This window comes from Streptomyces sp. NPDC048185, from assembly GCF_043202495.1.
Lineage (GTDB): Bacteria > Actinomycetota > Actinomycetes > Streptomycetales > Streptomycetaceae > Streptomyces.
In genome coordinates this window covers 518,816-576,486 of sequence record NZ_JBIDAN010000004.1, presented here as the reverse complement: position 1 = coordinate 576,486, position 57,671 = coordinate 518,816, and the positions used below count along the sequence as shown (strand labels likewise).

Annotated in this window: 34 protein-coding genes (2 of these 34 running past the window's edge); 8 read left to right on the top strand and 26 right to left on the bottom strand. The window is 73.4% G+C overall.

Annotated features, from left to right (window positions below):
* From ACGF3H_RS15960 to ACGF3H_RS15950, 3 genes are all read right to left on the bottom strand, one after another.
* Nucleotides 1-1,539 carry the beginning of a family 78 glycoside hydrolase catalytic domain gene (locus tag ACGF3H_RS15960; protein WP_362497234.1) on the bottom strand. The gene continues 1,728 nt to the left of window position 1, outside the view, so the window shows 1,539 of its 3,267 coding nt (coding positions 1-1,539); it begins with the start codon at nucleotides 1,537-1,539; its stop codon lies beyond the left edge, outside the window.
* Between the two features lie 45 nt (nucleotides 1,540-1,584).
* Nucleotides 1,585-4,989: a glycosylhydrolase-like jelly roll fold domain-containing protein gene (locus ACGF3H_RS15955; RefSeq protein WP_362497232.1), complete on the bottom strand. Its 3,405-nt coding sequence runs from the start codon at nucleotides 4,987-4,989 to the stop codon at nucleotides 1,585-1,587.
* Nucleotides 4,990-5,157: 168 nt separating this feature from the next.
* Entirely contained in the window at nucleotides 5,158-7,755 is a 2,598-nt protein-coding gene (locus tag ACGF3H_RS15950; RefSeq protein WP_362497230.1) for a beta-L-arabinofuranosidase domain-containing protein, read from the bottom strand.
* Nucleotides 7,756-8,105: 350 nt separating this feature from the next.
* On the opposite strand from ACGF3H_RS15950, the gene ACGF3H_RS15945 reads away from it, so the two are divergent.
* Entirely contained in the window at nucleotides 8,106-11,162 is a 3,057-nt protein-coding gene (locus ACGF3H_RS15945) for a glycosyl hydrolase (RefSeq protein WP_362497227.1), read from the top strand.
* Nucleotides 11,163-11,306: 144 nt separating this feature from the next.
* Here the strand turns inward: ACGF3H_RS15945 and ACGF3H_RS15940 are convergent, their stop codons facing one another.
* The 5 genes from ACGF3H_RS15940 to ACGF3H_RS15920 form a co-directional block, all read right to left on the bottom strand.
* Nucleotides 11,307-13,853: a trehalase family glycosidase gene (locus ACGF3H_RS15940; RefSeq protein ID WP_362497225.1), complete on the bottom strand. Its 2,547-nt coding sequence runs from the start codon at nucleotides 13,851-13,853 to the stop codon at nucleotides 11,307-11,309.
* 179 nt (nucleotides 13,854-14,032) lie between these two features.
* Entirely contained in the window at nucleotides 14,033-15,034 is a 1,002-nt protein-coding gene (locus ACGF3H_RS15935) for a TIM barrel protein (RefSeq protein ID WP_362497223.1), read from the bottom strand.
* A 58-nt stretch (nucleotides 15,035-15,092) separates the two neighbouring features.
* Complete coding sequence (locus ACGF3H_RS15930) at nucleotides 15,093-15,875, bottom strand: DeoR/GlpR family DNA-binding transcription regulator (RefSeq protein ID WP_362497219.1); 783 nt, start codon at nucleotides 15,873-15,875, stop codon at nucleotides 15,093-15,095.
* Entirely contained in the window at nucleotides 15,872-16,924 is a 1,053-nt protein-coding gene (gene pdxA, locus ACGF3H_RS15925) for a 4-hydroxythreonine-4-phosphate dehydrogenase PdxA (RefSeq protein WP_362497216.1), read from the bottom strand. Before pdxA ends, ACGF3H_RS15930 begins: the two co-directional genes overlap by 4 nt.
* Nucleotides 16,921-18,183 carry a four-carbon acid sugar kinase family protein gene (locus ACGF3H_RS15920; RefSeq protein ID WP_393816492.1) on the bottom strand — a complete coding sequence of 421 codons (1,263 nt, stop codon included), beginning with the start codon at nucleotides 18,181-18,183 and terminating at the stop codon, nucleotides 16,921-16,923. Before ACGF3H_RS15920 ends, pdxA begins: the two co-directional genes overlap by 4 nt.
* A 191-nt stretch (nucleotides 18,184-18,374) precedes the next feature.
* Between ACGF3H_RS15920 and ACGF3H_RS15915 the strand changes: the two genes are divergently transcribed.
* Entirely contained in the window at nucleotides 18,375-19,370 is a 996-nt protein-coding gene (locus ACGF3H_RS15915; protein ID WP_362497210.1) for an aldo/keto reductase, read from the top strand.
* A 5-nt stretch (nucleotides 19,371-19,375) separates the two neighbouring features.
* On the opposite strand, the gene ACGF3H_RS15910 is transcribed toward ACGF3H_RS15915, so the two are convergent.
* Both ACGF3H_RS15910 and ACGF3H_RS15905 read right to left on the bottom strand, forming a co-directional pair.
* Entirely contained in the window at nucleotides 19,376-22,075 is a 2,700-nt protein-coding gene (locus ACGF3H_RS15910) for a family 78 glycoside hydrolase catalytic domain (RefSeq protein WP_362497207.1), read from the bottom strand.
* Nucleotides 22,076-22,086: 11 nt separating this feature from the next.
* Nucleotides 22,087-23,625: an alpha-L-fucosidase gene (locus ACGF3H_RS15905; protein WP_362497205.1), complete on the bottom strand. Its 1,539-nt coding sequence runs from the start codon at nucleotides 23,623-23,625 to the stop codon at nucleotides 22,087-22,089.
* 50 nt (nucleotides 23,626-23,675) lie between these two features.
* Here ACGF3H_RS15905 and ACGF3H_RS15900 point away from each other — a divergent pair, with 50 nt between their 5' ends.
* Nucleotides 23,676-25,931, top strand: a complete 2,256-nt coding sequence (locus ACGF3H_RS15900; protein ID WP_362497202.1) for a beta-galactosidase — start codon at nucleotides 23,676-23,678, stop codon at nucleotides 25,929-25,931.
* On the opposite strand, the gene ACGF3H_RS15895 is transcribed toward ACGF3H_RS15900, so the two are convergent.
* The 5 genes from ACGF3H_RS15895 to ACGF3H_RS15875 all read right to left on the bottom strand — a co-directional run bounded on the left by ACGF3H_RS15895 (nucleotide 25,874) and on the right by ACGF3H_RS15875 (nucleotide 35,274).
* Nucleotides 25,874-28,828, bottom strand: a complete 2,955-nt coding sequence (locus ACGF3H_RS15895) for a glycoside hydrolase family 2 TIM barrel-domain containing protein (protein WP_362497200.1) — start codon at nucleotides 28,826-28,828, stop codon at nucleotides 25,874-25,876. The genes ACGF3H_RS15900 and ACGF3H_RS15895 overlap by 58 nt on opposite strands.
* A 52-nt stretch (nucleotides 28,829-28,880) precedes the next feature.
* Nucleotides 28,881-31,439: a family 78 glycoside hydrolase catalytic domain gene (locus ACGF3H_RS15890; RefSeq protein ID WP_362497197.1), complete on the bottom strand. Its 2,559-nt coding sequence runs from the start codon at nucleotides 31,437-31,439 to the stop codon at nucleotides 28,881-28,883.
* The gene (locus ACGF3H_RS15885) at nucleotides 31,436-32,803 is read right to left on the bottom strand and encodes a four-carbon acid sugar kinase family protein (RefSeq protein ID WP_362497194.1); all 1,368 of its coding nucleotides are present in this window, start codon (nucleotides 32,801-32,803) and stop codon (nucleotides 31,436-31,438) included. Before ACGF3H_RS15885 ends, ACGF3H_RS15890 begins: the two co-directional genes overlap by 4 nt.
* Nucleotides 32,804-32,967: 164 nt before the next feature.
* Entirely contained in the window at nucleotides 32,968-34,233 is a 1,266-nt protein-coding gene (locus tag ACGF3H_RS15880; RefSeq protein ID WP_362497192.1) for a RuBisCO large subunit C-terminal-like domain-containing protein, read from the bottom strand.
* 30 nt (nucleotides 34,234-34,263) lie between these two features.
* Nucleotides 34,264-35,274: an alcohol dehydrogenase catalytic domain-containing protein gene (locus ACGF3H_RS15875; RefSeq protein WP_362497190.1), complete on the bottom strand. Its 1,011-nt coding sequence runs from the start codon at nucleotides 35,272-35,274 to the stop codon at nucleotides 34,264-34,266.
* 236 nt (nucleotides 35,275-35,510) lie between these two features.
* Here ACGF3H_RS15875 and ACGF3H_RS15870 point away from each other — a divergent pair, with 236 nt between their 5' ends.
* The 4 genes from ACGF3H_RS15870 to ACGF3H_RS15855 are packed head-to-tail and all read left to right on the top strand — an operon-like array spanning nucleotide 35,511 to nucleotide 41,650.
* Complete coding sequence (locus tag ACGF3H_RS15870) at nucleotides 35,511-37,232, top strand: hypothetical protein (protein ID WP_362497187.1); 1,722 nt, start codon at nucleotides 35,511-35,513, stop codon at nucleotides 37,230-37,232.
* Nucleotides 37,229-38,635 carry a glycoside hydrolase family 28 protein gene (locus tag ACGF3H_RS15865; protein ID WP_362497184.1) on the top strand — a complete coding sequence of 469 codons (1,407 nt, stop codon included), beginning with the start codon at nucleotides 37,229-37,231 and terminating at the stop codon, nucleotides 38,633-38,635. The genes ACGF3H_RS15870 and ACGF3H_RS15865 overlap by 4 nt, the downstream gene beginning before the upstream one ends.
* A complete protein-coding gene (locus ACGF3H_RS15860; protein ID WP_362497181.1) occupies nucleotides 38,635-39,981 on the top strand; it encodes a glycoside hydrolase family 28 protein in 1,347 nt (448 codons plus the stop codon). Before ACGF3H_RS15865 ends, ACGF3H_RS15860 begins: the two co-directional genes overlap by 1 nt.
* A complete protein-coding gene (locus tag ACGF3H_RS15855; protein ID WP_362497178.1) occupies nucleotides 39,962-41,650 on the top strand; it encodes an acyltransferase in 1,689 nt (562 codons plus the stop codon). The genes ACGF3H_RS15860 and ACGF3H_RS15855 overlap by 20 nt, the downstream gene beginning before the upstream one ends.
* On the opposite strand, the gene ACGF3H_RS15850 is transcribed toward ACGF3H_RS15855, so the two are convergent.
* A complete protein-coding gene (locus ACGF3H_RS15850) occupies nucleotides 41,596-43,656 on the bottom strand; it encodes a hypothetical protein (RefSeq protein ID WP_362497175.1) in 2,061 nt (686 codons plus the stop codon). The genes ACGF3H_RS15855 and ACGF3H_RS15850 overlap by 55 nt on opposite strands.
* Before the next feature lie 148 nt (nucleotides 43,657-43,804).
* Between ACGF3H_RS15850 and ACGF3H_RS15845 the strand changes: the two genes are divergently transcribed.
* A complete protein-coding gene (locus tag ACGF3H_RS15845; RefSeq protein WP_362497172.1) occupies nucleotides 43,805-45,298 on the top strand; it encodes an extracellular solute-binding protein in 1,494 nt (497 codons plus the stop codon).
* Between the two features lies 1 nt (nucleotide 45,299).
* On the opposite strand, the gene ACGF3H_RS15840 is transcribed toward ACGF3H_RS15845, so the two are convergent.
* The 10 genes from ACGF3H_RS15840 to ACGF3H_RS15795 all read right to left on the bottom strand — a co-directional run.
* A complete protein-coding gene (locus ACGF3H_RS15840; RefSeq protein WP_362497170.1) occupies nucleotides 45,300-46,286 on the bottom strand; it encodes a DUF5605 domain-containing protein in 987 nt (328 codons plus the stop codon).
* Nucleotides 46,283-47,704 carry a DUF5060 domain-containing protein gene (locus ACGF3H_RS15835; protein WP_393587442.1) on the bottom strand — a complete coding sequence of 474 codons (1,422 nt, stop codon included), beginning with the start codon at nucleotides 47,702-47,704 and terminating at the stop codon, nucleotides 46,283-46,285. Before ACGF3H_RS15835 ends, ACGF3H_RS15840 begins: the two co-directional genes overlap by 4 nt.
* Nucleotides 47,701-48,828, bottom strand: a complete 1,128-nt coding sequence (locus ACGF3H_RS15830) for a sialidase family protein (RefSeq protein ID WP_362497166.1) — start codon at nucleotides 48,826-48,828, stop codon at nucleotides 47,701-47,703. The genes ACGF3H_RS15835 and ACGF3H_RS15830 overlap by 4 nt, the downstream gene beginning before the upstream one ends.
* Nucleotides 48,825-49,877: an oligopeptide/dipeptide ABC transporter ATP-binding protein gene (locus ACGF3H_RS15825; protein WP_362497164.1), complete on the bottom strand. Its 1,053-nt coding sequence runs from the start codon at nucleotides 49,875-49,877 to the stop codon at nucleotides 48,825-48,827. The genes ACGF3H_RS15830 and ACGF3H_RS15825 overlap by 4 nt, the downstream gene beginning before the upstream one ends.
* Entirely contained in the window at nucleotides 49,874-50,938 is a 1,065-nt protein-coding gene (locus tag ACGF3H_RS15820; RefSeq protein ID WP_362497162.1) for an ABC transporter ATP-binding protein, read from the bottom strand. Before ACGF3H_RS15820 ends, ACGF3H_RS15825 begins: the two co-directional genes overlap by 4 nt.
* A gap of 10 nt (nucleotides 50,939-50,948) precedes the next feature.
* Complete coding sequence (locus tag ACGF3H_RS15815) at nucleotides 50,949-52,085, bottom strand: ABC transporter permease (protein ID WP_362497159.1); 1,137 nt, start codon at nucleotides 52,083-52,085, stop codon at nucleotides 50,949-50,951.
* A 7-nt stretch (nucleotides 52,086-52,092) separates the two neighbouring features.
* A complete protein-coding gene (locus ACGF3H_RS15810) occupies nucleotides 52,093-53,094 on the bottom strand; it encodes an ABC transporter permease (protein ID WP_362497156.1) in 1,002 nt (333 codons plus the stop codon).
* 22 nt (nucleotides 53,095-53,116) lie between these two features.
* A complete protein-coding gene (locus ACGF3H_RS15805; protein WP_362497153.1) occupies nucleotides 53,117-55,129 on the bottom strand; it encodes an ABC transporter substrate-binding protein in 2,013 nt (670 codons plus the stop codon).
* A complete protein-coding gene (locus ACGF3H_RS15800; RefSeq protein ID WP_362497151.1) occupies nucleotides 55,119-56,081 on the bottom strand; it encodes a dihydrodipicolinate synthase family protein in 963 nt (320 codons plus the stop codon). Before ACGF3H_RS15800 ends, ACGF3H_RS15805 begins: the two co-directional genes overlap by 11 nt.
* Nucleotides 56,082-56,257: 176 nt before the next feature.
* Nucleotides 56,258-57,671: the 3' portion of an Ig-like domain-containing protein gene (locus ACGF3H_RS15795; RefSeq protein WP_362497148.1), read on the bottom strand. 878 nt of this gene lie beyond the right edge of the window; 1,414 of the gene's 2,292 nt are visible here — the last part of the coding sequence; the start codon falls outside the window, past its right edge — the gene reads right to left on this strand; it ends in the stop codon at nucleotides 56,258-56,260.

Below are 57,671 nucleotides of genomic sequence, written 5' to 3'. Positions count from 1 at the left end.
GGCCGCCGCCTTCCAGGCACCGCGGTCCCGGCCGGGCTTGTTCCAGCCGGGGATCGCGCGGCGGGCGTCGTAGTCCTCGCCGCCGTACCAGTTGGAGGAGGTGGTCGCGCCCAGGGTGGTGCGCCAGTCGCTGCCGCTGGCGATGCGGCGCACGGTGCCGTCGGCGAGCGTGATCTCCAGCTGGGCGACGAGCTTGGGGTCGCTGAGGTTGCCGTACAGCTTGCGGTAGCGGTCGGCGGTGCTGACGACGTTGGACATGCCGTTGCCCAGTTCGATGCCGATGGTGTTGCGGCCGGAGCGCAGCCGGTCGGTGACGTCGTAGGTGGCGTACTGCACGCGTTCGGCATAGTCGGTGTTGGCGGGTTCGAGGACGGCGTCGCCGACCGGTTCGCCGTTGATGCTGGCGTCGTACACGCCGAGGCCGGACACGTACAGCCGTGCGCTGCGCACGCTCTTCGGCAGGGCGAAGTCCTTGGTGAACAGCGGCAGTCCCGCGGGCAGGTACGGCGTGGGCGGCTGCTGTCCGGTGATCCGCGCGGCCTCGGCGAACGGTCCGGTGGGCGCGTCGCCGGTGGAGACGGTGTAGTCGACGGGGAAGTTCGGCACCCGGCCGTCGTCGGTGAGGACGTCGGCGCGCGGGTACAGGGCGATCTGGTCGAAGGTCCTGGCCGACTTGAGGTCGAGGGTGAGCACGACCGGCGTGCCGGAGACGTCGGGGCCGGTGTGCGGCGGGCTGGAGTAGCCGGCGGCCGTCTGCAGGGCGCTGTTGGGCAGTCCGTCCACCGCGAGTGCGGGTTCCCAGGTCTTGCGGAGGGTGTCGGTCTCCGAAGCGGTCACGGCGGCGCCCTTGGCGAGGCCGGTGGTCCCGCTGCCGGAGTCGCGTACGTCGATCTCGCCGAGCTGGAGGCGCCAGGACTCGGCGGGGAAGTCGTCGGCGAGCGGCAGTCCGAGCCTGGTGACGTCGAGGCGGACGTAACGGGCCGTGGTGCGCGGCAGGTCGACGACGACGGGTTCGACGGTGCGCTTGCTCAGCTGCCAGTCCGGGTGGGTGATCCAGTCCGCGTCCCAGTCCTGCTGCCGCGTCAGGCCCGTCTCGAAGGCGGCGGGTTCGCTCCACCCGGAGTCGCGGCCGGTGTCGGCGGACCAGAGCATGACCCGCCAGTAGACGCGGGTGCGGGAGCCGAGTTCCTTGCCGGCGTAGGTGGTCTGCGGGACGCCGGAGCTGACCTTGCCGGAGTCCCACAGGTCGGGTCTGCCCTGCTTCAGTCTGCTCGGTGAGCTGGCCGCCTGCACCCGGTACGCGGACTGCACGACGCCCGCGGCCCGGCTGGTGATGTTCCAGCTCAGGTAGGGCGTGGTGTCGTCGATGCCCAGGGCCTGCGCGAGGTGCTGGGTGCGCAGTCCGGCGGGCGCGATGCGGGCGGGGGGTCCGGCGTCGGCGTGGACGGCCGTGGGCAGCACGGTGACGAGTGCGGTGAGACCGGAGGCGACGAGGAGTGCCGGGCGCCGGCGGGCGCGCCGGGTGAGCGCTCTGCTCATGGGGTGTGCTCCTTGCGGGTGCGGGGCGGGGCGGACGCTGCCGGGTCAGACACGGTTCAGGACGGCCGTGACGCGGCGGTACGGCCGCAGGGTCACCGGGCCGAGCAGGCCGGAGGGCAGCGGCTTCTTGCGTTCGTTGGAGAGGGTGTTGGACACGCGGACGCTGACCGTGTTGCGGCCGGTCCTCAGGAGGCCGGTGACGTCGGCGGTGTAGGGGCTCCACAGCAGCGGCGGCAGCTCGGTGCCGTTGACGGTCACCGCGGCGACTTCGCGGACCGTGCCCAGGTCGAGGCGGAAGCCGCGCCCGTCGAGGGTGTCCCGGTCCAGGTCGAGGGTGGTGGTGCAGGTACCGCTGCCGGAGAACAGCGGGTCGAGGTCCGTCCAGCTGCTCAGGGGGCGGGTGACGGGCGTGGCGCCCTCCTTGTCGAGGGTCAGCGTCCAGTCGCCGTCCAGGTCCACGGCGTCGAGCGGGTCGGTGACCTCGGCGGTGCCGCGGTAGGTGTGCCGGTCGTCGGTGCCCGCCAGCGGGTAGCTGCCGGGCGCGTCGGCGACGACGGTGGCGTGCAGCGTGTTCCCGACCGCGGTGACGTCCTCCACGGGCAGGGCCGCGTCGGTGAGGTGGGCGCCGGGGCGGGTGGCGGGGCGGACGACGATCGCGAGGGTCTCGTAGGGGCGCAGGCTCAGCGGCACCCGCAGGCCGTCCCTTCCCCGGTCGCGGCGGTGGACGGGCGCGGGGCGGGCGGTGCCGGTGGCGGGGTCCCACAGTTCCGGGACGCCCGTGGCCGGGAGTGCGGCGACCGTCTCGACGGCCTGCCCGCTCTCGTTGTTGACGAGGAACGCGACGTCCTTGCCGCGGGTGGTGCGCAGGACGCGGACGGCCTCCGCGGCCGGTTCGAGCACGGCGGCGGCCACGCCGGCCGCGTGCGCGGCCTCCCGCAGGCCGGACACGTCGGCGACGCGTACGGCCGTTCCGGCGCCGGTGCGGCGGCTGCCGGGCAGCTGCTCGCCGAACAGCGCGGACAGCGCGCGCTCCAGGCCGCGGTCGCCGCCGTTCGCCTCGTCCCCGGGCAGCTCGCCGACGGCGACGACGGTGCCGCCGCCGCGCACGAAGTCCGTGAGTGTCTTCACGGCGGCGGCGTCGAGCGTCGGGGTGAGCGGCAGGACGGCCAGGTCGTAGCGGGCCTCGCCGACGGTGAGCCGGCCGCCGCGGGCGGTGGCGTGGGCGATCAGGCCCCGGTCGCCGCTCAGCGCTCCCTCGTGCACGAGGTCGAAGTCGACCTGGGCGGCCTCCAGGGCGTACGCGGCGTCGCTGAGCGCGCTGTCGACGGCGCCCTGCCGGTCGGTGCCGCGCCACTGTTCGGCCGCCCGCTGCGGCTGGACGAGCGCGGTCCGTGCGGCGGACGTGCCGCGCGCGACCTCCATCACGCGGCCGATCCAGTCGGCGAGCGGCTTCATCGCCCACCACCAGGGGGCGCGTGGGCCGAACGGCGGGGGGAAGTACACGCGGGTCTCGTCGGTCCACAGCGCGTGCAGCGCGGTGAGGTTGATGCCCCGGGCGGCGTTGGCCCCCACGAGGGCGCGGGCGAAGTCGGGCGCGACCTGCCAGCCCATGTTGCCGAAGGCTTCCAGCAGGGCGCGTTCGCGGCCCATCTGGTGGGCGACGCTGACCGGGTTGCGCGGGATCATCGTCGGTTCGCCGGCCACGTACTCGGCGGTGATGATGTCGCCGCCGGGGATCTGCGCCCACTGGTGGACCTTGTGCAGGTCGCCGGTGGAGGCGATGCGCTTGGAAGGTGCCGTCTCGTCGTACAGCGGGTTGGTGATGAGGGCGACGTTCCGCTTGTCGTACCAGCGGGACTGCTTCTCGAAGTACACGGCGAAACGGTCGGAGACGGCCTGCCAGTAGCGTCCGCGGGCGATGCGGCCCTCACGGCCGAGGTCGTCGAAGGCCGAGGCGTACGCGGTGCCCGGCTCGACGCCGACGGCGCGCAGGGCGTCCTGCAGCGTCGGTGACCAGGGCAGGCGCTTGAAGTGGGCCTCGGCGGAGGCGAAGTAGGGCTCGTCGTCCCAGAAGCCCGGCACGACGTTGCCGAAGTAGCGGCCGAAGCGGCGGTGGTACTCCCCCGGGACCATGTCGAGGAACAGGTCGACGGGTTCGTCGTCGAGCAGGTCGACGTAGCTGCGGCTGTAGCCCTGGCTGTCGTCGATCAGGGCGGTGCCGCCGAAGAGGTCGATCTGCCAGCGTCCGGCGGGGACCTTCCAGGGCCGTCCGGTCGCCAGGTCGGCGGTCAGTTCCACCAGGTGGTCCGTGCCGGTGGCGCCGACGGGGCGGGCGACGGCGGCGACCGGTGCGGCGGTGCCCTCGGGTTTCGGGCGGGCCGGGAAGTCGCCGGCGGCGGCCGGGGCGTCGTAGGTCTGCTCGTACAGGACGGTGCCGTCGGCGGCGGTGACGGCCAGGCTCTCCCACAGGGCGCGCTGCCCGTCGACGGCCCGCACGCCCGCGCTGCCCGAGGTGTGGGCGGCGTCGGTGACGGTGCCCTTGCCCTTGCCGTCGAGGGTGACGGCGACGGCGTCGCCGCGGACGGTGACGACGAGGGTGTGGAACTTGGTCTTGTTGAAGCCGTCGGTGCGGCTGCTGCGCGCGAGCTCCTCCGGTGCCCTCCCGTCGGCCAGGCGCAGGACGGTGACGACGCCGGTCTGGTCGAACTCCACGGCGTAGCCGTCGGTTCCGGTCGCCGAGGCGCGGACGACCAGCCCCGCGGCGCCGTGCTCGGCCTTGGCACTGCCCGTGACGGTGCAGTCGGTCCAGTCGGCGCCCGCGCTCAGTACGGCGGCTCCGCCGAGGACGTCGGCGTCGGCGACCAGGCGGCCGGTGTCGACGCCGACCCCGGTGGTGGCGGTGAGGTCGGCGGAGGCGGGGCCCTCGACGACGGTGGTGGACCGCCACAGTGCCTTGAGCCTCAGGTCCGGCCGGGGTTCGTAGGTGCGGGAGCCGACGGTGCCGCCCGTGACGATGTACTCGCCGGCCCGGCCGCTCGGGAAGTGGTCGTCGTTGAACAGCCAGACCCGCATGCCGGTGCGCTCGGCGACCTCCAGGACGTGGCCGACGATCGCGAACCAGTCCTCGGTGAAGAACACCGGCTGCATCTCGGCGTTGTCGAAGGGGAAGAGGATGACCTCGAACATGCCCTTGTCGCGGAGGTCGGCCATCTGGGTCTCGACCAGTTCGGGGGTGACGGGGCCGTTCCAGTACCAGTAGACCGTCGGCCGGCTGTCCGGGCGGGGGTCGGCGAAGTCGGCGGGGACGTAACCGGACTCGCGGGTGGCGCCGGCGGCGGCCGGCTGAGCGGCGTGGGCGGTGGCGGCGGGGGGCAGGCCGACGGTGAAGGCGGCGCCCGCCGCTCCGGCGGCCACGACGAACCGGCGTCTGGTCAGGTCTGATGCGGACAACGGGAACTCCATCGTTCGGGGTGGGATCTCGGGGCGGGGCGCCCGTGCCGTGCGGCACCGGGCAGGTGGGTGCCCGGTCCGTCGGGCCCGGGCAGACGCGGGTGTGGGGTGGTTCGTGTGTGCCGGCGCTGCGCGGCAAGGAGAAGGACCGCGACCCCGGGGGCGCGGTCAGCCGGCGGCGAGGGCGGCCACCTCGGCGGCCGTCAGGGCACGGTTGTGCAGGCGGAAGTCGGTGACCGCGCCGTGCAGATACGGGTGGGTGGAGTTCTGTGAACGGCCCAGGTAGTTGCGTGTGCTGGCACCGAGGAGCAGCGGGCTGGTGACCATGGCGGCGTTGCGTCCGGCCTCGGCTCCGTCGACGTACAGGATGCCGGTGCCGCCCGCCAGGGTGAGGGCGACGTGGATCCAGCGCCCCTGCGGCAGGGGTCCGGCGGCGTCGACGACGTCCTCGCCCTCCATGCCGGAGATCTTGAGGGCGGCGCGGGCCCGGCCGGCGCCGGTGCGGGGTGTGAGGTACAGGTAGGTGCTCTTGTGGTAGCCGAGGTCGAAGACGCGCGCCGAGTTGGCGAGCGAGTCGATGCGGACGCGCACGGCGACCGTCAGTTCGGTCAGGCCCGCGGGGAGCCCCTCCGGGAGCGTGACGTGACCGTCCGTCCCGTCCAGGAGCACCGCGGTGCGCGTGCCGTCGGTGGTCCAGCCGGCGCCGCCGGTCAGCGCCGCGCGGGGGAAGTTACCGGTGCCGTCGGCGGCCGTGGCGCCGCTGCCCTCGTCGAGCCGGTAGCGGGCGACGTCCCGTTCGCGGCCCTGACGGGGGGTGACGGCCCAGTAGACGGTGTAGTTCTGGTGGTGCACCTTGTAGAAGGGCCGCAGGGGCACCTCGCGGCCGTCGGCCACGGCGGTGAACTCCAGCGGGACGCCCGCCACCGGCCGCAGCGACCCGGTGCGGATGTCGGGGATGGTCGCGAGCGCGGTCGCCCCGTAGGCGCCGGCGAGCACGACGGGACCGTAGGACAGCGACCTCACCTGCGGATTGTCCGGGGCCGGGCGCCAGACCGGCTCGCGCGGGAAGGTCAGCTCCACCGTGTCGCCGCGTCGCCAGCGGCGCTCGATGGTGACGTACCGGCCCGGGCGGACGGGCGCCCCGGTCGCGTGACCGTTGAGGCGTACCGCGGCCCGGCCACCGCTGTCGGCGAGCCAGGCGGGGACCCGGACCTTCAGGGCGAAGCGCGCGTCGCCGGCGGTGACGGTGAGCCGGGTGCGGTCGCTCTCCGGGTGACCGGTCTCCTGACGGAGCGTCACCCCCGTCTCCCGCCAGGTCACCTCGGAGGGGATGAACAGGTTCACGTACAGCGTGCGGTCCGGTCCCGCGGAGCGGAAGTAGATGGTGTCCGCGAACTTGGTGTGGGTCTCCATGCCCGTGCCGTGGTCGCAGGAGAAATTGTCGTAGTCGCTGCTGTAACTGCCGGGCGCCGCACCGAGTCCGCCCTTGGGCTGCCGCCGCGAACCGGCCCACAGGCCGGTGTAGTAGGTGACGAAGCCGTGCTCGGAGTCGGGGTCCTGCTCGCCGAGCATCTGGTTGTAGAGGGTCCACTCGTAGTGGTCCATGTACGCGGTGGTCGCGGGGTCGTGCAGGAACAGCTGTCTGCCGAGCTTGAGCATGTTGTAGCTGTTGCAGTTCTCGCAGGTGTCCTCGGACAGCCGGCTGACGATCTCGCCGGGCGGGCCGAAGAACTCCTGGTTGGAGTTGCCGCCGATGGCGTACGAGTGGTGCCGGACGACCGTTTCCCAGAAGTGGGTCGCGATGTCCAGGTAGCGCCGCTCACCCGTCGCCCGGTAACTCTGCGCGGCGCCCACGATCTTGGGGATCTCGGTGTTGGCGTGCCGTCCGGCGAGTTCGTCACGTCCCGCGGCCAGCGGCTCGTACAGCTCCTCGTGGTCGAAGCGCCGCGCGGTGCGCAGGTGCGCCGGGTCGCCGGTCTCCAGGTACAGGTTCGTCAGCACCTCGTTCATGCCGCCGAACTCGACCCGGAGCAGGGACTGCATGCGGTCGTGGGGCAGCGGCGCCGTGCGGGAGTCCACCCAGGCCGCCATGCCCGTCAGCACGGTCATGGCCTGCCCGTTCCCGCTCAGCCGGTACTGGTCGAGGAGGCCGGCCATGATCTTGTGCAGGGTGTAGTAGGGCGCCCAGGGCTTGCCCCCGGCTTCGAGCTGGACGAAGACGTCCTCCGGGAAGGCGGAGAGGTAGCCCGGGCGGTAGCCGGCGGCGGGCGCGTGCGCCTGGCACTCGGCGAGCGCCGCCACCAGGTGACGGGCCTTCTCGGCGTAGGCGTCGTCACCGGTGTTGGCGTGCGCCTGGGCGAGGGCGGACAGCAGGTGCCCGGTGCTGTGGCCGCGCAGCAGGACGTCCGGGGCCTCCCAGCCGCCGCAGGGCTCGGCGGTCGACGGCAGCCCCACGTTCAGCCGGAACGTGTGCAGCAGCCGGTCCGGGTCGACGTACAGCAAGTAGGCGCAGGTGCGCCGCATGTTGGCGAGGAAGGGGCTCTCCAGGAGCCGGACCGCGGACAGCGGGAACGCGTCCAGCGCCGGCCGGACGGCCTCGACGGCTCCGGGGCCGGCGGCGGCCGGCGAACCGGTGGCCCGGACGGCTGCGGACGTCTCGTCGGCCGCCGCGGGCACCGCGGCCACCGCCGTGGTGGCGGCCGCGGCGGCCGTGGCGGTCAGGACACGGCGACGGGTGGGGCTGGGCACAGGGGGTCGCGCGGACAAGCCGGGCTCCTTCGGGGAGGGACGGACCACTCGGTGACGGGCCGATGCGTGCACGGGACGGCGGGAGGCGGCACCCGTCGGGCAACCGGCTCCACAGCGTGCGTTGAAACGTTTTTGTCAGCCGAACGGCAAAGTAGGCGGAGCCTCGGGGCGAGTCAAGGGTCACGACAACCCCGCCGAGGTCCGCGCCCGCGCGCCACCGGACCGCTGCCGCACGGTACTTGCTGGTAACGGGCACTGTCGCCGCTACCGGCGACTGCCGGACGATCCACCTCCACCGAACCCTTGCGGCGGCACATCGGGCTGCGTATGTTCCAGCCAGGCCAATTAAAACGTTCAAACGAGGCGCGATGAGACACACACCTGAGCAGGAAGACGGTTTCGAGCACGACAGCCTGCGGCGGCGGGCCCTGCTCAAGATGACGGCCGCGGCCGGGGCCGCGGCGGCCCTGTCGGCGGGCACCGCCACGACCGCCGCCGCGGCGGGAACGTCCTCGCAGACGGCGGCGGCCGGCCCGGCGACCGGGCCCGGCGGCGCGTTCGCCCGCGCGTTCTCCTCCCCCGCGGCGGCGGTCCGTCCCAAGTTCCGCTGGTGGTGGCCGGACGCGCTGGTCGACGCCGACGAGATCAGGCGGGAGGTCGACCGGATCGCCGACGCCGGATTCGGCGGCGTGGAGATCGCGGCGGTCACCCACAGCGTCTCCGAGCCGATCGACCCGTCGCGCTACGGCTGGGGAACCCCTGCCTGGGCCGACGCGGTCGAGACGGCCCTCGGTCAGGCGAAGAAGCGCGGCGTCCTCGTGGACCTCACCATCGGCCCGGCCTGGCCGGCGGCCGTTCCCGGCATCACTCCGGACAGCAACTCCGCGATCAAGGAGCTGGCCCACGGCGTCACCGTCGTACCCGGGGGAACCGCCTTCGCGGGCCCGCTCCCCGAGCCGGTGACCGCCGCCGACTCCGCCGCGACGACCCGGAAGGTGCGGTCCGTGCAGGCCGTCCGCGTGGTCGCCGGCACCTCGCCCACCGCTTTCCCCGCCCGGCTGGAGAAGGAGTCGGTCACCGATGTCGCCTCCCGCGTCCAGGACGGGCGGCTGGAGTGGACCGCGCCGGACGACGGGACCTGGCTCGTCATCGCCTGCTGGGAACGCGGCTCCGGCCAGCGCCCCGAGGGCCCCGCGCACACCACTCCGCTCAGTTATGTCGTCGACCACTTCAGCGAGGCCGGGACGCGGGCCGTCATCGACTTCTGGGAGAGCCGCATCCTCACCCCGCGCATGCGCAAGCTGCTGCGGGAGACCGGGGGCGCGCTCTTCGAGGACTCCCTCGAGATCGAGACGCACGCGACGCTGTGGACGCCCGGCATCATGGCCGAGTTCGAACGCCGCATGGGCTACTCGCTCGCCCCGTACCTGCCCGTGCTCCTCCAGACGAAGGAGAAGTACGCCTTCGCGTTCGACGACGCCACCAACAAGGCCGTCCGCCGGGACTACATGGAGGTGGTCACCGAGCTGTACGTCGAGAACCACCTGCTCCCGGTGCGGAAGTGGGCGAACGGCCTCGGACTGCGCCTGCGCGTGCAGCCGTACGGCCTGCAGACCGACGCGATGTACAAGGCCGCGCTGCTGGACGTGCCCGAGGGCGAGTCGCTCGGGTTCAAGAACCTCGACGACTTCCGCTGCCTGGCCGGCGGCCGGGACATGGGCGGCAGGCTGGTGCTGTCCAACGAGGCCGGCGGCACGGCCGGCGGCGCCTACGCGACCACCTGGGACGCCACGCTCCGCAAGCTCGTCACCCAGTACGCGGCCGGGGTGAACCAGGCCGTGTTCCACGGCTACGCCTACGCCGACGCCCCGGGTGCCGAGTGGCCCGGCTTCGCGGCCTTCTCGCCGTACAACGGCGGCTCCGGCTACGGCGAGGCCTGGGGCCCCCGCCAGCCCACCTGGCGTCATGTGCCCGACGTCGCCGCGTATCTGAGCCGCACTCAGTACGTCCTGCAGAGAGGTGTCAACAAGGCCGACATCGGCGTGCTGTGGCAGAAGGGCTACGCCGGTTCCGGGCTCGGCGCGTCCTGGTTCAGCGCCGACGGCGTACCGGCCGGCTGGACGCACCTCTTCCTCAGCCCGCGGCTGCTCTCGCTGCCCACCGCGGTGGTGCGCGACGGCCGGTTCGCTCCGGACGGCCCCGCCTTCAAGGCGCTCCTCGTCGACGGCGACGTCATGATCAACCGCGAGCACACGCTCCAGCTGGACGTCGCCGAGAAGCTCGTCGGCTACGCCAGGAAGAGCCTCCCGATCATCGTCATCGGGGACTGGAAGGACGGCCACGTACCCGGGCTGCCGAAGACGGGCGACAACGACCGGCTGCTGGAGCTGATCGCCGAACTGCTGGCGCAGCCCAGCGTCGCCAACGTGCCCGACCGCCCCGACGTCCCGCAGGGCATCGCCGCGCTCGGACTGAAGCGCGACGTCGAGTACGCGCAGTCCTCGATGCTGCTGCACGCCCACCGGGCCGACACGGAGGCCGACTACTACTTCTTCGCCAACGACTCGGTCAGCAAGAAGAATTCGACCGGCACGACCATCAGTCACGACGTCACGCTCACCCTGCGCAGGCCTGACGCCGTCCCCTACGTCCTGGACGCCTGGACCGGCACGATCGAATCGCTCGCGGTCCACACCCGGCTCGACGACGGGCGCCTCCGGCTGCGCATCACACTGGAACCGGGAGCCACGACGATCATCGCGACGGCCCGTCCGGGCAAGTGGATCCCCGGCCCCGCACCCCGCTGGAACGCGACGTCCAGCGAGGCGGCCGAGGTCCGCCGCGCCGAGGGCGGCCGGCTCGAGATCCGGGACACGCGTCCGGGCACCTACACCACCGTCCTGCAGGGCGGGGCCACCGTCAGCGCGACGATCGAGGAGGTCGCCGAGCCGGTGGAGCTCACCCGCTGGACCCTGACCGCCGAGGACTGGACACCGGGCGCCACCCCGTCGAGCACCACCAGGACCCGGCGCACCGTCGAGCTGGACGGGCTCAAGCCCTGGCCCGAGATCCCGGAACTGGCCGATGCCTCGGGCGTGGGCCGGTACCGCACCACGGTGAGGCTCGGGGCCGCCTGGAGCGGTGGTCACGGCGCCCGGCTGGAACTGGGCGAGGTGTTCGACACCTACCGGGTCACGGTCAACGGGCGCGCCCTGCCGCCCGCCGACCAGCTGACGCCGGTGGTGGACGTGGGCCCGTACCTGCGCCGCGGCACCAACACCATCGAGGTGGAGGTCGCCACCTCGCTGCTCAACCGCCTGCGGGTCACCGACGCGCCGGTGTTCGGAGTCGCCAAGCGGCAGAACTACGGTCTCGTCGGCCCGGTGCGGCTCGTTCCGTACGGCAGGGCGGTCGTCCGGGCGTGACCCGGGGTGCGCCCCCTCGGCGGTGGTCGAGGGGGCGCGCCCGGTGCGGAGCCGGCCGCTCAGGTCGCGGCCGTCCGGCCGCGGGCCGGTCCGCCGGCGCCGGTCATGTGATCACTCCTGTCATCGCCGCGGGGCGGGGCGGCGTCACAGCCGGATCCTGGTCCGGCCCGCGCCCACCCGTGTGCCGCGCGGCCGGCCGCGCTCGGGGAACACCTCGATGCGGGCCTGTCCGTCCGCGTTGACGTCGAAGGATGCGCCGGAGGAGCCGAGCAGGAAGTGGCGGACGGCGACGCGGGCGCCGGTGGCCCGGAAGACGACCTTGCCGTCGCGCACGAGGGTGGTCCGGCGCGGTCCCGCGGAGACGGAGTAGGTGTGCCCCCGCAGCCGCACGTTGGCGATGCTGTTGGTGCCGGGCAGCGAGAGGGTGCCGAACATGATGCCGGACGGGTCGCCGTCCCACGGGTTGTCAGAGATCAGTTCGTGCAGGCTCTGCACGGCCATGGCGTTGGACCAGGAGTAGGTGCGCCAGGCGGTGTCGACGGCGGAGTCCATGATCGACTGACCCGGTTCGGGGTCGAAGGACTCGGGGAACCAGTTGTCCTTGTCCCAGGCGTCGAGGTACATCGCGGTGCTGCGGGCCGCGAACTCACCCGCCACGTCGTCGAATCCGTACCGCTTGACGCCGTCGTACACGGTGGCGTTCATGGGCGGCCAGGCCGCGCCCTTCCACTGTTCGGGGGCGGTGTCCTCGCCGTACCGGTCGAAGAACCGGAAGTGCTCGGAGCGCGGGTTCACCGGTCCGCCGCCGCAGTACGCGGGGTCGTTGCGGGCGACGCTCGGGATGACGTGGTCGCCCCAGAACTCCTCCGGGTCGAGCAGGTGCTCGCGCACCAGGATCTCCGCCCGCTCCGGTGTCGCGATCCCGGCGAACAGCGGGTAGAAGACGGTGGGCGTGACGACCTCGTTCCAGGTCCCGTCGAGGTAGCGGCTGAGGTAGAGACGCCGGCCCGGATGCCAGAGTCTTTCGTTGAGGAGACGCTTGACGGTCCGGTGGTGTGCGGCGAACCGGGCCGCGTCCGCCTTCCTGCCGAGCACGCCGGCCATCTTCGCCAGGGTCTCGGAGAGCAGCGCGTAGTACGAGTTGAGCGCCACGTCGGTGAGATCGGTGTTGTCGCGGCCGTCACCGCTGCCGCCCACCTTGGGGATGCGATGGTAGTCGGCGTAGACCGGGCTGTCGTCCAGGCCGAGGTGGTTGCCCCGGCCGCCGACCCTGTCGCCGAAGTAGGGCGTCTCCAGCAGTCCGTCGCCGTCCGTGTCCCACTCGGGCAGCAGGTCGTAGTAGGTGACGAGGGTGGGGTACGCCTTCCTCAGCACGGTCTCGTCGCCGAACTTGGTGTACAGCCGCCAGACGGCGTACGCGTGCATGGGGCCGGAGTTCTGCTGGTCGTAGCGCGGCCCCTTGAGGGGGACCTGGTTGGGCGGTGCGTCCGCGTCGAAGACGTCGGTCTCGTGCTGGGTGGCCAGGGGGCGGCTGACGAGTGCGGCGTCGACGGCGTCGAAGGCCGAGTCCCATCCGGTGAAGAGGCCGCCCCCGCCGCCCCAGCCCCACATCACGAACGCGCGCCGGCGGTCGCGGTCGTAGTTGGTGTTGAGGGACAGGGCGTCCCGCACCGCGTCCGCGGCCCGGCCGGCCGGGCCCGAACCGGTCAGGTTGTCGCGGCGCACCGCCGCCTCGGCGGCGGCGAGCACCCGTTCCGCCTCGTGCGGTTCGGGCGCCTCGAGCCGGGGCGGGCGCCCGCCGACCGCGGCGGTGAAGGTCAGGGTCTGCCCCTTGACGAGCCGGTAGCGCAGGGCGGCGGCCGCGGTGCCGGGCTCGCCGTCGCCGCCCGTCATCGCGGCGGTCATGTCGGCGACCGACGCGTAGCAGCCGCCGCTGTCGGCCTCGTCGCCGGGGGCCAGCCGGAAGTGGCCCGTCCGCGCCGGGTCGAGGAGCCCGGGCGCGCTGCCGGTCACGTCCTGGCCGTCCCGTGCGAAGGCCGCCTCCTCGCCCCAGGGCGCGGCGACCTCCAGGAAGACGGTCGTGTCGTCGTGGAGCGCGGTGACGGTCCCCACCAGCGTGCTGCCGTCGCCGGTGCGCGCGTAGCGGACCCGGACGTGGTGCTTCTGGCTCTGGATGTCGGCGTACTGCCGCTCCAGGGCGGGGAGTTTCGCGGTGGCGTCGGCGACGCTGTCCGCGGACCACTGGTCGGGGTGTGCGATCACCTCGCGCAGGGCGTCGAGGTGCGCGGGCATGATCTTGCGTTCGTCGGTGCTGATCCCGACCTGCTTGTAGGCGCCGTCCGGTGCCATCGGGCCGATCCGCCAGAGGTTGTTCGTCATCTTCTCGCGGACGACCTTGCCGGTCTCGGTGAGCAGGCCGACGCGCAGGGCGAAGCGGGCTTCGCCGTCGCCGACGAAGAGCGCCCCGGTCCAGTCCTGGTCCTTGATGCCGGGCATCGCGAACGGCCGTCGCTCGGTGGGGTACGGCAGGTCCGTCCCGGTACCCGGGGCGCTGTCCGCCCCGGGCGCCGAAGCCGGCGCGGTGGCCCCGGCGGTGCCGGAGCCGGCCGTCAGGGGCAGCGCCGCCGCACCGAGTCCGACGGCTCCGGCCGAGCCGAGAAAGCGACGCCTGGGAACATGTGCGTTCGTCATCCGACCTCTCGTTCCGCGAGGGAGCGCGGGCAAAGTTTTCCGTGGCCGGATCATTCTGGGGACCGCACCGGAAGGCGTCAACGGTCAGCACATATATGATGACTTACCTGCGGCAGGCTACTTGAGAGTAGGGACACTGGGTCCACAAGTCCGTGGACCCGTACGGCTCGTGCCTGGGTTCACCTGCCGAGCAGGGCCCGCCGGACGATGCGCTGGGCGGTCATCGCGTCGTGCCGTTCCTGGGCCGCCCGCAGTTCGTCGAGCGGCAGGCGCGCCGCGCACTCGTCCAGCGCGCGCAGCGAGGCGACCGACTCACGCACCGCGTCGCGCGGGTCCTCCCGGTACGGGAAGAGGTCGAGCTTGAGCGGCTCGTGCCAGTCCAGGGTGCGGACGACATGCAGGAACTCCAGGGTCTCCACGAGGTGGAGGGAGCCCGCGGTCAGGTCGTCGTCCCACTCGCGGTAGTTGTCGTCGACTTCGATGTCGACGAGCCTTCCCATGGAGTGGGCGAGGCTCAGCGCCTCGGCGGGGTTCTCCTTGGCGAGCAGCGAGTGGCCGAAGTCGACCACGAGTCCGACGTTGTCGACACCCATCCGCTCCACGGCGAGGAGACTGGCCGCCGCCGTCGACCAGAACAGCCGGTTGCGGGGCTCCTTGAGCTTGTACTCGATGGCGAAGGTGACGTCGGGGTGGGCGCGCGCGATGTCCCTGATGCCCTCGACGGCGTGGCGGTACAGGGTGGGGTAGTCGACCTGGAACGGGTAGTCGTAGCCGTCCTGGCCGGGCCAGAACTTGACGTACCTGGCACCGAGCCGGCGGGCGACCTCGACCGCCTCGTGCCCGAGATCGACGGCACGGTGCCGGGTGGCGGCGTCCGGGCCGGTGAAGGCGCCGTTGCGGAAGCCGCGGTCGTAGACGACGGGGGTGATGTTCACGGCCCCGAGGCCGTTGGTGTCGAGGGCCTTGCGCACGTCGTCGACGGACACGCCGGGGTCGAAGGGGTAGTTGAGGTCGAGCCCGGTCAGTTCGCCCGTCTGTCCCGCGATGTCGATCGTCCGCAGCGTGGGGATCTCCGGCCCGTAGCCGTCGGTCGCGTACCGGTCGATGATGCGGCCGAAGCTCCACATGCCGCCGGCGAAGGTGAGGCCGGGGCGGTCGGTGGGGTGGGGCGTGACGGTCATGGCAGCCTCCTGAGGTGCTTCCTCGTTCGTCCCGCGCGCCCGGTGGGCACGGGGCGGGTCAACGGACGGCGGGCTCGGCGAGGTGGACCTCGACACCGCGGCCGCGCAGGTCGCGGACCTGGCCGGGATCCGCCTCCGTGTCGGTCACCAGCGTCCAGCCGGGCTGCCAGGGCGCCCAGGCGTGGAAGGGCGCCGCGCCGAGCTTCGCCGCGTGAGCGAGCACGTGGACCCGGTGCGAGCGCCGGGCCATGAGCTCCTTGAGCCGGATCTGCTCCGCGCCGGCCTCGCAGATGCCGAGATGGGGCGACACGCCGTCGGTGCCGAGGAACGCCGCGTCGAACGTCATGCGTTCCAGGGCTGCCTCGGTGAGCGGGCCCACGAAGGCGTTGCTGAGCGGCCGGTAGGCGCCGCCGAGGCAGGTGACGTGCACCCCGTCGGCTCCGCCGAGTTCGAGCACCGCCGTCAGGCTCGGCGTGACGACGCTCAACGGGCCGCCGGTGCCGCGCAGGACGCGGGCGAGTGCCCCCACGGTGGAGCCGGCGTCGAGCAGGACCGTCTGCCCCGGTGCGACGCGTGTGGCGGCGTACGCGGCGATGGCCCGCTTGGCGTCGGCGGCCTCGGCGGTGCGCCGGTGGAGCGGTGTCTCGACGGACGCCGTGAGCGCCATGGCGCCGCCGTAGGTCCGGGCGAGGCGTCCGTCGGCGGTGAGTTTCGCGAGGTCCCGGCGGATCGTGGACGGGCTCACCGCGAAGCGTGCGCTGAGCTCGTCCACTCCGGCGAGGCCCGTGTCGTGGGCCAGGGCGACGATGCGTTCCCGGCGTTCGCGGGCGGCGCCGGTCATCGGTGCCTCCGGGCGGCGAGGGCGACCGCCTGGCGCAGCGCCTCGACCATGCTGTCGGCCCGGGCCGTTCCGGTGCCCGCGATGTCGAAGGCGGTGCCGTGGTCGACGGAGGTCCGGACGACGGGGAGTCCGACCGTCACGTTCACCCCGTTCTCGATGCCGAGGACCTTGACGGGGGCGTGGCCCTGGTCGTGGTACATCGCGACGATCAGGTCGTAGTCCCCGCGGGCCGCGAGGAAGAACGCCGTGTCGGCGGGCAGCGGCCCGTGGACGTCGATGCCGTCGGCACGCAGCGCGCCGAGGGCGGGGACGATCTTCGTCTCCTCCTCCCCGTGGCCGAAGAGGCCGTTCTCGCCGGCGTGCGGGTTGATGCCGCACACCCCGATGACCGGCGCGGGGGTGCCGGCCCGCACCAGGGCCTCGTGGCCGCGGCGCACGGTGCGCTCGACGAGCGGCGGGTCGATCCGGCGGACGGCGTCCAGCAGGCCGAGGTGGGTCGTGACGTGGATGACCCTCAGGCCGGGGGTCGTCAGCATCATCGACACCTCGTCCACCCCGGTCAGACGCGCGAGGAGTTCGGTGTGGCCGGCGTAGGGGTGGCCGGCGAGGCGCAGCGCCTCCTTGTTGAGGGGGGCCGTGCAGATCGCGTCGACGTCGCCGCGCGCGGCGAGCCGGGCCGCCTCCTCGACGTACCGGTAGGCGGCCTCTCCCGCCGCGGCCGACAGGCGCCCCCAGGGCAGGTCGTCGGGGAGCAGGTCCAGGTCGACGACGTTGACGCGTCCGGGTGTCCACTCGGCCCGGTCGGGACCGGGCACGGACACGACGGTGTCCTCGCTGCCGACGAGTGCGGCCGCCCGCCGCAGCCTGCGGGCGTCGCCGACGACGAGGGGCCGGCAGCACCGCACGGTGTCGGGGTGCGCGAGTGCGGCCATGACGACTTCGGGGCCGACGCCCGCGCCGTCGCCCATGGTCACGGCGACGAGCGGGCCGGCGTCCGGGGGCGGTGCGGGCGTTCCGGTGCGGCTGGGGGTGTGGCCTGCGGGGTTCATCGAGTGCCTCCGTCGGATGCGTGCGGTGCCCGCGGTGCGCGGTCCTGTTCCGTGTGCAGTGCGCCCACCATGCGCAGCAGCGAGTCCGGGCCGCCGAAGCCACCGGGCCGGGTGACGACCCCGCGGCCGTCCGCGGTGCGGCAGTGCACGGCGCCGTGGTGCACCTGCCCGATGGGCAACAGGGCGGTGACCGCCAGTTCGTCGAGGACCCGGCGGGCCGTCTCGCCGCCGGTGAGGACGAGGTCAGCGTCCTCGGGCAGTGTCCCGGCGACGGTTCGGGCGAGGGCCCGGGCCAGCCGGGGCGCGTCGGACGGGTCCGCGGCCGGGGTGCCGGCGATGCTGACGACCGTGACGGGGGCACGGCCCGGGGCGGCCGAGGCCAGGGCGGCGGACCGGCCGCCGCCGACGGGGGCGAGCAGCGACGCGGCGGGCAACTCGATGTGCCGGGCCCCGTGGCGCGTCAGTTGCGCGATCTGCGCAACGGCACCGGGGTGCGCCGTGCCGACGACGACCACGACGGGGCGCGGCCCGCCGGGAGCCCGGGCGGGGTCCGCGCGGGGGGCGGCCGGCCCGCCGAGCCGTCCCAGCGCTGCCGCGAGCCCGCCCGCTCCCACCGCCCGTACGCCGTGCGGCAGGCGGTTCACGGCCGCGGCGACGGCGTCCAGGTCCGCGTCCGTCTCGGCGTCGCACACCACCGCCGCCCCGCCGACGAGGGCGGCGCGCATGCACCGCTCCAGGCGCGTCGTTCCCGCGCGCACCCGGTCCAGGGTCAGGACGGTCGCGTCGGCGCCGCCCAGCGCCTCGGTCACGGAACGCGGGGCCTGCCCCGGCTCGCCGCGCCACGCGTCGGTGCGGTGCAGGGGTACGCCGTGGAGCCGTACGACGCCGTCGCGCACCGTCCGTCCGGCGGCGGGCACCGCGAGCGCCAGCACGAGGCCACCCGCGCCTGCCGCGAACGCCGAGGTCTCGGCGGCGAACCGTCCCCGGAGCAGGGAGTCGGCCTTCTTCAGCAGGCGGGTGCCGGCCACCGCGTGCCGTCGTACCGTCCGCGCGACGAGCCGCGCCGCTCCGCTCGCGGTCAGCCGTCTGGAGTCGAGGTCGATCACCGGGGTCTCCCCCGGGCTCACGGGCACGGCGGGGCCCAGCAGGATCCTCGCGCGGCCGGGGAGCACGGCCGCGCACTCGGCGGCGCCGCTCAGATCGTCGGCGATCACGACAAGAGGCCAACGGCGGTCGTCCACGGCCGAGTCGGGCGTCATGATCGGTCCCCTTCCGGTCCGGACGCGGCTCCCGGCGGCACAGGATGGCAGGGCTGCGCGATCCGCGCGAGACCTCTTGCGCGGATCGCGCGGTCCTGCCACCGTCGTGCGGGCGGCCACGGGCCGACGCCCGAGGCCCCGAGAGCACGGCGTACCCGGCGCACCCCCCGCCTGTGTGGAAGGAATCCCCCATGGCCCCCGCTCCCGCCTTCGGCATACCGAACGTCCCCGTCCCGCTGTCCCCGCTCGTGCTCGGCACCATGACCTTCGGCGACACCGTGGACCGCGCGGAGGCCGCCGGGATCCTGGACATGGCCCTCGACGCCGGTGTCACCGGCGTGGACACGGCCAACGTGTACGCGGGCGGCGAGACGGAGCGGATCCTCGCCGACCTGCTCCCGACGCGCCGTGACCGCGTCGTGCTCGCCACCAAGGCGGGCATCCCGCATCCCGACCAGGGCGCGCACGCCCCGCTGTCGCGGGCCGGGTTGCGCGCCGCCCTCGAGGGGAGCCTCAAACGGCTCGGCACCGACCACGTCGACCTCTTCTACCTGCACCAGCCGGACCACGTCACACCGCCCGCCGAGACCATGGCCGCCGTGGCGGAGTTCGCGGCCGAGGGACGGATCCTGGCGCTCGGCGTGTCCAACCACGCCGCCTGGCGCATCGCCGAACTCGTGCGCCTGGCAGACGACCTGGGCGCACCGCGTCCCGTGATCGCCCAGCAGCTGCACAATCTGCTGGCCCGGCGCATCGAGGAGGAGTACACCGGGTACGCCGCGCATCCGGCCTCGCACGGACTGCGCACCATGGCGTACAACGCGCTGGCCGGCGGCCTGCTCACCGGCCGGTACCGCGCGGAACGGGAGCCGGGCACCGGACGGTTCGGGACCTCGCGCCTCGCGGCCGCCTACCAGGACCGCTACTGGCACGACGGCCTGTTCGCCGCCGTGACCCGGCTGCGGGCCGTTGCCGACGACGCCGGGATCCCGCTCGCCGCGCTCGCGCTGCGCTGGCTGCTGCACCGGGAGTCGACCGACGCCGTCCTCATCGGCTGCTCCGGTGCGGACCAGTTGCGCGCCAACCTGGAGGCGGCCGCGGCCGGCCCGCTGCCGGACGACGTGCTCCAGGAGTGCGACCGGGTGGGGGCGGAACTGCGCGGTCCCATGCCGCCCTACCACCGCTGACCCGGTCACGGGGCCGCTGCCGCGGTGGGCGGTGCACCGTCCGGCGTGCCGCATCCGCAGTCGTCCTTCGCGACGAACGGATGGCCCAGGGCCGTGGGCGGGTCCTCGGGCGCGTGCGGCACGTCGAAGGCGTGCCGGCCCGGGCCCCGGGTCAGCGGCTCACGCCCGCCCGGCAGGTGGATGTCGGCCCGCGCGCCGGGCGGTACGAGGACCTCCACCGTCAGCCGCGTCCCCTCGATGCGCCAGCCCGCCTCCGCCCGCCCGTACGGGGTCTCGTGCGCGGCCCACGCCCGGGTGAGCGTGCCGCCGGGACAGGGCGCCACCCGGATGCGCCGCCAGCCAGGTTCGGCCGCGGCGAGACCGGCGACCCTGCGGTGGAGCCAGTCGGCCACCGAGCCCAGGGCGTAGTGGTTGAAGGACGTCATCTGCCCCGGATTGACGCTGCCGTCGGGCAGCATCGAGTCCCAGCGTTCCCACACGGTGGTGGCCCCCATCGTCACGGGGTACAGCCACGACGGACAGTGCCGCTCGGCGAGCATGCGGTGCGCCAGCCGGGCGTGGCCGGCCTCGCACAGCGCGTCGCAGATCAGCGGGGTGCCGGCGAAGCCGGTGGCGATGCGGAAGCCGGCTCGGCGCACCAGCCGCGCCAGGCGTTCCCCGGCCCGCCGCCGGCGCTCCCCGGACAGCAGGCCGAAGCACAGGGCCAGCGCGTAGGCGGTCTGCGAATCGGAGGCCAGCCGGCCGGCCGGGGTGACGAACTCCTCGGCGAAGGCGGTCCGCAGCCGTGCCGCGAGCGCGTGGTACCGGTCGGCGTCGTCCTTCTCGTCGAGCAGGCCCGCGATCCGGGCCAGCAGGTCGGCCGAGTGCACGAGGTGGGCGGCGGCCACGAGTCCGGCGTCGGTGCGGGCGGCGGCGGGGTCGTCGGGCGGGGCGGCCGGATCGAGCCAGTCCCCGAGCTGGTCCGGGTCGCGCCACAGCCCGCCGCCCGCCTCCGCAGGGCCCGCCGCGAGGTCCACCCAGGCCGTCATGGACGGGTACTGGGTGCGCAGCAGGGCGAGGTCGCCGCTCGCGTCGTACAGGGCCCACGGCACCAGGACGGCGGCGTCGCCCCACAGGGCGTGCGGCCGGTCCCCCATGGGCGGGTCGAGGATGTCGGGGACGACGAGGGGCACGGAGCGGTCGGGACGGGCCAGTTGTTCGGCGGCGAGGTCGCGCAGCCAGCCGCCCAGCATGCCGGAGCAGTCGTGGAGGAAGGCGGCGGTGGGGGCGAAGACGGCGATGTCGCCGGTCCAGCCCAGGCGTTCGTCGCGCTGCGGGCAGTCCGTGGGGAGGTCGACGAAGTTGCCGCGCAGGGAGTGCACGACGTTCTCGTGCAGCCGGTTCAGCAGCGGGTCGGAGCTGTCGAACCAGCCGGTGCGCTCCAGGTCGGTGTGGAGGACGACGGCCTCGACGGCGGTGGGGTCGAAGGCGCCGGGCCAGCCGTCGATCTCGGCGTACCGGAAGCCGTGGAAGGTGAAGCGGGGCTCGTACGTCTCGGGTGCGCCGGTGCCGCGCAGGACGTAGGTGTCCGTGGCGGCGGCCCCGCGCAGCGGGCGCAGCGCGAGCTCACCGTCCTCCAGGACCTCGCCGTGGCGCAGGGTGAGGGTGTGCCCGGCCGGTCCGGTCACCCGCAGGCGCAGCCGTCCCACGAGGTTCTGCCCGAAGTCCACGACGGTGCGCCCCGTGGGCGTGGTGAGCACCTCGCGGACGGGGACGGTGCGGGTGCGGCGCACCGGCGGCCCGGTGGGCGCGGTCAGTTCGGCCGCGGGTGCGGGCAGTTCGCGCACGGGTGACCAGTCCCGGGTGTCGTGGCCCGGCCGGGACCAGCCGTCCCGCTCCCGGCGGGCGTCGTAGGTCTCGCCGTCGTAGAGCTCCGAGCGCAGCAGTGGTCCGGTGGTCCAGCGCCAGTGGCCGTCGCTGGTGACGGTCCGGGTGCGGCCGTCGGTGTGGTGGATCTCGAGCTGTGCCACGAGGGCCCGGTGGCGGCCGTAGTGGTGGCGCCGGCCGCCGTCCCAGCCGAGCCGGCCGGTGTACCAGCCCTCGCCGAGCAGGGCACCGATCGTGTTGGGGCCGGGCCGCAGCAGGGCGGTGACGTCGTGCGTGCGGTAGCGCAGCCGGTGCCGGTAGGAGGTCCAGCCGGGTTCCAGGACCTCGTCGCCGACGCGGATGCCGTTGATCTCGGTCTCGTAGACGCCGTAGGCGGTGGTGTACAGCCGCGCCGAGGCGACGGAGCCGTCGAGGCGGAAGTCGCGGCGCAGCAGGGCCACCGGCAGTGCGTCCCGGTCGTCGCCGCCGTCGGGCGTGACGGGGCGGGCCGACCAGTCGCCGGCGTGCAGCAGGCCGGTCTCGACGGTGGCGGGTTGCGACCACGGGCTGGGGGCGCCGTCCGCGCCGCCCCACACCCGGACCTGGACGGTGACGCGGGCCCGGGAGGTCAGCGGCGGGCCCGGCCAGGGCACCAGCACGCTGTCGGTGCCCGGGGTGCGGCCGGTGTCGGCGATCGTGCCGCCGGCGGCGTCCACGACGCGTATCCGGTAGGCGTGCTGGCTCCAGTCGGGCTCGTCCGTGCGGGTGCGCCAGCTCAGGCGGGGCGCGGGTTCGCCGATGCCGAGGGCCTCGCGGTGGTGCTCGAAGACGGGGGCGGAGACCGTCATCGGGTACGGCACGGTGGTCCTCCTCAGTCGCGTCGGTCGAGTTCGATCCGCAGCACCTGCGCGTACGGGGTGGGGGGCCGGGCGGGGAGCTGCACCTCCAGGCCGCCGGGACCGGCGGTCCACCGCAGGGGGGCGCCGGTGCCGAGCAGGGTGACCCGGCGGGGCGGTCCCGTGACCAGACCGCGCGCGGTACCGAGACTGCGGATGCGGGCGGTGCGGTCGTCCGGCCAGGCCATGAGGAAGGCGTAGAGCGTGCCGTCGTCGCCCGCGCCGCGGGTGAAGCGGATGTCGTCCGGGGTGTAGTCGAGCGGCTTCTCCCGTGCGCGGTCGCCGGTGACGTTCGTCGGGCCCTCGCCGTACACCGTCCAGGGGCGGCTGCCGAAGACGGCCTCGCCGCACGCCTCGGTCCAGGCACCGAGGGAGTCGAGGACGGCTCCCGTCGCCTCGTCGAGGGTGCCGTCCGGGAGCTGGGGGACGTTGAGGAGCAGGCAGCCGTTCTTGCTGACGGTGTCGATCAGCAGGTGCACGATCTCGGGGGCCGTCTTGTAGCGTTCGCCGTCCCGGTAGAACCAGTCGCCGATGCTGGTGTCGTACTGCCAGGGGTGCTCGTCGAGGGCCCCGAGCTGCCCGCGTTCGACGTCCAGGAGCACGGCCCCGCGGTCCTCGTCGGGGATCGTCTTGATGCTGACGGTGCCCTGGGGCCGCCGGCCGTAGTAGTCGGCGAGGAACTCCAGGCCCCGGCTGCTGGGCGGGGCGGCCGGGCACACGCTGCCCTCGTCGAAGGGCATGCGGGAGTCGTCGAGGTAGACGAGGTCCGCCTCGTGGCGGAAGGTGACGTCGCGCAGCCGGGCGTAGAAGTCGTCGACGAACGCGGCGTCCGGCTTCTCGCCGGGCCGGCGCGGGGGCCCGTAGAGGGCGCGCGGGTCGAGCCCTTCCCACCAGGTGCCGGCTCCGTCGGCGGCGGTGAGGTGTCCGTCGTAGGGGACGCCCGCGTGCGGGCCCTGCGTGTCGTGCCCGAACGCGGCGTCGAGCCAGCGCCAGGTCCAGGAGCCGGCGTGCATGCTCACCCCGAAGCGCAGCCCGGCCGCACGGGCGGCGGCGGCCCAGCGGGCGACGATGTCGGTGTGCGGTCCGACGTTGACGGAGTTCCACGGCTGGTGGGGGGAGTCCCACAGGTCGAAGTTGTCGCAGTGGGTGGCGAGGGACACGAAGTAGCGGGCCCCCACGCGCCGGAAGCGGTCCATGAGCGCCTCCGGGTCGAACCGTTCGGCCCGCCAGGCGTGGCACAGGTCCTTGTGGCCGAAGCGGGAGGGGTGCCCGTGGTGCCGGCGGTGGTGTGCCGTCTGGCGGGCGGTCCGCTCCCGTTCGAAGTCCTCGGTGCCCTCGTAGGGGCCGTAGAGGTGGCGGGCGTACCAGTCGCCCCTGCGGGCCGCGGACTGCGGGCCCCAGTGCGCCCAGATGCCGAGCTTGGCGTCGCGGAACCAGTCCGGGACGCGGTGCTCGCGCAGGGATGCCCAGTCGGGCCGGTACGGGGGTGCCGCGCGGTGGTTCGGGGTGTTCACGCAGGACTCCTTCCATTGACGGCATGCAGGTGGCATGCCACCTTCGGGTCATGTCGAATCACATGGGACGGGCCCCGGTGGGGCCGGCCGACCGGGTCCGGGTGGGTGCCGCGTACTACCACGAATACCAGCCCACCGACCGGCTGGAGACGGACCTCGACCTCATGGCCGGGACCGGGATCTCCCTGATCAGGGTGGGCGAGTCGGTGTGGTCCACCTGGGAGCCGGCCGACGGCGTCTTCGACCTGGGCTGGCCGGCCCGCGTCCTGGACGGGGCGCACGAGCGCGGCATCGGGGTCCTGCTCGGCACGCCCACCTACGCGGTCCCGCCCTGGCTGCAGCGTGCCCACCCGGAGATCGCCGCGGAGCGCGCGGACGGCCGCCCGGTGCCCTGGGGCGCCCGCCAGGAGGTGGACTTCACGCATCCGGTGTTCCGCCGGTACGCGGAGCGGCTGGTGCGCCGCATCGTCTCCGCGCACGCCCCGCACCCCGCGGTGGTGGGCTTCCAGGTCGACAACGAGCCCGGGCTGCACCTGCTGCACAACGCCTCGGTGTTCGAGGGTTTCGTGGCACGGCTGCGGGAGCGGTACGGGGACGTCGAGACGCTCAACGAGGCGTGGGGGCTGACCTACTGGTCGCACCGCCTGTCGTCGTGGGAGGAGCTGTGGACCCCGCGGGGCAACACCACCCCCTCGTACGATCTGGCCTGGCGCCGCCATCAGGCCGCTCTGACGGCCGAGTTCATCGACCGTCAGGCCGAGATCGTGCGGGAGTCGGCCCGGGCGGACCAGTACGTGACCACCTGCCTGGCGGTGTCCCGCCCCGCGGTCGACGAGGTGGCGGTGACCCGTGGCCTGGACGTGACGGCCGGGAACGTCTACTACGCGGCCCAGGACGAACTGGCCCTTCCCGACGCGGGCCGGCGGCACGAGGGCGGCTGGTTCGGGCAGGGGGTGTGGCAGCTGTACCAGTCGGCGGACCGGCTGTGGGGTGCCCGGCAGGAGCCGTTCCTCGTCACGGAGACCAACGCCGCCTCGATCGGCGGGTCCCACACCAACCAGCCGGGTTACGAGGGCCAGTTGCGTCAGGCCGCCTGGGCGCTCGCCGCACGCGGGGCCCGCCTGGTGCAGTACTGGCACTGGCACACGCTGCCGTACGGGGCGGAGACCTACTGGGGCGGCATCCTCGGGCACGCGCTCGAACCGGGCCGGACGCTGCGCGAGGTGCGGCGCGTGGCCGAGGAGTTCGAGGCGGCCGGCGAAGCGCTGAGCGGCCTGGTGCCGGAGGCGGACGCCGTGCTCGTGCGGTCGGTGGAGAGCGACTGGGCCATGCAGTGCCAGCCGCCGCTCACCCGCCCGGGCACCCTCGAACCCGATCCGGGGTCGTACGCGCGGATCTTCGGGGCGTTCTCCAAGGGGTTCTTCGACGCGGGGGCGCAGGCCCGGATCATGTCGCCGGCCCAGCTGACCGAGGCCCTGCGCCGGTGCGCGGACGGCCCCGGCGCGCTCACCGGCACCCTGGTCGTTCCCGGCCTCTACGTGTGCGACGACGACACCCTCGCCCTCCTCGACGCGTACGCGCGCTCCGGCGGACACCTGGTGCTGACCTGCCGGACGGGTTACGCCGACGGTGAGGCACGGGCCCGGCCCGAGGTGGCGCCGGGGGACGTCCTGCGGGCGGCCGCCGGGATCCGCTACCTGGAGTACGCGAACCTGAGCGCCCCGCTGGAGGTGAGGCCGAGCGCGGGATCGGAGCTGCGACTCGCCCCCGGCGCGCGGGCGCTGGCCTGGGCGGACGGCGTCGAGACGGAGGACGCGCGGCCGCTCGCCCACTACGTGCACCCCCACTTCGGACGGTGGGCGGCGGCGACGGTCCGGGACCACGGACGGGGCAGGGTCACCTACGTCGGCACCCTGCCGGACTCCTCCTTCGCCGAGGCGCTTGCCCGGCACGTCACCGGCGGGACGACCGCGGCGAACCGGTGGGCGCCGCTGCCCGGGAGCGTGACCGTGACGTCCGCGCTCGACCCGCACGGGCACCGGCTGTGGTTCGTGCACAACTGGGCCTGGGAGCCGGTACGGGTCAGCGTCCCCGAAGCGGTCCGCGACGTGCTCGGCGCACAGCGGCTGGCCGCCGGGGACGGCCTGCGGCTGGGGGCGTGGGACGTGCGGGTGCTCCGGGCGGACGCCCGCCCGGACGGCGGTCGTGCGGACAACGGTCGTGCGGACCAAGGTCGTGCAGGCCACGCTCATGGGGTCCCGCCGTCCCCGAGCGGCCGCAGCAGCAGCGCGAACCGCCAGGTCTGAGGGAGCAGCCGGTACGTCGGCAGCGGACCCGGACCGCAGGACGCGCTGCCGAGACCGTACTGCCCGGTGTCGAGGTGGAGGTGGAGGCGGTCACCGGCGGTGAGGTCGACCGGGTGCGCGGCTGCTTCCAGTTCCTCGGTGCTCCAGGGCCGCACCGTCAGCCCGAACGGCCGGCCGGGGTCGGCGGCCTCCACGCCCAGCCCCGCCCCGGTCACCGGGTCGACGAGCTCGGCCCGGCGGACCGCCGCCCGCCGCCCGTTCTCCTGCGGGACGACGTACGGCGTCTGGAGCGTGGCCACGTCGGCGGTGAACAGGCCGATGCGGGCGGCCTGTTCACTGTCGGGATACGCCTCGCCCGGACCCTTGCCGTACCAGCGGACCCGGTCGTGGCGGGCGGGCAGCGTGAACCGTACGCCGGCCCGCGGCAGGGACAGGCCGTCCCAGGGTCCGTCCGGGACGATCTCGACGGTCAGTCGCAGCGCGTCGCCCTCCGGCGTCCAGGTCTGCCGCAGGCGCAGGCCGTGCGGCAGACCGGCCGGTGCCAGGCGGGACCGGACGACCAGCCGGTCCGGCTCCCGCTCGACGCCTTCCGTGCGGGCGACCAGCCGGTCGAGGCCGGCGGCGCGCCAGGTGCGCAGGACCGATGCGTCGCCCATTCCGCGGTCGTTGTCGGTGGGGGCGCGCCAGACGTCGAGGTGGGGCCCCTTCAGATCGAGGCCGCCCAGGGCACGCAGCAGTCCGGTGCGGTCGTCGAAGTCGGCGTCGGCCAGGGTGAGCCGGCGCCCCCTCGGGCGGGTGCGCGGCGCGGCCGGCCGGACACGGGTCTGTGCCCACGCGACCTCGTGTCCGGCCGGGGCCCACGGCTCGTCGGCGGCGAGGACGGCACGGACGGTCAGCCAGGTCTCCCCCGCGGGCCCGCCCGGCAGGTCGGGCAGCGCGGCGTCCGTCTCCCGGCGCGCGCCCACGGGCGGCACCTTCACCTCGCCCCGCGCGACCTGGACCCCCTCCGCCTCGAGAACCCACTCGAACCTCAGGTGTGCCAGGTCCCGCATGTCGTACCGGTTGCGCACCCGCAGGCGCCCGGCACCGAGGTCGATGCCGATGGCGACCGGTTCGGCCGCCTTCTTGTACGCCGCGAGTCCCGGCGAGGGCGTGCGGTCCGGGAACAGCAGCCCGTCGATGCAGAAGGTGCCGCCGTGCGGGCTGTCCCCGAAGTCGCCGCCGTAGGCGAACCAGGTACGGCCGTCGGGGTCGGTGCGGCGCAGGCCGTGGTCGATCCACTCCCACACGAAGGCCCCGGCGCAGCGCGGGTGCCGCTCCAGGGTGCGCTGGTAGTCGGTGAGGGAGCCGGGGCCGTTGCCCATGGCGTGGGCGTACTCGCACAGCAGGAAGGGCAGCCCGCGCCGGCGCCGTTCCAGTCCGGGCTCGCCGGCGGTCTCGTCGGGCGCCGCCTCCTCGTGCCGGCCGATGCGGTCGACCTCGTCCACGGGGGCGTACATGAGGCTGTAGAAGTCGGAGTGGCGGTAGGTGCGGTCCCGCTCGTAGTGCAGGGGCCGGGACGGGTCGCGTTCGCGGGTCCAGTCGGCGAGGGCGGCGAGGTTCGTGCCGTGGTGGCTCTCGTTGCCGAGGGACCAGACGACGACGCTGGGGTGGTTCTTGTCCCGTTCGACCATGCGGCGCATGCGGTCCAGGAGCATCGGCCGCCAGCGGGGGTCGTCGGCGGGGTTGCCCGCCCAGTCGGCGTGGATGAACCCGTGGGTCTCGATGTCGCACTCGTCGACCACCCACAGACCCAGCTCGTCGCACAGGCCGAGGAAGGCGGGGTGCGGCGGGTAGTGGGCGGTGCGCACGGCGTTGATGTTGTTGCGCTTCATGAGGAGCAGGTCACGGCGCATCGTGTCCACGGTGAGGGCACGGCCGTGGTCGGGGTCGTGCTCGTGGCGGTTGACGCCGCGCAGCAGCACGGGGGCGCCGTTGACGGTGAAGCGTCCGTCGCGGATCGCCACGGTGCGGAAGCCGATGCGCAGGCGGACCGGGGCGGCGCCGGTGCGGGGGGTGAGCTCGCCGGTGTAGAGGCGGGGGTGCTCGGCGCTCCACGGTTCGACGCCGGGGAGGGCGAGGACGCGGTCGGCGGGGTGGCCGTGGACGCCGAGTTCGGGCAGTGACAGGTGGGCGGGCACGTCGGTGTCGACGCGCAGGGTGCCGCTCCCCCGTTCGTGGTCGTAGGAGGCGTGCACGAAGAAGTCGCCGAGGGAGCCCTCGGGGACCTCCAGCAGCGTCACGTCGCGGAAGATGCCCGGCAGCCACCACATGTCCTGGTCCTCCAGATAGCTGCCGGAGGACCAGCGGTGGACGCGTACGGCGAGAGCGTTGCGGCCGGGGCGCAGGGCGGGGCCGGCGTCGAACTCGGCGGGCAGCCGGCTGCCCTTGGAGGTGCCCAGCTCCCGGCCGTTGAGCCACACCCTGAAGCACGAGTCGACGCCGTCGAAGCGGAGCACGCTGCCGGGCCGCCGCCAGCCGTCGGGCAGGTGGAAGGTGCGGTGGTGGTCGCCGGTGGGGTTGGCGTCGGGGACGTGCGGCGGGTCGATGGGGAACGGGTAGGCGGTGTTGGTGTAGCGGGGGGTGTCGTGGCCGTGCAGGACCCAGTGCGCGGGGACGGGCAGCGTGGTCCAGGTGCCGTCCCGGGAGCCGGGGCCGCCCGGGCCTTCCGGTCCGAGGAAGTCCAGGGGTGCGTCGGCGGTCGGCGACAGGCGGAACGACCAGGTGCCGCCGAGGTCGAGCCGCCGGTCGGCGGAGGTGAAGTGGGCCCGCGGTGGGCGGCGTCCGGTGCCCGGGTCCAGGTCGGCCCAGTAGGGCGGGGTCCGCGTGCCGTCCGCCGACCGCTCGGGTGTCGTCAACTGCCCCTCACTCCTTCTTTCCAGGTCTCTGTGGTGCGGTGTTCCGGGCGGCTCACTCGCGACGCGACCAGTCGCCGGGGACCGTGAACTCCCAGGTGCCGGGCGGGACGTCGCGTACGTCGCGGCCGCCGTCCGGCAGGGGCAGCTCCACGCGCGAGGGTGCGCCGGGCGGCAGGGCCACGGTCAGCCGGAAGGTGTCGGGGCCCCGGTGCCAGGTCGCGCCGGCCCGCCCGCGCGGCGTCTCGTACCAGGCACCGGCCCAGTCGAGGTCGCCCACCGGGGCGGGCCGGACGACGATGCGGTCGTAGGCGGCGGAGCCCTCGGCCTGTCGCAGGCCCGCCAGGGAAGCGGTGAGCCACTCGGCGGCGGCGCCGAGCATGAAGTGGTTCTGCGAGGATCCGCGGGTGGGGCCGTCCCAGCGCTCCGTCAGGGCCGTGGCCCCGTGGGCGAGCTGGTACCCGTAGCTGGGACTGTCCGTGCGGCTGAGGACGTCCCACACCACGTCGTCGCGGCCGTGCGCGGACAGGACGCGCAACAGTGCGGGCAGGGCGATCTCACCGACGGTGACGTGGTCGTTCTCCGCGCGGATCGCCGCGACCAGGTGCGCCAGCACGGCCGGCCGCTGCGCGGCGGGGACCGCGCCCGCCTCCAGGGCGAGCGCGTCGCAGGCCTGGCTGCCGCTGCCGTAGGTGCGGGCCGCCGGGTCGAAGAACTCGGCGTGGAAGGCCGCCGAGATCCGGCGGGCGAGCCGCCGGTGCGCGACGGCGTCGCCCGTGCGGCCGATCGCCTCGGCGATGTCGCCGAGTGCCGCGGCGATGCGGTGGTGGGCGTAGGTCGCGGTGACGGCCTTGGGCGTGGAGTCGTCGAGGGCGATCCAGTCGCCCAGGCCGTGGCGCAGCAGCAGTCCGTCGTCGGAACGGGAGTGGAGGTGCTCGAGGTAGCGCAGCATGTCCGGGTAGTGGGCGCGCAGGGTCGCCGTGTCGCCGTACGTGCGGTACAGGTGCCAGGGGGCGAGGACGAGGGCGCCGCCCCAGTTCGGGTCGTCGCGGAACTTGTCCTCGAAGACGGTGTACTCGGGGGCGATGCCCGGCACGAGTCCCGACCCGGTCTGCGCGTCGGACATGTCGCGCACGAGTTTGCGGTAGTGGGCGGCCACGTCGTAACCGCCGGCCACGGCGGGGAAGACCAGGTGGGTCTGTTCCAGCCAGCCGAGCTTCTCCCGGTGCGGGCAGTCCGTGAGGACGCTGAACATGTTGCCCTGGACGGCGCGGTCGATGAGCCGGTGGATGCCGTTCAGCAGGCCGGAGGAGCAGCTGAAGCCGCCCGCGCGGGCGTTGGCGGCGCGCATCACCTCGCCGCGCACGGTGTCGGGGGCGGGCGGGCCGGGCAAGTGCTCGACCTGGAGGTAGCGGAAGCCGTGGTAGACGGTCGCCGGGGCCCATTCCTCGCCCCGCGGGTCGCCCCGCAGGGTGTAGCGGTCGTAGCAGGGGCTGCCGGTGAAGCGCTGGTTCACCGTGCCGTCGGGCGCGAGGAGTTCGGCGGGGCGGATCACGACGGAGGCCCCTGCGGGACCCGTGACCTTCAGACGCGGGCGTCCGGCGATGTTCACGCCGAGGTCGAAGACGTGCACCCCGGGGCGCGGTTCGCTCATGGAGACCGGGGTGACGGTGTCGACGACCTCGACGGGCGGATGGGTACGGGCGGTCAGCCGCACGCCGTCGAGCGGTGCGGGCACGGCGGCGTGCCAGGCCCGGCGGTCGTGGCCGGGGCTGTTCCAGCCGGCCGGTGCGAGACGCGCGTCGTGCTCCTCGCCGCCGAACCAGGCGGACAGCGTGACGGGTCCCTCGGCGGTGCGCCAGGTCGGGTCGGTGACGAGCGTGGTGGACGAGCCGTCCGCGTGGACGGCGTGCAGGAGCGCGCGCACGCGGGGCCGGCCGTGGTCGACCTGCAGTTTGGCGTAGCGTCCGGGCACCCGGGGGGCGTGGGCGATGCCGTTGCCGAGGCTCAGCCCCACGGTGTTGTCGCCCGCGCGCAGCGCGTCGGTGATGTCGTACGTGGCGTACAGGAGGCGCTTGTCGTAGGCGGAGTAGCCCGGTTCGAGGAGGGCGGGGCCCGCGGCGGCACCGTTGACGGTGGCCTCGTAGGTGCCGAGGGCGGTGGCGTACAGGCGGGCCGTGACGGGGGCGTGCGGCAGGCGGAAGTCCCTCGCCAGCAGGGGCAGCCGGGAGGCCGGCTCGTCCTGCCGTGCCGTGATCCACTGGGCTCCGGCCCAGTCGGACTCCGTGGGCAGGCCCGTCTCCCAGGTGGCGGCGGTGCTCCACGGCGTGGGCCGGTCGTCGCACCAGATCCGCACCCGCCACCAGACGCGCTGCCGGGCTCCGGGCGGCTTGCCGCCGAAGCGGATGCCCGTGGTGCGGGTGCCGGCGACGCGTCCGCTGTCCCAGAGGTCGCAGGCGCCGGAGTCGAGGAGCGCGGAGCCGGTGGCCGCCTGGACCTGGTAGGCCTGTTGCCGCCCGTCGCCGGACCGCCAGGACAGGTCGGGGTGCTGGTCGTCGATGCCGATCGGGTCGGTGAGGTGGGCGGTGCGCAGGGTGTGCGGTGCGGTGGTCACGTCCCGGGCTCCCTGAGGGGGTCGGTGGGGGTGTCGGTGGTGCCGGTCCGTCCGGTGACCCGGTCGAAGAGGTCGACCGGGCCCGCCTGCCCGCCCTTGAGGACGAGCGACAGGCCGTCGAGGGCCGGTTCGTCGCAGTGGAGGCGGCACAGGGCGGCGCCGGGGGCGAGCAGGAGGTCGATCTCCGCGCTGCGGGCGCCCAGCCGGCGCACCACTCGGCCGGCCGTGTCCCCGCCCGCCACGACCACGCGGCGCACCCCGGCGTCGGTGACGGCGGTGCGGACGGCGTGCGCGAGGGTGTCCCCGAGCGTGTGGAGGGGGTCCGCGCCGGGTGTGCCGCCGGGGCCCGTCGGCAGCGCGTGGACGACGACGCCGGGTGCCGGGCCGTCCAGGGCGCGCAGCACCGCGTCCCGCAGCCGGGCCGACACGGCGGGCGAGGTGTCGCAGCCGCGGTCCGGGTCCACGGGGACGGGCACCGTCCGCCATCCGTGGCGTGCGGCGTGGCGGAGCTGGGCGCCGGTCCGGGCGGCCCGGCTGCCCGCGACGACGATCGCCCGGCCGGGCTCCGGCAGGCGGTAGGGCACCGTCGTCCCGGTGCCGGCGAGCACCTGGCCGACCGCGAGGCTCAGTCCGCCGGAGCCGAGCGCGTACCCGGGGGCCGTCCCGCAGGTGAGGAGCAGCCGGGCCGCGTACCGTGCGTGTTCGCGCGTCAGGGCGTCGAGGACGACGACTGAGGGGCCGGCGGCGGTCATGGCCTCGTAGCGCGACCGCGCCTGGGGGAACGGCAGTCCGTAGGCCCGCAGGTCGAAGGAGGCGACGGGCAGAGCCGTCTGCGCGGCCAGGTGCAGCCGCAGGTCCGACTCGCCCATGGGGGTGACGGGGTGGCGGGACATCGTGGGCTGCCGGTCGAGGCGGTGCACGCGCCCGTCGTCGTCCTGGGCGAAGTGGTGGCCGAAGGCCGTGTAGCGCCCGAGGTCCGGCTGGGCGGCCAGGACCGGTACGGCCGTGGTGCCGAAGACCTCCCGGCCGAGTTCCGCCGCGCGTCCCAGGCTGCCCCGGTGGGGTGACGAGTCGGCGGTCGAGCACATCTTGTACTGCACGAACGCGGCCCCGGTGTCCCGCAGCCGCTCCAGCGCGGGCCCGACCTCGTCGGCCATGCGGGCGGTGGGCAGCGAGCGGGCGACTCCGGCGGTGCCGATCACGTCGTACGCGCGCGGGTCGCCGGCGTCGGCGGGTGTCCCGGGACCGAGGTCGTACCGGTCCGGCGTGCGGTCCCCGAACAGCAGCAGACCGCGCAGTCCGGCCCGGTGGAACTGGGCGAGGGCGTCCGTGGAGCCGGTGACGTCGTCACCGTAGAAGGCCACGCGGGGGCCTGCCGGCCCGGTGGGGCGCCCGGTCAGCCCGGTGCGGGGGCCTGCCGGCCCGGTGGGGGCGCCGGCCGGCCCGGTGTGGTGCCCTGTCGGACCTGTACGGGCGCGTGCCGGACCCCTGCCCCCGCCCGCGTCCGCCCGGCCCCCGCCGCGGTCCGTCATGCCCGCCCTCCTCCGAAGTGCTCCAGGGCACGCGCGAGGTGCCGGTCCCGGGCGGCCCGTTCCGTCAGGGGCTCGCCCTCGGCGGCCGCCCGCCACGCCGCCCGCATCGCCGCGACCCCTGCCGCGGGACCCTCCGGGTGGGCGTGGATGCCGCCGCCCGCGAGGACCAGCAGGTCGGTGGTGCCGGTGAGGTCCAGGGTGCGGTGGGCCAGTCCCGGCCACTGCCCCGAGGACAGCACGGGCAGCGCCTCGTACCCCCCGAGGAACGGCTCACGCAGCGCCCGTACCGAGGCGACGACGTCCTCGTCGCTCTCGTAGAACTTGCTCGCGATGCCCCCGACGTGCAGCTGGTCGACGCCGGCGAGGCGGGCGAGTTTCTGGAAGACCAGCGGCCCGATGCCGATCTGCGGGCTGCGCAGCAGCGCGCCGCTCATGGCCCGGTGGCCGTGGACGGGCAGAGCGGCCCGCTCCCGCAGGTGCGCGACGCCCGCCAGGCCCACCGTCTGCACGCACACCATGACGCAGGTGCCGCCCGCGGCGAGCACGAGGTCGTGGTTGGCCTCGAGGCGTCCGATGTCGTCGGTGATGTTGACGGCGTACATGGTGCGGCGCCCGGTGCGGTCGGCGGCCCTGTCGAGTTCCTCCGTCACCACGGCCACGCGTTCGCGCAGCGGGGCGTGCGGCGGGTTGCCGGTCAGCTCGTCGTCCTTGATGAAGTCGATCCCGGAAGCGGCGAGTTCGCGCACCAGGAGGCGCAGCGCGTCGAGCCCGAGGCCCACTCCCGGCTTGATGATGGTGCCGATCAGGGCGCCGTCGGGCGCGCCCGTCAGACGGCGGGTGCCCTCCACGCCGAAGGCGGGGCCGGGGTAGCGCGCGGCGAAGGCGGCGGGCAGTGCGAGGTCGACGAGACGTACGGCGGCGAGTTCGCGGAGTTCGAAGAGGTTGCCGGCGACGGCGGCGAGCAGGTTCGGCAGTGAGGGGCCGAAGTTGTGCAGCGGGAAGGCGATCCGGACCCGCGCGCGGTGCGGACGCGTACTGGAGCCGGGCGGCCGGGCCGCGCCGGGCAGCGGCGGGCCGGTGCCGTCGGGCAGTTCGGTCACGTCCAGGACCGTCGCGCCGAACCGGCCGCGCAGCGCGTCGCTCTCGCCGGGCACCCGCACGAAGGTGCCCGTGGACTGCTCGTTCGCCAGCACCTCGGCGGCCCGCAGCGGCGGCAGCCAGCTCTCGATGTCGTACGCGGCCACGACCTGTTCGCCTGTCATGCCTTCCTCACTCCTGTCGGGGCCCGGTGCTCAGCGCGCCGGGTCCAGGAAGAACTTCAGGACGTCGCTGCCCTGGTCGAGCGCCTCGAAGGCCGACTGGGCCGCCGTCAGCGGCGCCGGTTCGCCCTCGGTCAGCGGGCGGACGTCGAGTTCGCGGCGTCCGACGGCGTCCGCCGCCGCGCGGAAGTCGCCCGGCCCGTACAGGGAGGAGCCCTTGATCCGCACCTCCTTGAGCACCAGCGGGTTCAGTCCGGACCGCACCGGGCCGGCGAACATCGGCAGCACCACGACGGTGCCGCGCGGCCGGCACAGGGCGAGGGCCTCGTCCAGGCAGCCGGGGTGGCCGGACGCGACGACGACCGCGTCGAAGGCGTCGGTCCGCCCGGCCCCGGCGACCGTGCCGGTCCGCGCGTTCACCGTGCGGCACCCCGTCGTCCGGGCGACGAGCCTCAGGGCCTGCTCCCGTACGTCGCTGACGAGCAGCTCCCCCGCTCCGTGCAGCCGCGCCACCGCCGCCGTGAGATGACCGACGGCGCCCGCGCCGAGCACGGCCAGGCGGGTGCCGTGGCGCACGCCCGCCGCGCGGACGGTGTGCCAGGCCACCGCGGTGGGTTCGACCAGAGCGCCCCGCGCGTACGGCAGGTCGTCGGCGAGCGGCACCAGGGCGTGCTCCGGTACCGCCACGTACCGGCTCAGCAGTCCCGGCAAGCCGGCGCCGGGCAGCCGCCGGTGCGCGCACAGGTGCGCCAGCCCCTGCTCGCAGCGCCCGCACCGCCGGCAGGACACCAGCGGCAGGACGGCCACCCGCGTACCGGCCGGCACCGAGCCGCCCGCCGCGGCGCGCACCACCCGGCCCGCCCCTTCGTGGCCGAGGACCACCGGGGGTGCGCGGAAGGGGTGGCCGCCGCGGAACGCCGCCAGGTCGCTGCCGCAGAGGCCCACCGCCCGCATCTCGACAAGTGCCTCACCGTCGCCGGGCCGCGGAACGGCGCACTCCTCGATCTCGATCCTGGCGACCTGTCTCAGTACGGCCGTGCGCATCAGCCCTCCGATCGCGTCACCCGCTCCCGCCTCGCGGGGCTGGCATGCCACCCGTCCGTGGGGATGACGGGAACCGTAAGACTCCCGGAGGAGCGCGTCAACACCCCCTGCTTCACTCGTCAGATGGCCATGTCCTGCGCATTCTCCCCCTCTTGACGCCCCTCACCACCGCGCTTAGCGTTCTCGTCGTTCACCCGCATCACTGCCCCTTCGGACTCCGAGACGGCGTGACACACATGACTGGCATACCAGCAACCCTCCTTCTGGAAGAGCGGGCCGGACTGGCGATGAACGCGGTCGCGGGTCTGGCCGACGACGGTCTCGACGGCATTCCCTTCTTCGGTGCCGACCTGCTCGCCGATCCCGCGGAACTGCGCCACGGCGACTGGGACTACGGATCGAGCCACGGACGGCTCACCGACGCCTGCGTCCTGGCCCGCCACATGACCGGCACGTCGTCGTGGACCGACGTCGAGGCCCGGTACAAGAAGACGCTGCTCTCCCTCATCGGCGAGGACGGCCTCACCCGGCGCCGCCGGCATCCGCGCGGGCACTGGGAGCCCCACGCCAACCTCATCGACCAGCGCGCCACGCTGCTCGCGCTGACCAGCTGGTACCAGGACGGCGGTGACGGGGAGGCGGCCGAGGCGGCCGACCGGCTCGTGGCCGCGCTGCACCGGATCGCGGTCAAGGAGCGCGACGTCTGGTACTTCCCCGCCTCCGAGTACACGGACCGGGGCTGGCCCTCGGCGAACGCCGTGCAGCTGCACCTGGCCCCGGACCCGGCGTCGTTCTGCGGGCGGCTCATCATGCCGCTGCTGCGCTGGCACCGGCTGAGCGGCAACGAGCAGGCGTGGGAGCTGTGCGGCTGGTTCGCCCGGCTGATCACCGAGTACAGCGGGGTGTTCCTGCCGGACGGCTCGTTCAACCCGGCGCTCGCCTACCGCAGCGGTCACTTCCACACCCGACTCGGCACGCTGGACGGGCTGGCCAGGTACGCGGTGGCCGCGGGCGATCACGCCCTGACCGAGTTCGTGCGCCGCAGCTTCGACTGGGCGCTCGGCCAGTGCACGGCCTTCGGCTGGACACCGGGTGACCTCGCCGGGCAGCGATTCGAGCACGAGACCTGCTCCCTCGTCGACCTCATCGCCATCGCCGGCACGCTCGCCGGCGCGGGACACCGGGCCTACTGGCAGGTGCTGGAGCGCTTCCTGCGCGGACACCTCACCTCCTCCCAGCTCCTGGACGTCTCGTGGGTCCGCTCCGCGCCCGACCGCGGCGGCGACGAGCCCGGCTGGATCACCCGCCACCGGGTCGGCGAGCGGCTGCGCGGCGCGTTCGCCGGGTACGGCGCCCCCAACGACTACGTGTCGGACGCCGTGCTCGGCCGGGGCCACACCGCGGACGTCCAGGCGTGCTGCGTGGGTTCGGGGGTGCGCGGCCTGTTCACCGGCTGGACCCTCGCGGTGACCGGCGACGAGCGGCTCGTCCGGGTGAACCTGCTGCTCAACCGCGGCAGCGCGTTCGTGGACGTCCTCAGCCACCTCCCGCACACCGGACGCGTCGACCTCGACATCCGCCAGGACTGCCGCGAGCTGCGCCTGCGCGTACCCGAGTGGGCCGGCTACGCCCACGTGCGCGTCACCCGCACCGCCCCCGGCCGCCCCGAGCGCACGCACCACGGCGACGAGGCCGGCCTGTGGGCGTCCGACGGCACCCTCGCCGTGGCCGCGCCGCGCGCCGGGGAGCGCGTCACCGTCACGTTCCCGCTGCCCGAGACCGTCACCGACGAGAACGCCGCCGGACGCGTCTACCGCGTGCGCTGGCGTGGCGACGACGTCATCGGCATCGAACCGGAAGGCAGGATCCGCCCCATGTACCCGACCCGCACACCCGCTCCGCAGGCCCCCCTGCGCGAACACACCCTGCACGTGCCCGCCGAGGAGTGGTCCTGGTGAGCGCGCCCGGCCGTCGTACCTTCCTCGCCGCGGCCGGTGTCGCCGCGGCCCACGTGGCGGGCACCGCCGCCGCACGCGCGGACGAGTCCGCCGTGCCCGATGCCCAGCGCCGCGCCGCCCGCATCCTCGCCGGGGTGCACGCACCGCGCTTCCCCCGCCGGCGCGTCCTGATCACCGAGCACGGGGCGGTCGGGGACGGTGTGCACGACTGCACCGAGGCCGTCCGCTCGGCCGTCGAGGCGTGTGCGCGGGCGGGCGGCGGGCGCGTGGTCGTACCGCCCGGCGAGTGGCTGACGGGGGCCGTGCACCTGCGCGACCGGATCGACCTCCACCTGGAGGAGGGCGCCACGCTGCGCTTCCGCCAGGACCCGGCCGCCTATCTGCCGGCGGTCTACACCCGTTACGAGGGCATCGAGTGCTTCAACTACTCGCCCTTCGTGTACGCGTACGACTGTCACACCGTGGCCGTCACGGGACGGGGAGTCCTCGACGGGCAGGCCGACGCGACACACTGGTGGCACTGGACGAAGGGAGCCGACGGCGGGCCCGCGCCCCAGACGCCGGACATCCAGCAGCTCATCGCCTGGGGAGAGGCGGGCGTGCCGGTGGCCGAGCGCGAGTTCGGCGCGGGGCACCATCTGCGGCCCAACCTGATCCAGTTCTACCGCTGCCGCGACGTCCTGATCGAAGGCGTCACCGTCCGCAACTCCCCGATGTGGAACATCCACCCGGTGCTCTGCCGGAACGTCACCGTGCGCGGGGTCACGGTCGACAGCCCGGTCGGCCCCAACAACGACGGCATCGACCCCGAGTCCTGCTCCTACGTCCTCATCCAGGACTGCGTGTTCGACACGGGCGACGACTGCGTCGCGTTCAAGGCGGGCAAGAACGCCGACGGGCGGCGCGTCGGCGTGCCCATGCAGCACGCCCTGGTCGAGCGGTGCGAGATGCGTGACGGGCACGGTGGCGTCACCATCGGCAGCGAGACGTCCGGCGGAATCTCGGACATCGTCGCCCGGGACTGCCGCATGGACAGCCCGCGCCTCGACCGGGCCGTCCGCATCAAGTCCAACCCCCTGCGCGGCGGTTACGTCCGCGACGTCCTGTGTCACGACATCACGGTCGGCGAGGTCGGGGACGCGGTCGTGGAGATCGCCCTGAACTACGAGCGTCTGGAGACGGGCGACTTCTACCCCGACGTACGCGGCATCGAGGTGCACCGGCTCACCACGCGTTCGGGTCCGCGCGCCTGGACCCTGATCGGCAACGACACCAACCCGATCCGTGACGTGCTGCTGAGCGACTGCGCCTTCGACGGGATGACGGGGCCGAACGAGCAGCGCGACGTGGAGGGACTGGTCCTGCGACACGTCACGATCAACGGCGAGGAGGTCACGGCCTGATGGACGCCCCGGACAGAGCCGGCCCGGCCGGGGCCGCCGGTCCCTGGGCCGAGGCCGACGCCGTCGTCGCCCGTGTGGTGCCGCCCCGGTTCGCCGACCGCACCTTCCCCGTCACCCGGTTCGGGGCGCGCGGCGACGCCCGGACCGACTGCACGCTCGCCCTGCGCCGTGCCGTCGTCGCCTGCCACACGGCGGGCGGCGGGCGCGTCACCGTCCCGCCCGGCGTCTACCTCACCGGTCCGGTGCGGCTGCTCAGCCACGTCGAACTGCACCTCGAAGAGGGCGCGGTGCTGCGCTTCAGCCAGGACCCGGCCCGGTACCTCCCGCCCGTGCTCACCCGTTTCCAGGGCGTCGAGTGCTACGGCTACTCACCGTTCGTCTACGCCCGTGACCAGCGCGAGATCGCGATCACCGGCCGCGGCGTCCTGGACGGCCAGGCCGACGAGGAGCACTGGTGGCCGTGGGCGGGACAGGCCGAGTTCGGCTGGCGCCCCGGGACGCGCCACCAGGAGGAGGACTGGCCGCAGCTGTGGCGGCAGGCCGAGGACGGTGACCCGGTCGAGCAGCGGGTGTACGCCGACGGCCGGCGTTTCCGCCCCAACTTCGTCGAGTTCCAGCGCTGTCACGGTGTCCTCGTCGAGGGGGTGACGATCGTCCGCTCCCCGATGTGGGAGATCCATCCCGTGCTGTGCAGCAATGTCCTCGTCCAGGACGTCACGATCGACAGCATCGGCCCCAACAACGACGGCATCGACCCCGAGTCCTGCCGCGACGTGGTGATCCGGCGCTGCGACATCACCGCCGGGGACGACTGCATCGCCATCAAGTCGGGGCGGGAGGCCGACGGGCGCCGCGTCGCGACACCGAGCGAGAACATCGTCGTCGAGGACTGCGCGCTGCGCCACCGCTACGGGGCGATCACCCTGGGCAGCGACATGACCGGAGGCATCCGCAACGTGTACGTGCGCCGCTGCCGCATCGGCGGCCCCGGTCTCTACTTCGGGCTGTACATCAAGACGAACTCCGTCCGGGGCGGCTTCGCCGAGAACATCCACCTCGCGGACCTGACGGTCACCCATCTGACCAAGGAGTTCATCACGTGCGACTTCCACCGGGGCGAGGGTGACACCGGCGCGTACCCGCCACGGGTGAGCGGCATCAGCGTCAGCCGTGCCACCGTGGGGCGTGCGCGCCGGGCGGTGCTGGCCCGCGGGTACGCGCACGCGCCGATCCGGGAACTGCGGCTGGACGACGTTCATTTCGGCACCCTGACGGACGAGGACGTCGTCGAGTGCGTGGACGGGTTCGTGAGGGAGAGGGTGACCGGTGGGTCCGGTGGACGGTGAGACGCGGCCGGGGCGGTTCGACCACTGCCCGTGGGAGTTCTGGAGCAGGAGCGACGACGCCCAGCGGGCCGCCCAGCTGGACCATCAGGCCGCGCTCGCGCGGCAGGCGCGGGCGAGCGGCGGCACGGCGGAGTTCGGCGAGCGGGTGTTCGTGTCGCCGTGGGCGGGCGTCCACACCGACGAGCTCCGGCTGGGCGACCGCTCGTACATCGGTGCCCACGCCGTGGTCACCGACGAGGTCCGCCTGGGCCGTGACTGCACCCTGAACCCCTTCTCCACGGTGCGCGGCCGGGTGACGGCGGGGGACGGTGTACGGGTCGGCGCGCACACCTCGCTGCTCGGCTTCAACCACGGTTTCGGCCCCGGCGAGCCCGTCCACCGCCAGCCCCTCACCTCGCAGGGCATCGTCATCGGCGACGACGTGTGGATCGGCTCCCACGTCGTCGTCGTGGACGGGGTGACCATCGGCGACCACTGCGTCGTCGGGGCGGGATCGGTCGTCACGAAGGACCTGCCCGCCTGGTCGGTCGCCGCGGGCAACCCGGCCCGCCTGCTGCGGGACCGGCGGGACACGGCACCGCGCGGTGCACGGACCGCCGCTCCCCCCTCCGCGGCGCCCGGACTGGACGCCCGTCTCGAGCGCTTCGCGGAGCGTGCCCGGGAGCAGGCGCACGACGTGCTCGGGCGCTGCCGCTCGGACGACGCCTGGACCGACCGCCCCGGCGCCGCCCCCACGGTGCGGGCGACGTGCGACGCCGTGGAGATCGCGGACCTGCTGCTGGGCGGGCCGCCGCCGGGTGCGGACCGTGACGGGCTGGTCGGGCGCCTGCGCGCGTCGCAGGACCCCGCGACGGGGCTGGTGCCGGAGATCGGGCGGCGGTCGCCGTCCCTGGACGACGACGCGGCGATGTACCACATCCTCAGCGTCGGCTACGCGCTCGACCTGCTCGGCTCGCGCTTCGCCCACCCGGTGCGGGCCGTCACCGAACTGCCGGCGGCGCGGCTGGTGGAGCGGCTGGACGGGCTGCCGTGGCGCACCGCGGCGTGGCGCAGCGGGCACTGGGTGGACGGGGTGGCGACCGCGCTGCACCTCGCCGCCCCTGGTGTCTCCCCCGTGGCCTCGCCGCTGACCGAGGCCCTGTTCGGATGGCTGCTGACCCGGTCCGACCCGATGCACGGTCTGTGGGGCGCCCCGGACGCGAAGGAGGGCTGGCGGCAGCCCGTCAACGGCTTCTACCGGACGGTCCGCGGAACGTTCGCGCAGTTCGGGCTCCCCGTGCCGTATCCGGAGCGGGTCGTGGACACGGTGCTCACCCATGGCGGGGACCCGGCGTGGTTCGGCCCGGACCGGGGGACGGCCTGTGACGTCCTGGACGTCATCCATCCGCTGTGGTGGTGCGCCCGCCGCACGGACCACCGGGTCGCCGAGGGCCGGGACTGGGCACGGGCCCAGCTCGAGCGGGTGCTCGGGCGGTGGCAGGACGGGGCCGGCTTCTCCTTCGCGCTGGAGGCGGGCGACCGGCCGGACCGCGTCGCGGGGCTCCAGGGCACGGAGATGTGGCTGGCCGTCACCTGGCTGCTCGCCGACCACCTCGGGGCCGGCGAGGCGCTCGGCTACCGGCCGCGGGGCGTCCACCGGCCCGAGCCGGCCCGGGCGGGCACCGGCTGACCGGTCCGCTCGGCCCGCATGCGCAGGGCCTGCGACAGCACCTGGGCCGTCACCCAGGACGGGTTCCAGGTGTTGCTGGTCCCGCGTTCCTGCCAGTTGGTGGGGAAGAACCCCTCCGCCTGCTCACCGGGCTCGGCGAAGCCCCACTCCCCCGGCCGGGTGCAGATGCCCTGGCCGAAGGCGTGCAGGACCAGCTCGCCCAGCTCCCGGTAGACCGGCCGGTCCACGAGGTCTCCGAGGCGGGCGAGCTCGTACGCCGGGAAGAACACGTCCACGTGGTGGTTCTGGACGCTGACACCGGGCCAGCCGGTGACGGCGAAACCGTCCCGGAAGGGCGGGCTCCACTGGTAGACCCAGGTGAGCAGCCAGTCGGCGGCCTCCTGGGCCCTTTCGTGCCAGCGCCGCTTGCCGGTGAGCAGCAGGAGTTCGTAGGCACACAGGAAGTAGGCGATGCCGCCTTCCTTGTCCTCGCAGGCCGCGTCGAGGGTGGCGCGTGCGAAGGGCGTCGCGAAGTCCTGGGCGAACCGCCGGTGGTACTGGCCGGCCAGGGCCTCGGCGGTGCGGAGCAGCTCCGCCTCCCCCGTGACCCGGAAGGCCTTCAGCATGGCCAGCACGCAGGGCAGACCGGCGGCTCCGGGCTCGGTCGGCAGCGGCGTGCCGTCCGGGCGCCAGCCGAACGGGGGCGGGCCGCCGGCGCACGCCGCCCGCACTCCGTCGACGAGCGCCCGCACCCAGCCGTAGGGGACGGCGTGTCCGTGCTCCTGGAAGAGTCCGACGACGTCGGCGAGGTCGCCCAGGGTGTCGCCCAGGGCGCGGGCCGAGACGAACGGCCCGTCCTGTCCGGTGAACCCGGACCAGGCCCCGTCCCGCGTGGCGTAGAAGCTGAGGCGCAGCCCGGGTGAACCGGGCACGGTGCTGCCCCGCAGGAAGAAGTTGACGGCCCTGCGGCAGCGCTCGACGCGCCACGCCTCGCCGTGCTCGACGCCGAGGCGCGCGTCACACCAGGCGAGCTTGAGGCACTGGCCGGTCCATCCGTACATGAAGCCGGCGGTGTGCCCGGTGCCGGTGAACTTCAGGTAGCCGGCGGCCCCGCCGGAGTCGTACCAGCGCCGGTCCAGGGCGGCCGTCTTGAGCCGCACGATCTCGTCCAGGGGCAGGGGGCGCGCACCGCGCGGCCGGTACAGGCCGAGGCCCCGGTGCACCAGGGCCCGGAAGCCGTGTCCGGGGCGGGCGGGGCGTCCCCAGTCCAGAACGTGGTGACCGCGGAACTCCTCACCCGGCAGCAGGTCCAGGTAACCCTCGGCGCGGGGAGCGGTGCGTCCCTTGTGCACGTACGCCGTGTCGGGTTCCCCGTTGAACAGCAGCGCACCGCTGAGGCCGAGCAGCGTCACTCCCCCGGCGCCGCGCACCGCGCCGAGGGAGCCGGAGCCGGGCCGGGCGGTGTAGAGGGTGGCGTACCGGGGCTCCTTGCCGGTGCGCCACTCCGCGTGCGCGCAGGGCACGGGCAGCCTGTGGTCCTCGACGACGAGGCCGCCGTCCCGGCCCGCCGTCAGGCGCGGGACCGTGCGTGCCGGGTCGGCGGACGGGTTGCCCCGGTACAGGACCTGGGGCAGGGTGACCGACTCGGGCGCCCGGGCCGGCAGCGGCAGGGCGAGGCCCAGTACGGCGTCCGCGCACTCGGTGTCCCCGGTGTTGCGCCAGGTGGTCCGCAGGTGCAGCAGGTCGTCGGCGAAGGACAGGTCGAGGTCCACCTCCAGACCGGGCAGTCCGGCGAGGCCGCAGCGCGCCCGCAGGCCGGTCCCGGTGCGCGAGAGCGACCAGGTGCGCAGGCCGGGCCGGGCGGGTGCCCAGGGCCGCCCCGTGGACGCGACGAACAGGTCGTCCAGCGGCACCCGGAGGCTCGTGTCGCCCTCGGGCGCGGCATGCCCCAGGACCAGGCGGGGCGCACCGCGGCGGCTCCGGTCGACCAGTTCCGCGTACCTGTCTCCGCTGCCGATTCGGAACATTTGCAACTCCCATCTCTATAGCGGGTGTTGACCGCACTCGATGTCAGCGGAACCATTGTGGCATTCGCCTGGCATACCAGTGGCGTTCCTCACCGATTTCCCTGCCGCGATCGCCGGCGACCCCCCTCTGAAGGAGAGGCACACCCGTATGACCGCACACCCGCAGAGCAGCGAACCCCAGCCGTCGTCCGCACCGAGCCGCCGGAAGTTCGTCGCCGCCTCGGCGGCCGTGGGCGCGGCGGCGCTGACCGGCGCGTCCCTCGCCGCATCCGCTCCCGCCCAGGCCCGTACGACCGCCGGCCGGACGGCGAGCGCCCGGACGGCGGGGGCCACGTGCACCACCATCCCCAACAAGTACGACCAGCCGTTCGAGGTCTGCGACGACGAGCTGTTCGTCTTCATGGCCAACTACAAGCCGTTCGAGAACCCCGGCTTCTTCGACAAGGTCATCGGGGACGCGCTGCGCGCCGCCTTCCCCGGACTCAAGATCAAGGCCGTGACCTGGGACTACCCGATCCGCTACGAGGACCTCGACAAGGCCGGCGTCGTCCCCGACATCGTCATCGAGGACCCCCGCAGGCGCATCGACCGCGATCTGGAGCCGCGGGGCTGGCTGCGCGACCTCACCGACGACATCCGCACCGCCGGCATCGACCTGGGATCGCTCGACCCGGCCGCCGTCGCGCAGGTCAGAGCCCGCTCGGACGGCGGGCTGTACGGAGTGCCGCTGTTCGTGGACGAGTTCGTGCTGTTCCACAACAAGAAGATCTTCGACATGAAGGGGCTGAGGCCGCCGGCGAACGGTGTCACGTACGACGAGGCGTTCCGCCTCGCCAAGAAGCTGACCTTCGAGCAGGACCTGGTCGCCTACAAGGGCTATCTGCAGCACCCGGACCTCTACCTGGAGTTCAACCAGCTGGGGCTGTACCCGTTCGTGCCCGGCGGGAGCGAGAACCCGGCGCCCGAGGACGTGAAGGTGAACATCACCTCGGCGGGCTGGCAGCGCCTCGGTGCCAACATGGAACGCTTCCTGCTCCACCCGCACAACATCTTCACCAGCGTCGACGAGTACCTGACCAGCGGACACGTGGCCATGGCCGTCGACAGCCTCTGGAAGCTCAACGCCTATGCGCTGAGCCCTCTCTACCTCCAGGAGGACGACGCCGAGGAGTGGCGCGAGCTGGCGAAGGGGGTCGAACTGGGCGTCACGTCCGTGCCGGTCCTCGGCAGGGGCGACAACGCGGTGTACCAGCCGAACACGATGGCCGCGTTCCTGCCGCCGCAGTCGAGGAAGAAGGCTCAGGCGCTCCAGGTCCTCAAGTGGCTGGTGTCGCAGGAGGGGCAGGTCGAGCTCTCCCGGCACGGCATGAAGCCCGCGCTGCGCTCGCGCGCCGTCGAGTCGGCGTTCGGTGCCGCGATCCCGGAGCTGAAGGGGATCGACACCTCGGGCGTGTTCTGGGGCGACAACGCCCTCCTCACGGACTACGAGAACACCGAGTACTGGGACCTGCCCCTGTACAAGGTGTTCCGGCAGCACGTCCTGCGCGACGGCCTGCGGGTCTCCTCCGCGCTCCAGGTCACCGAGACCGTGGACATCCCCGCGTACATCAAGGCCCAGGTCGAGGCGGGCTTCGACTGGTGACTCACCGCCTGCGGAGCCGTACCGCGAGGTACGGCTCCGCGGGCAGCTCGACGACGGCGCCGGTGCCGCACGCGTCGTGCAGCGTCCGGACCGTCATGTTCCAGGTGTCGAGGAGCTCCACGCGCCAGGTGCCGGCCGGCAGGTCGAAGGGGCGCCGGGGATAGCGGTGCGGGCCCAGGTACTGCAGGACGTACTCGCCGGGCGCCTCCAGGGTCGAGGCGTCGTAGGTCTCCGGGGTGTGCGCCAGGCCGGGCGGGGCCGCCTCCAACACAGCGCGCAGGAAGGCCACGCGCCGCACCGCGGTGCCGGCGAGGCGCCCGCCGCCCCCGCTCCAGGGCCGGGGGCCCCACGACTCGGCGTGCGCGGCGTAGCCGCCGCGGCACACCGCCTCCCAGATCCGGGAGACCAGTTCCCGTCCCGGCAGCGCGCGCTCGGGGTCGTCCGGGTCGTCCCCCTCGGCACCGCAGTCGTCGACGAGGACGGGTTTGCACAGGTCCTGGACCAGGCGGGACACGGCCCGGGTCTGGGGGTGGCACACGGAGGCGTGCGTGATCCAGGGCGCGCCGAAGTCGGTGCCCGGCGGGCCGTGCACGGTGAGCGGGTGGTGGCCGTGGTCGTGTTCCTGGATGTCGGTCTGCGCCTCCGGGTCGGGCGGGGCGCACCACCAGACGTGGGGCTGACCGGCGAGCCGGGTGACGGTCTCGGGGATGTCGCGCCCGTGGAGCATGACCTCCGCCTGCACGCCCAGTCCCCCGAGCGCCCGGACCTGGTGCTCGAGCCGGTCCAGCGGGAGCGTGGCGTCCAGGATGCGCACCTTGGTGAAGGGCGAGCCCGCCAGCGTCCGCAGCGTCGCCTCGTCGGCCTGCGGAACGCTGGTGGTCCAGGGGTGGAAGGGTGCGCCGTCGGCGTGCCGGAAGCGGGTGCCGTGCACACGGACGGGCCCGCGGGCCGGAGCCGTCGCCGTAGGCGTCTGCGGGTTCGGTGTCATGTCGCCTTCCGGATGCGCAGTGCCAGGTCCGGGCGGTGGTCCAGCGGCACGCGGACCGTGCCGTCCCGCGGCGGGCCGGGCAGAGGGGTCACCGTCATGTTCCAGGTGTCGATCAGGTCGAGGCCGAAGGGGCCGCCGTCCTCCGGCAGGGGCACGTCGCGGTGGCGGTGGCACCGGTCACCGAAGTAGACGAACACGTCGCCGGGGGACTCCTCCCACAGCCGGCGCAGGAACGCGATGCGGGACGTGACCTCGCCGTGCAGCCGTCCGCCCCGGGAGATCCAGGCCGAGTCGTCCTCGTCCCGCCCGGGATAGCACTCGCCGTGGCCGACGTAGGCGCCGGCGGTCATGCCGTGCCAGAACTGCCGCAGCAGCGCACGGCCCGTCAGATTGCCCCAGCGGCGGCCGAGGATCCCCTCGTAGCCGATCTCGTCGATCACCACCGGCTTCGCGACCCGTTCGAGCCACGCCGGGGCCAGTTCGGCGTCCCAGTGCTGGACGGACTGGTGGGTGGTCCAGGCGGTGCGGAAGTCGTAGATCCGTTCGTACTCGTACATGCGGGTGCCGTTGTGGATGGACCTCAGGTGCTGGTACGGGTCCGACCGCTGCACGTACTGTCCGATGCGGTCCCAGTCCTCGACCGTCTTGGCGGTGTTGAAGTCGTACTCGTTGGCGATCGACCACCACACGTTGCGGTAGGCGGCGAGGCGTGCGACGACGTGGCGGACGAGGAACAGGTCCTCGTCCCGGCTCATGTCGTCCACGCCCCAGTGGCCCTGGTCGTAGGGGTGGAAGAGGATGACGTCCGCCTCGACGCCCAGGTCCCGCAGATCGCGTACCCGCCGCTCGAAGTGGGCGAAGAACGCCGGGTCGAAGCGGGTCGTGTCCAGGCGGCCGGGCCGGGGCGGCCCCGGGGCGGTGCCCGGGAAGGGGAGGCGGGGCGGGTTCATCGCGCGGGTCGGCAGCAGGCACATGCGGACCTTGTTGAAGGGGGACGCGGCGAGCGTGCGCAGCGTGCGCTCCTCCAGTTCCTCGTCCTCGTCGTGGGTCCAGTGGTAGCAGGTGGTGCCGAAGGGCAGGTACGGCGTGCCGTCGGCGTACCGGAAGGCGTGTGGACCCGCGACCCGGACCGGGCCGTGGTTGCCCGGCCCGGGCGGTGTGCAGGTGAAGCCGCCCTCCACCGCGTCCAGTGCGGGCGCGGTGGAACGCGTGGTGTACGTCCACTCGCCCTCCCGGTCCGGCATGAACCGCACCCGGTGGACGCCGTCGCCGGCGTAGAAGCCGTCGGCGTGCACCACGCGGTGACCGTGACGGAAGTCGGCGCCGAACGCGACATCCTGGTAGGGGTTGCCGTCCTCGGGGCCGCGCAGCGTCAGTTCGAAGGTGCCCCATCGTTCCACGGGTGCGCCGGGGGTCACGGGCGGGCCTGCCTGACCCAGTCCTCCGTCACCGTCATGTGCTTGATCGTCTTGCGGAGGAAGGAGTAGGCGATGTGCAGCGCGCCGTCGCGCCGGCCCTGCAGGACGCACGGGTAGGAGTAGCCGTACTCGTTGTCCCAGTACTCGTCGTCGGCCCTCTGCAGGTCGCGCCGCCAGGGCCAGGTGCGTCCGTCGTCGTCGGACAGGGCCAGCGTGAGCGGGGTGCGCAGTGCCTTCTTGCGGCGTCCGGCGCCCTTCCCGACCCAGCGGTACTCGCCGCGTTCCAGGCTCGCGTGGTTGTAGATCAGCGCCAGCGCGCCGCTGCGCAGCCTGGTGAGCTGGACGGCCGAGTTGTTGTTGGGCAGTTCGGTCGGGACCGGCCGGCTCCAGGTCCGGCCGGCGTCGGTGGACACCACGGCGTGCACGCGGTCGGCCGCGCGGCTGCGCAGCAGGCCGAGCAGCGAGCCGTCGAGCCGGCGGACGGTGGTCAGCTGGACCAGGTGATCGCTCCCCTCGAGGTCGTACTCCTGCCAGCCGGCGCCCTCGTCCTGGCTGATGAGCACCGTGCTGTGCTCCGCGCCGGGACGGCAGCGGTAGGCGGGGAGCAGCCAGGAACCGTCACCGGGGTCGATGGGCGGGTTGCGGACGAAGACGCCCGGGCCGTCGTGGGCGACGTGCGGCGCGCTCCAGGTGCGGCCCCCGTCGCCGGAGGTGCGGGCGACCAGACGCGCCGTCGTCTGGTCGTGCGGCTCGTTCGAGGGGTGCAGGAGCCACACGGTCCCGTCGGGCCGCTGCGCGAGGACGGGGTTCTGTTCCGCGCGGTCCGGGTCGGCGGACAGCGCGACGGGGTCCGTCCAGCGGTCCGTGCCCAGCGGCAGCCGGGACAGGACGACGTTGGTGTCGCGGTCGCCCTCCTCTGGTCCGTTGAACCAGGCGCACAGCAGGTCGCCGTCGTCGAGTTCGAGAAGGCTCGCGGCGTGGCTGTCGCCCGGGTGCGGGGCGGGCAGCAGTGCCTCCCGGACGGCGGGGTCGCCCGCGCGGGTGCGCAGGACGCCGTCGAACCGCGGGTCGTGCCCCGCCGGACCGCCCTCCGCCCGGCCGCTCCCGGATGTCCGTTCGTTCATGTTCCGTCGACTCCCTTCAGTTCCAGTTCTCCGGCGAAGTGGCAGGCCGCCGTCCGGCCCGGCGCGATCTGCCGCAGGGCGGGCACCTCGGTGCGGCAGCGGTCGCGCGCGTAGAAGCAGCGCGGGTGGAACGGGCAGCCCGGGGGCACGGCGGAGGCGTCGGCCACCTCACCGCGCAGCACCACGCGCTCCCGTCGCCGGGCCCACGGGTCGGGGTCGGGCACGGCGGACAGCAGTGCCTCGGTGTAGGGGTGCAGCGGCCGGCCGTACAGGTCGCCGGTGGCCCCCGTCTCCACGACCCGGCCCACGTACATGACCGCGATCTCGTCGGCCATGTACTCCACGACGCCCAGGTCGTGCGAGATGAAGAGGTACGTCAGGTCGGACTCGTCCTGGAGGTCCTTGAGCAGGTTGAGGATCTGGGCCCGCACCGACACGTCGAGTGCGCTGACCGCCTCGTCGGCGACGACGAGGCGCGGCGCGAGCGCCAGGGCGCGGGCGATGCCGACGCGCTGACGCTGGCCGCCGCTGAAGGCGTTCGGGTAGCGCCGCAGGTACTCCGGGCGCAGACCGACGCGGCGCAGCAGCTCCGCGACCCGCTCCTCGGTCTCGGCGGCGGTGAGGCCCAGGTTGACGCGGAGCGGCTCGCCGACGATCTGCAGCAGGGTCATGCGCGGGTTGAGCGAGGCGAACGGGTCCTGGAAGACGAGGCGGATCTCGCTGCGGTACGGCTTCAGGGCCCGTTCGTCGAGCGCGGCGAGGTCGACCAGGGTGCCGTCGGCGCGGCGGTAGGAGATCTCGCCGGAGGTCGGCTCGAACACCCGCATGAGGCAGCGGCCCAGGGTGCTCTTGCCGCAGCCGGACTCGCCGACCAGGGCCACGGTGCCGCCGGCGGGCACGGTCAGGTCCACGCCGTCGACGGCGCGCACGTGTCCGACGGTGCGGCCCAGCAGCCCGCGGCGGATGGGGAAGTGCTTGGTCAGCCCGTGCGTCTGCAGCAGCGGTGACCGGGTGCGGGCGGCCTCGGCGGCCGGGGGCGGGGCGGTCATGCGGGGTCCTCCTCGTACAGCAGGCAGCTCACCGCCGCGGAACGGCCGGGAGCCCGCACCGGTGACGGGACCGTCACGTCGCAGCGGCCCGCCATGAACTCGTCGCAGCGCGGGTGGAAGGGGCAGCCGGGCGGTCGCCGGTAGGCATGGGGCACCATGCCCCGCACGGGGCGCAGGCGCTCGCGCGACCCGGAGCCCAGGGTGGGCACGGACCTCAGCAGCGCCTTCGTGTACGGGTGGCGCGGCGCGCGGAACACCTCCTCGACGGGGCCGTCCTCGACCACGGTGCCGAGGTACATCACGGCCACCCGGTCCGCCATCTGGGCGGCGACGCCGAGGTCGTGGGTGATGAGCATGACGGCCATCGAGGTCTCCTGCTGGAGGGAGCGCAGCAGGTCGAGGATCTGTACCTGGGTGGTCACGTCCAGGGCTGTCGTCGGTTCGTCGGCGATGAGCAGCTGGGGGCCGCAGGACAGGGCCATGGCGATCATGGCTCGCTGCAGCATCCCGCCGCTCATCTGGAACGGGTACTCGTCGATGCGCCGCTCGGGTGCGGGGATGCCGACGCGGCGCAGGAGCTCGACGGAGCGGGCGCGCGCCTCCTTCTTGTCCACGCCCTCGTGCAGCCGGACGGCTTCGCCGAGCTGGTTGCCGAGGGTGTGCATGGGGCTCATCGCGGCGATGGGCTCCTGGAAGACCATGGCGACCTTCCTGCCGCGCACGGTGCGCACGGCCGGCCCCTCGGCCGTCGCCATGTCGACGACCCCGTCGTCCGTGTGCACGCGGATGTGCCCGCCGGTGATCCTCCCCGGCTTGTCGATCAGGCGCAGGATCGAGCGGGCCATGACGCTCTTGCCGCATCCCGACTCCCCCACCACGGCGAGGACCTCGCCGCGCCGGACGGTCAGGTCGACGCCGTCCACGGCCCGGACCAGGCCGTCGTCCGTCCGGAACTGCGTGTGCAGGCCCTCCACTTCGAGGAGCGGGCGGTCGGCGACCGGCGTGCCGCCCTTGGTGGGGCCGGACCGCTCCCCACCGCCCGCGCTGTCCACTGAGTCCACGCGAAGCCCCCTACTTGTACGGGTCTGCGGAGTCCCGCAGTCCGTCACCGACGAAGTTCATGGCCAGCACGGTGACGAACACCGCGATGCCGGGTATCAGCAGCCAGGGCGCGGTCTCCACGGTGCGGACGTTCTGCGCCTCCTGCAACAGCACCCCCCAGCTGACGGCGGGCGACTGCAGGCCGAGTCCGAGGAAGCTCATCGCCGTCTCGCCGAGGATCATGCCGGGCACGGCCATGCTGATCGACGCGATCACATGGCTCGACATGGACGGCACCATGTGCCGGAAGATGATCCGCCGGCGTCCGCAGCCGTCGAGGCGGGCGGCCACGACGAAGTCCTCCTCGCGCAGGGAGAAGAAGCGTCCCCGCACCACCCGCGCCAGGCCCGTCCAGCCGATCACCGACAGGATGGTGGTGATGGCGAGGTACCGCGACAGCGGTCCCCACTGGTCGGGGACGGCCGCGGAGAGCGACAGCCACAGCGGCAGCGTCGGGATCGACATCAGGAACTCGATGACGCGCTGGATCAGCAGGTCCGGTGTGCCGCCGAAGTACCCGGAGATGCCGCCGAAGAGCAGCCCGAGGAAGAAGCTGACGGCGACACCGACGAGGCCGATCGACAGCGAGACCCGCGCCCCGTGGATGATCCGGGAGAGCACGTCGCGGCCGGAGCGGTCGGCGCCCAGGAAGTACACCCTGTCGTCGGGGTCGGCGGCGCCGAACAGGTGCCGGTCCCAGGGGATCAGGCCCCACATCTCGTAGGAGTCGCCCTTGGCGAAGAACGTCAGCGGGATCCGGTGGTCCGGGTCGACGGTGTGGATCTGCTCGAAGGTCTCCGGGTCGCGCCGGGTCGTGTACCCGTTGGCGTAGAAGCGCAGGCCGTCGTCCCAGCTGAGGTCCACCTTGACCGTCTGCGGTGGCGCGTAGGTGTGCTTCTCGTCGGTCGCGCTGGGCGAGCCGGGTGCGAGGACCTCGGCGAAGACGACCACGAAGTAGGCGATCACCACGATCACCGCGCCGGCCATGGCGAGCCGGTGCTTGCGGAACCTGCGCCACACCAGCCGCCAGGGGCTGGCCTGCCCGCCGGCGACGGGTGCGTCGTCGGCGAGCGCCGCCTCTCCGGGCTGCGGTGTCTTGGTCAGCATGGGCCGCTCACCCTCCCTCGTAGCTGTGCCTGATCCTGGGGTCCCACCAGGCGAGGGCCAGGTCGCTGATCAGGGTGCCGATGACGGTGAGGGTGGACAGGATCAGGATGAAGCTGCCCACCAGATACATGTCCTGGTTGGTGACACCGCCCAGCAGCAGCGGCCCGGTCGTCGGCAGGTTCATCACGATCGAGATGATCGTCTCGCCGCTGATCAGGCCGGGCAGCAGCCAGCCGACGGTGGAGAAGAACGGGCTCATGGACATCCGGAACGGATACTTCAGCAGCAGTTTCCACTCGGGCAGGCCCTTGGCGCGGGCCGCCATGACGTAGGGCTTGTACAACTCGTCGAGGAGGTTGGCGCGCGCGATGCGGATGGCACCCGCGGTGCCCGACACCGCGATGATCACGATGGGCAGCCAGATGTGCGAGGCCAGGTCGAGCACCTTGCCGAGGTTCCAGGCGGCGTCCTGGTACTCGGGCGAGAACAGCCCGCCGGGACTCATCCCGAAGTAGCGCATGCCGGCCCACATCAGCACCAGTGCCAGCATGAACTCCGGTACGGCCATGCCGACGAAGCCGAAGAACGTGGCGATGTAGTCGCCGGCGGAGTACTGCCTGACGGCCGAGTAGATGCCGATCGGGTAGGCGATCGCCCAGATCAGCAACATGGTGGCGATGGAGAGGGTGAAGGAGAGCGCCACCCGGTCCCAGATCAGGTCGGAGACCGGCTGGCTGTTGTAGGCGAAGGCCTGCCCGAAGTCGCCGTGCAGGACGATGTTGCTGATCCACTTCCAGTACTGGGTCAGGAAGGGCTGGTCCAGCCCGTAGCGGTCGCGCAGTGCCGCGGCCTCGGCCGGGCCCATCACCTCGCCGCGCTCCTCGGCGTTGGCCTGGAGCGTGGAGACGTAGTCGCCCGGTGGCAGCTGGATGATGAAGAACGTCGCCAGGGAGATGGCCCCCAGGGTGAGGACCATCCAGCCGAGGCGGCGGGTGACGAACGAGAGCATTCCCGTCACTCCCGTCCGGCCGTCAGGCCTTGCCCTTGAAGAAGTAGGTGCTCGGGTTGCTGGGACCGGGCGCCTGGTGGAAGCCGGTGGCGTTGAACGACGTGGGGACGTTGACCATGTTCGTCCGGACGATCCCGTAGTCCTTCGGCGGCGTGGAGATGCCGATGTAGTAGAGCTCCTCCTTCGTGATCTCCAGGATCTGCCGGGCGAGCGCGAGGGCCTCGTCGGCGTCGAAGGTGGCGCGCATCCGGTCGAAGAGCCGCAACTGCTCCTTGATACGGGCCGGAGGCTCCTCGCCGTCCTTGCCCTCCCTGAAGTACCACTTGGCCCACTCACCGCCGAACCGGGAGGAGCCGCGCGGGTTGTTGGGCAGGTAGTAGTGGTTGCCTCCGGTGCCGGTGCGGATGTCGAAGTTGTTGCAGTCCCAGACGGCCGCCTCGGACTCGCCGGCCTCGACCCGTTCCCAGTACAGCGTCTCGGCCATGCGCGAGATGGTGGCGTCCACGCCGACCTTGCGCCAGTCGGTGCGCACCATGTCCAGGGCGTCGACCAGATCGGCCATCTCGGAGACGACGAAGACCCTGAAGGCGACCGGGTCGCCGTCCTCGGTGAGGCGGATGCCGTCGCCGTTGCGCCTGGTCAGGCCGGCCCGGTCCAGGTACTCGTCGGCCTTCGCCACGGAGTACTCGGTGTACTGGGTGCCGAGTTCCCTGTCGTAGAGCTCGTTGCCCTCGTTGGGGCCGGCCTGCCAGGGCTTGCCCTGCCCGGCGAAGACCGTGTCGATGATCTTCTGCCGGTTGATGGCGTGGGAGAGCCCGATGCGGAAGTTCTTGTCGCCGTAGAGGGCGCGCTTCTTCTTGTCCTTGTGGGTCCGGTTGAACCCGATGATCATCGTGTTGGCGGCGTCGGGCTCGACGTCGACGAGGCGGTAGCCGCCCTTGGTGCGGTTGCGGGAGACGACCGGCTTGTTGCGCACCGTGCCGAACTGGTAGAGCTGCATGTCCAGGTCGCCGTTGGAGATCTTGAGGACCTCGACCTCCACCTCTTCCAGGATCTGCACGATGACCTTGTCGATGTACGGCAGCTGGCTGCCGTCCGGGTCGGTCTTCCAGTAGTAGGGATTGCGCTCGCAGACGACCTGGCTGCCCTTGGTGGCCGCGTTCCTGGCGATCCAGGCGTTGAGGGTGGGCATCGCCGGGTTGTTCCACGGCTCGGCGATGATCTCCATGTGGTTGATCCAGTCGGCGGAGCCGGCCTTCTTCGCCACCGCGTTCGCGTCCTTGTTGTACTTGATGTGGTACTTCTCGAAGTAGTGCTTGGGCAGCACCATGTACACGCCCGTCGTGCCCGCGATCTCCTCGAGGAAGCCCGGCTTGGGCTCCTCGTAGACGTACTTCACGGTGAGGTCGTCCACGATCTCGAAGCGGGCGGGCTTCCCGGACCGGGACAGCCAGAGTTCGTACACGCCGTACTGGTGCAGTTGCTGGTCGGTGTTGTAGTCGGTGAAGGCGAAGGCGAAGTCGTCCACCGTGACCGGCCTGCCGTCGGACCACTTCAGGCCCTTGCGCAGGTGGAAGACGAACTCCTTCCCCCCGTCCACGACTTCGTACTTCTCGCAGACGTTGGGCAGGATGTCCGTCTTGGTGACGCCCTCCCACTCGGGCGCCCAGCGCACCAGCGGCTCGTAGCCCAGGCTGAACCTCAGCCAGCCGATGTCCTCCTGGGTGATCATCGCGGAGTGCCAGGTGCCGCCGTAGGCGCCGGTCTCCTCGAGGGGCTCGACCACCAGGGGGGCGGCGGGGAGACGGTCCTGGACCTTGGGCAGCTTGCCGGCGTCCGCCTTCTCCTTCAGGGAAGGCGCTTCCTTGCCCTTCGCTCCCCCGCCGCCACCGCTGCTGCCGTCGTCGGGGTCGGTGTCGAAGAACCCGCAGCCCGCCAGTGACGTGGCCACCAGGAAGCCGCCGCCCGCCCGCAGGAGCGTGCGCCGGTCGAGCACGCCGCGGTGCGAGGGGGACGGTGTGCGGTCAGGAGTCATGTCCACGCTCCTTTGCGTGAGCTGCCGCTTCCAGCTCGCGGACCCTGGGAACCACGGTCGCGGCCAGGCGGCGCCGTTCCTCGGCGTCGGGGCGCGCCAGCGGGTCGGCGGCATGGGCGTCATCGATGCGGCCGAGGGCCGCCAGGACGAACTTGAAGGTGCTGACGATCGCGGAGAGGGTGGGTTCGCGGCGGGCGGCGCGCATCAGGTCGAGCAGCTCCTCCAGCTGCTCCTGGAGCATCCGGGCGCGCGGCCAGTCGCCGGAGCGGGCCGCCTCGTACAGGGCGACCAGGTGGCGGGGCGTCACGTTGGCGAGCGAGGAGGTGGCTCCGGCGGCGCCCGCGTACAGGGACAGGTCGGTGAGGCTGCTGCCGCCGGTGAAGCAGCGCAGGTCGAGGCCGTGCCGGTCGAGGCGGTTCAGCAGCTGCCGCAGCCAGGTCATGTCGCCGGCACTGTCCTTGATGCCGCGGAGCACGCCCTCACGGGTGAGGTCGAGCACGCAGTCGACGGTCAGGGCCGACCGGGTGAGCTGGGGCATGTGGTAGGCGATGACCGGGAAGCCCACGGCACGGGCCACGGCACGGTAGTGGTCCCGCAGTTCCTCACGTCCGTAGCCGGCGAAGTACGGGGCGATGACGGCGATCTCGTCGGCCCCGGCGTCCACCGCGGCGAGGGCGTGGCGCACGGTGGACGCGGTCGCGGCGTCGCCGACATGCGCGATCACGGGGATCCGGCCGCCCGCGGTCTTGGCGGCGACAGCGACGGCGAGCGTGCGTTCGTCGTGGTCGAGCGCGTGGAACTCGCCGGTCGTCCCGTTGATCCACAGTCCGTGGACCCCGGCGTCGATCAGTGTGGTCAGGTGCCGTTCCAGCGAGGACCGGTCCAGGGTGCCCGCGGCGTTCATGGGTGACACGGTCGGTGCGATGATCCCGTGGAGCGCATGTCTCGGCATGAATACCTCGCCTTGCGGCATGTCGGTGGTATGCCACGAGTCTGTTGAGTACCCCGGTGGCCGTCAACCCCTGGGGCACAGGCAATGACCGGCTGGGGTGAACGTCCGTCAGGCCCGGTCCACCTGCGGCATACCAAGGAACGGTGCCGGGCCCGAAAGAGTGCCGCGTGCGGCGGCTAGTGGTTGATCTTCACCTGGCTGAAGGTCGCGGTCACGTAGTTCGAGACGGCGTTGGCCTCCTTGTTCCCGTCCACGAACAGGCCCGCGTAGACCTTGTCGCCCATCGGGATCCGTTCGTAGCCGACGCGTGTCCACTGGAGGGAGTCCGGTGAGATCTCCGAGGTGAACTCGTCGCCGCGCAGGGTGATGCGCAGCCAGTACGGCTTGTCGTCGAGCATCTCGTCCTCGTCGTACGGGTACGTGCCGACGCTCATCTCGGTGCCGTTGGCGTGGATGCGCTTCACGACGGCCTTGATGCCGCCCTCGGCGATGTAGATGCCCAGGGCGTTGAAGGGCGAGTCGGGGGTGAGGTTCTCGCGGATCATGATGCCCGCGAGGACGTCCTGGTAGACGACGCTGAGGGAGTCCAGGCGGGCGATCAGTTCCACGACCTCGTCGCCGGGGGCGTCGACGCTCTGGTGGACGAACCGGCACGAGTCCTTGCGCCCCTTGAGCTTGCCGGACCCGCGCAGGGTGAACACGCCGCGGTCCAGGGCGGAGGCTCCCGCGACGGGCACCTTGCCGATGTCCGTGGCGGTCCAGCTGCCCAGCGCGGTCTCCCGGTTGACGTGCACGGGCACCATGCTGGACGTCGTGGAGGTGCCCGTGCTGTCGGTGGCGCGCGCGGTGAGGTGGTGGGTGCCCTGCGGTGCCCCCTTCCAGACGGCCTCGTACGGCGCGGAGGTGGCCTCGCCTACCTTCTGGTCGTCGGCGTAGAAGGCCACCGACGCGATGGTCGCGCCGTCCTGGGCCTGCGCCTCGGCGCGCAGGGTGATGTCGTGGGTGCCGGCGGCCGAGGTCAGCACGGTGTCGATGGCCGGCGCGGTCAGCGTCACGACGGGGTTGGCCGCACCGGTACGGCGCAGGGAGTTCAGGTACAGCTCCAGGTGGCTGTAGCCGGTGGCCGGGTCGATGGTGCTGCCGTCGGCTGCGTCGTTCTTCGCCAGGCCGTGCGCCTTCTCCCAGTCGTCGGGGATGCCGTCGTGGTCGCTGTCCCTGGGGGCCGGTGCCGAGGCGAGCGGGACGACCCCGCCGACCGCCTTCTGTGAGTTGATCATGCGTCCGGTGCCCTGGCGCGCGTCGGCCACGACGCGTGCGTCGACGGCGTCGCGGCGCGGCAGGGTGGCTCCGGCGCCGTCCAGCACGGCCTGGTAGGCGTCCTTGGCCGACTGCGCCTCGATGGGGTCGGGGAAGTCGAGCGGCGCCTCGCGCAGGGTGACCCCGCCGGCCGGGAAGTCGACGCCGCGGGTGTTGTCCGCGGTGATGTCGGAGTGGCCCTCTATGACGTTGCCGCTGACGTGCCAGATGCCGCCGCGGTTGGGCGCGACGATGACCGGCGCGATGCCGGCGAGCGTGTCGGGACCCGGCTTG

What these genes read in the sequence shown, in the direction of transcription:
- ACGF3H_RS15945 (WP_362497227.1), top strand. Translation starts at nt 8,106, where the DNA reads ATGAGACACACACCTGAGCAGGAAGACGGTTTCGAGCACGACAGCCTG.
- ACGF3H_RS15940 (WP_362497225.1), bottom strand. Translation starts at nt 13,853, where the DNA reads ATGACGAACGCACATGTTCCCAGGCGTCGCTTTCTCGGCTCGGCCGGA.
- ACGF3H_RS15935 (WP_362497223.1), bottom strand. Translation starts at nt 15,034, where the DNA reads ATGACCGTCACGCCCCACCCCACCGACCGCCCCGGCCTCACCTTCGCC.
- ACGF3H_RS15930 (WP_362497219.1), bottom strand. Translation starts at nt 15,875, where the DNA reads ATGACCGGCGCCGCCCGCGAACGCCGGGAACGCATCGTCGCCCTGGCC.
- pdxA (WP_362497216.1), bottom strand. Translation starts at nt 16,924, where the DNA reads ATGAACCCCGCAGGCCACACCCCCAGCCGCACCGGAACGCCCGCACCG.
- ACGF3H_RS15920 (WP_393816492.1), bottom strand. Translation starts at nt 18,183, where the DNA reads ATGACGCCCGACTCGGCCGTGGACGACCGCCGTTGGCCTCTTGTCGTG.
- ACGF3H_RS15915 (WP_362497210.1), top strand. Translation starts at nt 18,375, where the DNA reads ATGGCCCCCGCTCCCGCCTTCGGCATACCGAACGTCCCCGTCCCGCTG.
- ACGF3H_RS15900 (WP_362497202.1), top strand. Translation starts at nt 23,676, where the DNA reads ATGTCGAATCACATGGGACGGGCCCCGGTGGGGCCGGCCGACCGGGTC.
- ACGF3H_RS15880 (WP_362497192.1), bottom strand. Translation starts at nt 34,233, where the DNA reads ATGACAGGCGAACAGGTCGTGGCCGCGTACGACATCGAGAGCTGGCTG.
- ACGF3H_RS15875 (WP_362497190.1), bottom strand. Translation starts at nt 35,274, where the DNA reads ATGCGCACGGCCGTACTGAGACAGGTCGCCAGGATCGAGATCGAGGAG.
- ACGF3H_RS15870 (WP_362497187.1), top strand. Translation starts at nt 35,511, where the DNA reads ATGACTGGCATACCAGCAACCCTCCTTCTGGAAGAGCGGGCCGGACTG.
- ACGF3H_RS15860 (WP_362497181.1), top strand. Translation starts at nt 38,635, where the DNA reads ATGGACGCCCCGGACAGAGCCGGCCCGGCCGGGGCCGCCGGTCCCTGG.
- ACGF3H_RS15850 (WP_362497175.1), bottom strand. Translation starts at nt 43,656, where the DNA reads ATGTTCCGAATCGGCAGCGGAGACAGGTACGCGGAACTGGTCGACCGG.
- ACGF3H_RS15845 (WP_362497172.1), top strand. Translation starts at nt 43,805, where the DNA reads ATGACCGCACACCCGCAGAGCAGCGAACCCCAGCCGTCGTCCGCACCG.
- ACGF3H_RS15840 (WP_362497170.1), bottom strand. Translation starts at nt 46,286, where the DNA reads ATGACACCGAACCCGCAGACGCCTACGGCGACGGCTCCGGCCCGCGGG.
- ACGF3H_RS15830 (WP_362497166.1), bottom strand. Translation starts at nt 48,828, where the DNA reads ATGAACGAACGGACATCCGGGAGCGGCCGGGCGGAGGGCGGTCCGGCG.
- ACGF3H_RS15825 (WP_362497164.1), bottom strand. Translation starts at nt 49,877, where the DNA reads ATGACCGCCCCGCCCCCGGCCGCCGAGGCCGCCCGCACCCGGTCACCG.
- ACGF3H_RS15815 (WP_362497159.1), bottom strand. Translation starts at nt 52,085, where the DNA reads ATGCTGACCAAGACACCGCAGCCCGGAGAGGCGGCGCTCGCCGACGAC.
- ACGF3H_RS15810 (WP_362497156.1), bottom strand. Translation starts at nt 53,094, where the DNA reads ATGCTCTCGTTCGTCACCCGCCGCCTCGGCTGGATGGTCCTCACCCTG.
- ACGF3H_RS15805 (WP_362497153.1), bottom strand. Translation starts at nt 55,129, where the DNA reads ATGACTCCTGACCGCACACCGTCCCCCTCGCACCGCGGCGTGCTCGAC.
- ACGF3H_RS15800 (WP_362497151.1), bottom strand. Translation starts at nt 56,081, where the DNA reads ATGCCGAGACATGCGCTCCACGGGATCATCGCACCGACCGTGTCACCC.